Origin of the sequence: Bacteroides sp. MSSM.1001136sp1_RTP21357st2_D2_RTP21359_211015 (genome assembly GCF_040913205.1) — a bacterium.
Classification (GTDB): Bacteria; Bacteroidota; Bacteroidia; order Bacteroidales; family Bacteroidaceae; genus Bacteroides; species Bacteroides ovatus.
On sequence record NZ_JBDFVF010000023.1, the window covers coordinates 1 to 57,671 of the forward strand.

General features: G+C 42.7%; 45 protein-coding genes and 2 rRNA genes (1 of these 47 running past the window's edge). 33 read left to right on the forward strand and 14 right to left on the reverse strand.

What is annotated here, in order from left to right:
• The 8 genes from AB5217_RS15170 to leuB form a co-directional block, all read left to right on the forward strand.
• Nucleotides 1-663, forward strand: a 23S ribosomal RNA gene (locus tag AB5217_RS15170); the annotation flags it as partial.
• A 77-nt stretch (nt 664-740) separates the two neighbouring features.
• Nucleotides 741-851 (forward strand): 5S ribosomal RNA (gene rrf / locus AB5217_RS15175).
• 123 nt (nt 852-974) lie between these two features.
• The gene (locus AB5217_RS15180; RefSeq protein ID WP_004307193.1) at nt 975-1,208 is read left to right on the forward strand and encodes a hypothetical protein; all 234 of its coding nucleotides are present in this window, start codon (nt 975-977) and stop codon (nt 1,206-1,208) included.
• Between the two features lie 402 nt (nt 1,209-1,610).
• The gene (locus tag AB5217_RS15185) at nt 1,611-3,107 is read left to right on the forward strand and encodes a 2-isopropylmalate synthase (RefSeq protein WP_032843895.1); all 1,497 of its coding nucleotides are present in this window, start codon (nt 1,611-1,613) and stop codon (nt 3,105-3,107) included.
• A gap of 81 nt (nt 3,108-3,188) precedes the next feature.
• On the forward strand, nt 3,189-4,583 hold the full coding sequence (gene leuC / locus AB5217_RS15190) for a 3-isopropylmalate dehydratase large subunit (RefSeq protein ID WP_004327113.1): 1,395 nt from the start codon (nt 3,189-3,191) through the stop codon (nt 4,581-4,583).
• A 41-nt stretch (nt 4,584-4,624) separates the two neighbouring features.
• A complete protein-coding gene (gene leuD, locus AB5217_RS15195; protein ID WP_004307192.1) occupies nt 4,625-5,221 on the forward strand; it encodes a 3-isopropylmalate dehydratase small subunit in 597 nt (198 codons plus the stop codon).
• Nucleotides 5,203-6,750, forward strand: a complete 1,548-nt coding sequence (locus tag AB5217_RS15200) for an alpha-isopropylmalate synthase regulatory domain-containing protein (RefSeq protein WP_004301119.1) — start codon at nt 5,203-5,205, stop codon at nt 6,748-6,750. The genes leuD and AB5217_RS15200 overlap by 19 nt, the downstream gene beginning before the upstream one ends.
• Nucleotides 6,751-6,810: 60 nt before the next feature.
• A complete protein-coding gene (gene leuB / locus AB5217_RS15205; protein ID WP_008651986.1) occupies nt 6,811-7,872 on the forward strand; it encodes a 3-isopropylmalate dehydrogenase in 1,062 nt (353 codons plus the stop codon).
• An 81-nt stretch (nt 7,873-7,953) separates the two neighbouring features.
• On the opposite strand, the gene AB5217_RS15210 is transcribed toward leuB, so the two are convergent.
• Together AB5217_RS15210 and AB5217_RS15215 are read right to left on the reverse strand one after the other, a co-directional pair.
• Nucleotides 7,954-8,643 (reverse strand): phosphatase PAP2 family protein, encoded by a 690-nt coding sequence (locus AB5217_RS15210; RefSeq protein WP_032843893.1) that lies wholly within the window; start codon nt 8,641-8,643, stop codon nt 7,954-7,956.
• A 96-nt stretch (nt 8,644-8,739) separates the two neighbouring features.
• Entirely contained in the window at nt 8,740-10,575 is a 1,836-nt protein-coding gene (locus AB5217_RS15215; protein WP_080706968.1) for an LTA synthase family protein, read from the reverse strand.
• Nucleotides 10,576-10,706: 131 nt separating this feature from the next.
• On the opposite strand from AB5217_RS15215, the gene cysK reads away from it, so the two are divergent.
• Together cysK and AB5217_RS15225 are read left to right on the forward strand one after the other, a co-directional pair.
• Nucleotides 10,707-11,657 (forward strand): cysteine synthase A, encoded by a 951-nt coding sequence (gene cysK, locus AB5217_RS15220; protein WP_008651981.1) that lies wholly within the window; start codon nt 10,707-10,709, stop codon nt 11,655-11,657.
• Nucleotides 11,658-11,685: 28 nt separating this feature from the next.
• Nucleotides 11,686-12,504: a tetratricopeptide repeat protein gene (locus AB5217_RS15225; RefSeq protein ID WP_004301105.1), complete on the forward strand. Its 819-nt coding sequence runs from the start codon at nt 11,686-11,688 to the stop codon at nt 12,502-12,504.
• Nucleotides 12,505-12,511: 7 nt separating this feature from the next.
• Here the strand turns inward: AB5217_RS15225 and recQ are convergent, their stop codons facing one another.
• A complete protein-coding gene (gene recQ, locus AB5217_RS15230; RefSeq protein WP_368112683.1) occupies nt 12,512-14,320 on the reverse strand; it encodes a DNA helicase RecQ in 1,809 nt (602 codons plus the stop codon).
• Nucleotides 14,321-14,589: 269 nt separating this feature from the next.
• Here recQ and AB5217_RS15235 point away from each other — a divergent pair, with 269 nt between their 5' ends.
• The 8 genes from AB5217_RS15235 to hisS all read left to right on the forward strand — a co-directional run bounded on the left by AB5217_RS15235 (nt 14,590) and on the right by hisS (nt 23,445).
• Nucleotides 14,590-15,054, forward strand: a complete 465-nt coding sequence (locus AB5217_RS15235) for a helix-turn-helix domain-containing protein (protein WP_004301101.1) — start codon at nt 14,590-14,592, stop codon at nt 15,052-15,054.
• Between the two features lie 95 nt (nt 15,055-15,149).
• Nucleotides 15,150-17,198, forward strand: a complete 2,049-nt coding sequence (locus tag AB5217_RS15240) for a dipeptidyl-peptidase 3 family protein (RefSeq protein WP_004301099.1) — start codon at nt 15,150-15,152, stop codon at nt 17,196-17,198.
• Between the two features lie 6 nt (nt 17,199-17,204).
• Nucleotides 17,205-17,867 carry a DNA alkylation repair protein gene (locus AB5217_RS15245; protein WP_004301097.1) on the forward strand — a complete coding sequence of 221 codons (663 nt, stop codon included), beginning with the start codon at nt 17,205-17,207 and terminating at the stop codon, nt 17,865-17,867.
• A gap of 82 nt (nt 17,868-17,949) precedes the next feature.
• Complete coding sequence (locus tag AB5217_RS15250) at nt 17,950-18,438, forward strand: Fur family transcriptional regulator (RefSeq protein ID WP_004307184.1); 489 nt, start codon at nt 17,950-17,952, stop codon at nt 18,436-18,438.
• Complete coding sequence (locus tag AB5217_RS15255) at nt 18,435-19,706, forward strand: adenylosuccinate synthase (protein ID WP_004301093.1); 1,272 nt, start codon at nt 18,435-18,437, stop codon at nt 19,704-19,706. Before AB5217_RS15250 ends, AB5217_RS15255 begins: the two co-directional genes overlap by 4 nt.
• A 109-nt stretch (nt 19,707-19,815) precedes the next feature.
• Nucleotides 19,816-21,114 (forward strand): alpha-L-fucosidase, encoded by a 1,299-nt coding sequence (locus AB5217_RS15260; protein ID WP_195646409.1) that lies wholly within the window; start codon nt 19,816-19,818, stop codon nt 21,112-21,114.
• A gap of 120 nt (nt 21,115-21,234) precedes the next feature.
• Nucleotides 21,235-21,915, forward strand: a complete 681-nt coding sequence (locus tag AB5217_RS15265) for a zinc metallopeptidase (RefSeq protein ID WP_004301089.1) — start codon at nt 21,235-21,237, stop codon at nt 21,913-21,915.
• Nucleotides 21,916-22,080: 165 nt separating this feature from the next.
• Nucleotides 22,081-23,445, forward strand: a complete 1,365-nt coding sequence (gene hisS / locus AB5217_RS15270) for a histidine--tRNA ligase (RefSeq protein WP_004327108.1) — start codon at nt 22,081-22,083, stop codon at nt 23,443-23,445.
• A 119-nt stretch (nt 23,446-23,564) separates the two neighbouring features.
• On the opposite strand, the gene hydF is transcribed toward hisS, so the two are convergent.
• From hydF to AB5217_RS15290, 4 genes are all read right to left on the reverse strand, one after another.
• Nucleotides 23,565-24,752 carry a [FeFe] hydrogenase H-cluster maturation GTPase HydF gene (gene hydF, locus AB5217_RS15275; RefSeq protein WP_368112682.1) on the reverse strand — a complete coding sequence of 396 codons (1,188 nt, stop codon included), beginning with the start codon at nt 24,750-24,752 and terminating at the stop codon, nt 23,565-23,567.
• A 76-nt stretch (nt 24,753-24,828) separates the two neighbouring features.
• Nucleotides 24,829-26,250 (reverse strand): [FeFe] hydrogenase H-cluster radical SAM maturase HydG, encoded by a 1,422-nt coding sequence (gene hydG, locus AB5217_RS15280; RefSeq protein WP_004311777.1) that lies wholly within the window; start codon nt 26,248-26,250, stop codon nt 24,829-24,831.
• A complete protein-coding gene (gene hydE, locus AB5217_RS15285) occupies nt 26,247-27,299 on the reverse strand; it encodes a [FeFe] hydrogenase H-cluster radical SAM maturase HydE (RefSeq protein WP_368112681.1) in 1,053 nt (350 codons plus the stop codon). The genes hydG and hydE overlap by 4 nt, the downstream gene beginning before the upstream one ends.
• Nucleotides 27,280-28,749 (reverse strand): 4Fe-4S dicluster domain-containing protein, encoded by a 1,470-nt coding sequence (locus AB5217_RS15290; protein WP_004311775.1) that lies wholly within the window; start codon nt 28,747-28,749, stop codon nt 27,280-27,282. Before AB5217_RS15290 ends, hydE begins: the two co-directional genes overlap by 20 nt.
• Nucleotides 28,750-28,894: 145 nt before the next feature.
• On the opposite strand from AB5217_RS15290, the gene AB5217_RS15295 reads away from it, so the two are divergent.
• The 3 genes from AB5217_RS15295 (at nt 28,895) to AB5217_RS15305 (ending at nt 30,473) form a co-directional block, all read left to right on the forward strand.
• Complete coding sequence (locus AB5217_RS15295; RefSeq protein WP_004301069.1) at nt 28,895-29,068, forward strand: hypothetical protein; 174 nt, start codon at nt 28,895-28,897, stop codon at nt 29,066-29,068.
• A 68-nt stretch (nt 29,069-29,136) separates the two neighbouring features.
• Complete coding sequence (locus AB5217_RS15300) at nt 29,137-29,685, forward strand: NUDIX hydrolase (RefSeq protein ID WP_004301068.1); 549 nt, start codon at nt 29,137-29,139, stop codon at nt 29,683-29,685.
• Between the two features lie 59 nt (nt 29,686-29,744).
• Complete coding sequence (locus tag AB5217_RS15305) at nt 29,745-30,473, forward strand: DUF5039 family protein (RefSeq protein WP_004321648.1); 729 nt, start codon at nt 29,745-29,747, stop codon at nt 30,471-30,473.
• A gap of 388 nt (nt 30,474-30,861) precedes the next feature.
• On the opposite strand, the gene AB5217_RS15310 is transcribed toward AB5217_RS15305, so the two are convergent.
• Complete coding sequence (locus tag AB5217_RS15310) at nt 30,862-31,908, reverse strand: L,D-transpeptidase (RefSeq protein ID WP_004307170.1); 1,047 nt, start codon at nt 31,906-31,908, stop codon at nt 30,862-30,864.
• A 244-nt stretch (nt 31,909-32,152) separates the two neighbouring features.
• Here AB5217_RS15310 and AB5217_RS15315 point away from each other — a divergent pair, with 244 nt between their 5' ends.
• From AB5217_RS15315 to AB5217_RS15340, 6 genes are all read left to right on the forward strand, one after another.
• Nucleotides 32,153-32,425, forward strand: a complete 273-nt coding sequence (locus tag AB5217_RS15315; protein ID WP_004301062.1) for a co-chaperone GroES — start codon at nt 32,153-32,155, stop codon at nt 32,423-32,425.
• Nucleotides 32,426-32,468: 43 nt separating this feature from the next.
• Entirely contained in the window at nt 32,469-34,106 is a 1,638-nt protein-coding gene (groL, locus tag AB5217_RS15320) for a chaperonin GroEL (protein ID WP_004301061.1), read from the forward strand.
• A 190-nt stretch (nt 34,107-34,296) separates the two neighbouring features.
• Nucleotides 34,297-35,235: a tyrosine-type recombinase/integrase gene (locus AB5217_RS15325; RefSeq protein WP_004307167.1), complete on the forward strand. Its 939-nt coding sequence runs from the start codon at nt 34,297-34,299 to the stop codon at nt 35,233-35,235.
• A 374-nt stretch (nt 35,236-35,609) separates the two neighbouring features.
• The gene (locus AB5217_RS15330; RefSeq protein WP_254029045.1) at nt 35,610-38,234 is read left to right on the forward strand and encodes a PL29 family lyase N-terminal domain-containing protein; all 2,625 of its coding nucleotides are present in this window, start codon (nt 35,610-35,612) and stop codon (nt 38,232-38,234) included.
• Between the two features lie 449 nt (nt 38,235-38,683).
• A complete protein-coding gene (locus tag AB5217_RS15335; RefSeq protein ID WP_004311770.1) occupies nt 38,684-39,622 on the forward strand; it encodes a tyrosine-type recombinase/integrase in 939 nt (312 codons plus the stop codon).
• 376 nt (nt 39,623-39,998) lie between these two features.
• Nucleotides 39,999-42,893, forward strand: a complete 2,895-nt coding sequence (locus AB5217_RS15340) for a MepB protein (RefSeq protein ID WP_254029044.1) — start codon at nt 39,999-40,001, stop codon at nt 42,891-42,893.
• Nucleotides 42,894-43,258: 365 nt separating this feature from the next.
• Here AB5217_RS15340 and AB5217_RS15345 read toward each other — a convergent pair whose 3' ends face one another.
• From AB5217_RS15345 to AB5217_RS15360, 4 genes are all read right to left on the reverse strand, one after another.
• Nucleotides 43,259-43,756 (reverse strand): GDYXXLXY domain-containing protein, encoded by a 498-nt coding sequence (locus AB5217_RS15345; RefSeq protein WP_004307158.1) that lies wholly within the window; start codon nt 43,754-43,756, stop codon nt 43,259-43,261.
• On the reverse strand, nt 43,743-44,717 hold the full coding sequence (locus AB5217_RS15350) for a DUF4401 domain-containing protein (protein ID WP_004327082.1): 975 nt from the start codon (nt 44,715-44,717) through the stop codon (nt 43,743-43,745). The genes AB5217_RS15345 and AB5217_RS15350 overlap by 14 nt, the downstream gene beginning before the upstream one ends.
• Nucleotides 44,701-45,618, reverse strand: a complete 918-nt coding sequence (locus AB5217_RS15355) for a DUF2157 domain-containing protein (protein WP_032849091.1) — start codon at nt 45,616-45,618, stop codon at nt 44,701-44,703. The genes AB5217_RS15350 and AB5217_RS15355 overlap by 17 nt, the downstream gene beginning before the upstream one ends.
• Nucleotides 45,619-45,773: 155 nt before the next feature.
• Nucleotides 45,774-47,513, reverse strand: coding sequence for a thiamine pyrophosphate-dependent enzyme (locus AB5217_RS15360; RefSeq protein WP_032843878.1), 1,740 nt, complete (start codon nt 47,511-47,513; stop codon nt 45,774-45,776).
• Nucleotides 47,514-47,749: 236 nt separating this feature from the next.
• Between AB5217_RS15360 and AB5217_RS15365 the strand changes: the two genes are divergently transcribed.
• The 6 genes from AB5217_RS15365 to AB5217_RS15390 all read left to right on the forward strand — a co-directional run bounded on the left by AB5217_RS15365 (nt 47,750) and on the right by AB5217_RS15390 (nt 53,522).
• Entirely contained in the window at nt 47,750-47,968 is a 219-nt protein-coding gene (locus tag AB5217_RS15365; RefSeq protein ID WP_004301053.1) for a winged helix-turn-helix domain-containing protein, read from the forward strand.
• Between the two features lie 172 nt (nt 47,969-48,140).
• A complete protein-coding gene (locus tag AB5217_RS15370) occupies nt 48,141-49,154 on the forward strand; it encodes a threonine aldolase family protein (RefSeq protein ID WP_004327079.1) in 1,014 nt (337 codons plus the stop codon).
• Between the two features lie 89 nt (nt 49,155-49,243).
• A complete protein-coding gene (locus AB5217_RS15375; protein ID WP_004301038.1) occupies nt 49,244-50,443 on the forward strand; it encodes a BamA/TamA family outer membrane protein in 1,200 nt (399 codons plus the stop codon).
• Complete coding sequence (locus tag AB5217_RS15380) at nt 50,430-52,133, forward strand: phosphoethanolamine transferase (protein ID WP_149964450.1); 1,704 nt, start codon at nt 50,430-50,432, stop codon at nt 52,131-52,133. Before AB5217_RS15375 ends, AB5217_RS15380 begins: the two co-directional genes overlap by 14 nt.
• A gap of 94 nt (nt 52,134-52,227) precedes the next feature.
• Nucleotides 52,228-53,193: a DnaJ C-terminal domain-containing protein gene (locus AB5217_RS15385; RefSeq protein WP_004327076.1), complete on the forward strand. Its 966-nt coding sequence runs from the start codon at nt 52,228-52,230 to the stop codon at nt 53,191-53,193.
• A gap of 14 nt (nt 53,194-53,207) precedes the next feature.
• Complete coding sequence (locus tag AB5217_RS15390; RefSeq protein ID WP_004307142.1) at nt 53,208-53,522, forward strand: chaperone modulator CbpM; 315 nt, start codon at nt 53,208-53,210, stop codon at nt 53,520-53,522.
• Between the two features lie 108 nt (nt 53,523-53,630).
• Here AB5217_RS15390 and AB5217_RS15395 read toward each other — a convergent pair whose 3' ends face one another.
• Both AB5217_RS15395 and AB5217_RS15400 read right to left on the reverse strand, forming a co-directional pair.
• Nucleotides 53,631-54,104, reverse strand: a complete 474-nt coding sequence (locus AB5217_RS15395) for a GAF domain-containing protein (RefSeq protein ID WP_004327073.1) — start codon at nt 54,102-54,104, stop codon at nt 53,631-53,633.
• A 7-nt stretch (nt 54,105-54,111) separates the two neighbouring features.
• On the reverse strand, nt 54,112-57,671 hold the 3' portion of the coding sequence (locus AB5217_RS15400) for a DUF4132 domain-containing protein (protein WP_368112680.1). It continues 1,501 nt past the right edge of the window; 3,560 of the gene's 5,061 nt are visible here — the last part of the coding sequence; its start codon lies beyond the right edge, outside the window — the gene reads right to left on this strand; its stop codon occupies nt 54,112-54,114.

The window sequence follows — 57,671 nt, forward strand, 5'->3', positions numbered from 1 at the left end:
CGAGGACACTGTTTGGTGGGTAGTTTGACTGGGGTGGTCGCCTCCAAAAGTGTAACGGAGGCTTCTAAAGGTGCCCTCAGGACGATTGGTAACCGTCCGTAGAGTGTAATGGCATAAGGGCGCTTGACTGGGAGACAGACAAGTCGATCAGGTAGGAAACTAGAGCATAGTGATCCGGTGTTTCCGTATGGAAGGGACATCGCTCAAAGGATAAAAGGTACTCCGGGGATAACAGGCTGATCCCTCCCAAGAGCTCATATCGACGGAGGGGTTTGGCACCTCGATGTCGGCTCGTCACATCCTGGGGCTGGAGAAGGTCCCAAGGGTTGGGCTGTTCGCCCATTAAAGTGGCACGCGAGCTGGGTTCAGAACGTCGTGAGACAGTTCGGTCTCTATCTATCGTGGGCGTATGAAATTTGCGTGGCTCTGACACTAGTACGAGAGGACCGTGTTGGACTGACCGCTGGTTTACCAGTTGTGCCGCCAGGTGCATTGCTGGGTATCTAAGTCGGGATTGGATAAGTGCTGAAAGCATCTAAGTACGAAGCCAGCCACAAGATTAGATTTCTTAGGGTCGTCAAAGACGATGACGTTGATAGGATGCAGGTGTAAAGGTGGTAACATCAAAGCCGAGCATTACTAATTGCCCGTTCACTTTCTTTCGGACATGTACCGGTTGGGTATATACGTTTAGCTTGCTAGACACTGAAATTTTACTTTTCATCATGTCATAACCTTCTTCAGGTGGTTATAGCACGAGGGTTCCACCTCTTCCCATTCCGAACAGAGAAGTTAAGCCTCGTCACGCCGATGGTACTGCGTAACAGTGGGAGAGTAGGTAGCCGCCGTTTTTTAAGAAGCCCCTTGATTCATTTTGAATCAAGGGGCTTCTGTCATTTGGTACTTTGCGAAAAAAGTGCTATATTTGCGACCGACAATTATTTTATTAAACGTTTAAAGCAAATTTAAAAGGTATGAAAACTAAATTATTTTTGGCTGCTGTAGCAGTAACATTTTCTTTTGCAATGATGTCTTGTACTGGTAACAAAACTACTAACGCTGCTTCTGAAGGTGAAGAGACAACTGTAGAAACAGTGGAAGCTGTTGTTGAAACTGATTCTTGCTGCCAGGCTAAGGACTCTTGTGCTACTGCTTGCGACAAAAAAGCTGATTGCGCAGAAAAGAAAGAATGTTGCGATAAGAAGTAATCTATTGATTTAGAACAATAAAGAAGGAGAGGGAGAGAATGGTTCAACATTCTACTCCCTCTTTCTGTTTTAATAAACATATCGCTTTATTCGTGATACATTTTTGCTAATAATCGGCTTTAACTTATGAAATGATATTTTTTTCGATAAAAAAGTAACGTATTATTTGGTGGTAAAGAAATAATCCATACCTTTGCACCGTCAAACTAATAAAAGAGACAAGAAATGAATCAGATGTTTATACATATTCTACTATGCGGTATTATTATTCTACTATCAAAGGTTAGTGGAAGTGAGTGCTGCGCGTAAATGTGTATAAATGAAAATATACGAAAGCCTTTCTCACTTCCAAGTGTGAAAGGCTTTTTTTAATGCTAATAATTATATAATATACATAAGAATATGGACAATAGGTTATTTATTTTTGATACCACTCTTAGAGATGGTGAACAGGTTCCGGGATGCCAGTTGAATACAGTAGAAAAGATTCAGGTAGCAAAGGCATTGGAAGCGTTGGGAGTAGACGTGATTGAAGCCGGATTCCCCATTTCGAGCCCGGGGGATTTTAATTCAGTAATTGAGATTTCAAAAGCGGTGACTTGGCCTACTATCTGTGCTTTGACCCGCGCAGTTCAAAAAGATATTGATGTAGCCGTAGATGCACTGAAATTTGCTAAACATAAACGTATTCACACCGGTATCGGTACTTCTGATTCGCACATTAAATATAAATTCAATTCGAATCGTGAAGAGATTATCGAACGTGCAGTAGCTGCTGTGAAATATGCCCGCCGTTTTGTAGACGATGTGGAATTTTATGCAGAAGACGCAGGCCGTACGGATAACGAATATCTGGCACGTGTGGTAGAAGCTGTCATCAAAGCGGGAGCTACCGTAGTGAATATCCCTGATACAACAGGTTACTGCTTGCCTTCAGAATATGGCGCCAAGATAAAATACTTGGTTGACCATGTAGACGGCATTGATAATGCCATACTTTCTACTCACTGTCATAATGACTTGGGTATGGCTACTGCCAATACGATAGCCGGTGTTTTGAACGGTGCGCGTCAGGTGGAAGTTACCATCAACGGTATTGGCGAACGTGCAGGAAATACTGCTCTCGAAGAAATCGCCATGATTATTAAGAGCCATCACGAAATAGATATTCAAACCAATATCAATACGCAGAAGATTTATCCGACCAGCCGTATGGTATCCAGCCTGATGAATATGCCGGTACAACCCAATAAAGCAATCGTTGGACGTAACGCTTTCGCACACTCTTCAGGTATCCATCAGGATGGCGTATTGAAAAATGTACAGACGTATGAGATTATCGATCCGCATGATGTGGGTATTGATGATAACTCTATCGTATTGACTGCCCGCAGCGGACGTGCTGCATTGAAAAATCGTCTTTCTATATTGGGAGTGGATCTGGATCAGGAAAAACTGGATAAGGTATATGATGAGTTCCTGAAGTTGGCTGATAAGAAGAAAGATATTAATGATGATGATATTTTAGTATTGGCAGGTGCAGACCGTAGCCAGAACCATCGTATCAAACTGGATTACTTGCAGGTGACGAGTGGTGTCGGTGTTCGTTCGGTAGCTAGTTTGGGATTGAATATTGCCGGTGAGAAGTTTGAAGCTTGTGCCAGTGGTAATGGTCCGGTAGATGCTGCCATCAAAGCATTGAAAAAGATTGTAGAACGCCACATGACTCTGAAAGAGTTTACTATTCAGGCTATCAGTAAGGGAAGTGATGATGTAGGTAAAGTGCACATGCAGGTAGAATACGATAACCAGATTTATTATGGTTTTGGTGCCAATACAGATATTATTGCTGCTTCGGTAGAAGCCTACATCGACTGTATTAACAAATTCAAATCGTAAAAAAGAGATTGACAGTCGGTTTGGTATTACAGAGATTGATTGAAAGAGTAAATAGTAATTAGTAAAATAGTAAATAAACAGATGAATACATTATTTGATAAGATATGGGATGCCCACGTGGTGACTACTGTGGAAGATGGCCCTACACAGCTTTATATTGATCGGTTATATTGTCACGAAGTGACTAGTCCGCAGGCTTTTGCGGGATTGCGTGAACGTGGAATCGGAGTATTGCGTCCCGAAAAGGTATTTTGTATGCCCGACCATAATACACCGACACACGATCAGGATAAGGAGATTGAAGATCCGATTTCTAAAACGCAGGTGGACACGCTGACGCAGAATGCGAAGGATTTTGGTCTGACACACTACGGCATGATGCATCCGAAGAATGGTATTATTCATGTGGTAGGTCCCGAACGTGGTTTGACCTTGCCGGGAATGACGATTGTTTGCGGTGACTCTCACACTTCTACTCACGGTGCAATGGGAGCGATTGCTTTCGGTATCGGAACGAGCGAGGTGGAAATGGTGCTGGCTTCACAATGTATTCTCCAGTCGAGACCGAAAACAATGCGTATCACTGTAGACGGTGAACTGGGTAAAGGGGTGACTGCAAAGGATGTGGCTCTGTATATGATGTCTAAGATGACTACCAGTGGTGCTACGGGTTACTTCGTGGAATATGCAGGTTCGGCTATCCGCAATCTGACAATGGAGGGACGTCTTACCCTTTGCAACCTTTCTATTGAAATGGGTGCGCGTGGTGGTATGGTTGCTCCGGATGAAGTGACTTTTGAATATATCAAAGGACGTGAAAGTGCTCCGCAAGGCGAAGCATGGGACAAGGCTTTGGCTTATTGGAAGACATTGAAGAGTGATGATGATGCCGTGTTTGATAAAGAAGTCCGTTTCGAAGCGGCTGATATTGAACCGATGATTACCTACGGAACGAATCCGGGTATGGGTATGGGAATCACACAGCATATTCCTACTATGGAAGGAATGAGTGAAGCTGCACAGGTTTCGTTCAAGAAATCAATGGAGTATATGGGATTCCAACCGGGTGAATTTTTGTTGGGTAAGAAGATTGATTATGTATTCCTTGGTGCTTGTACAAACGGTCGTATTGAAGATTTCCGTGCATTTGCTTCCATCGTGAAAGGTCGTAAGAAAGCGGAGAATGTAATTGCATGGCTGGTTCCGGGTTCATGGATGGTAGACGCACAGATCCGTAAGGAAGGAATCGACAAGATATTGACGGAAGCCGGATTTGCTATCCGTCAGCCGGGATGTTCTGCTTGTCTGGCAATGAACGATGATAAGATTCCTGCCGGAAAGTATTCGGTATCTACCAGCAACCGTAATTTCGAAGGACGTCAGGGCCCCGGTGCACGCACTTTGCTGGCTAGTCCGCTGGTAGCTGCCGCTGCTGCGGTGACAGGTGTGATTACCGATCCGAGAGAGCTGATGTAATTTAACCGTAATTCGTAAATCATTAAATTGTAAATAAGACGATGGCTAAGACAAAATTTAATATAATAACAAGTACTTGTGTACCTCTTCCTTTAGAAAACGTAGATACTGACCAGATCATTCCGGCACGTTTCCTGAAAGCAACCACTCGTGAAGAAAAATTCTTTGGTGATAATCTTTTTCGTGACTGGCGTTATAATGCTGACGGTTCCCTGAACAAGGATTTTGTGTTGAACAATCCTACTTACAGTGGACAGATATTGGTGGCAGGAAAAAACTTCGGTTCGGGTTCCAGTCGTGAACACGCTGCCTGGGCTATTGCAGGATATGGTTTCCGTGTGGTGGTATCCAGTTTCTTTGCCGATATTCATAAGAATAATGAGCTGAACAACTTTGTACTGCCGGTGGTTGTTACCGAGGAGTTTCTGCAGGAGTTGTTTGATTCGATAGAAGCGGACCCGAAGATGGAAGTGGAAGTGAACCTTCCCGAACAGACCATCACCAACAAGGCGACAGGTAAAAGTGAACATTTCGAAATCAATGCTTACAAGAAACTTTGTTTGATGAACGGATTGGACGATATCGATTTCTTGTTGAGCAATAAAGATAAAATAGAAGAATGGGAAAAGAAGGCGTGAAAATAGAAATCATGGACACAACGCTCCGTGATGGTGAACAAACCAGCGGAGTATCTTTCGTGCCTCATGAGAAACTAATGATCGCCCGTTTACTGTTAGAAGATTTAAAGGTAGACCGGGTGGAGGTTGCTTCGGCGCGTGTGTCGGACGGTGAGTTTGAAGCCGTGAAGATGATTTGCGACTGGGCGGCCCGTCGTAGTCTGCTCCATAAAGTGGAAGTGCTCGGCTTTGTCGACGGGCATACTTCTGTCGATTGGATTCAGCGTACCGGCTGCCGTGTGATAAATCTTCTTTGTAAAGGTTCACTGAAGCATTGTACGCAACAACTGAAAAAGACACCGGAAGAACATCTGGCGGATATCATAAGTGTGGTGCATTATGCCGACGAACAGGATATAACCGTCAATGTTTATCTGGAAGATTGGAGCAACGGTATCAAAGATTCCCCCGAATATGTATTTCAGTTGATGGATGGATTGAAAGAGACGAGTGTCAAGCGTTTTATGTTGCCTGATACGTTGGGTATCTTGAATCCTTTGCAAGTGATAGAGTATATGCGGAAGATGAAGAAACGTTATCCGAATACTCATCTCGATTTCCATGCGCACAATGATTATGATTTGGCTGTGAGTAATGTCCTTGCCGCGGTATTAAGCGGTGTCAAAGGATTGCATACAACCATCAATGGGCTGGGTGAACGGGCAGGAAATGCTCCTCTCGCAAGTGTGCAGGCTATCCTGAAAGACCATTTCAATGCGGTGACAAATATCGACGAAAGCCGTTTGAATGATGTCAGTCGGGTAGTGGAGTCTTATTCGGGAATTGTGATACCTGCCAATAAACCGATTGTAGGTGAGAATGTCTTTACGCAAGTGGCCGGAGTGCATGCCGACGGGGATAATAAGAATAATCTCTACTGCAATGATTTGCTTCCCGAACGTTTTGGCCGCAAGCGCGAATATGCATTGGGTAAGACAAGCGGTAAAGCAAATATCCGTAAGAACCTCGAAGATCTCGGATTGGAGCTGGACGAAGATGCTATGCGCAAGGTAACGGAACGCATCATCGAGTTGGGCGACAAGAAAGAACTGGTTACACAGGAAGATTTGCCGTACATTGTTTCGGATGTGTTGAAACATGGAGCAGTGGGTGAGAAGGTTAAACTGAAGAGCTATTTTGTGAATCTGGCTCATGGGTTGAAACCGATGGCAACGTTGAAGATAGAAATCAACGGAAAAGAGTACGAAGAGAGTTCAGGCGGCGATGGTCAGTATGATGCTTTTGTTCGTGCGCTGCGTAAAATATATAAGGTGACATTAGGACGTAAATTCCCGATGTTGACCAATTATGCGGTAACCATCCCTCCCGGTGGACGTACAGATGCATTTGTGCAGACAGTTATCACGTGGAGTTATGATGAGCAGGTGTTCCGTACCCGCGGACTCGATGCCGACCAGACAGAGGCTGCCATCAAGGCTACTATGAAGATGTTGAACCTCATCGAAGATGAATACGAGAAGAGCAAGTGAGAAACAACTTGCCCGAAGAATGTTTTTTATAAGAATATATAAATAGAAGAATAAACGATTATGGATTTTAAAATTGCTGTATTAGCAGGCGACGGCATCGGACCGGAGATCTCTGTGCAAGGTGTAGATGTGATGAGTGCCGTTTGCGAGAAGTTTGGTCACAAAGTAAGTTACGAATATGCAATCTGTGGAGCTGATGCGATTGATAAAGTAGGCGATCCGTTTCCGGAAGCAACTTATCAGGTTTGTAAAGAGGCGGATGCTGTTTTGTTCTCTGCCGTAGGTGATCCGAAATTTGACAATGATCCTACTGCCAAGGTACGTCCGGAGCAAGGTTTGCTGGCTATGCGTAAGAAACTGGGTCTTTTCGCTAATATCCGTCCGGTACAGACATTCAAATGCCTGATCCACAAATCTCCGTTGCGTGCGGAGTTGGTAGAGAATGCCGATTTTATCTGTATCCGTGAGCTGACTGGAGGTATGTATTTCGGTGAAAAGTACCAGGATAATGATAAGGCGTATGATACGAACTATTATACTCGTCCGGAAATCGAACGTATTTTGAAGGTGGCTTTCGAATATGCGATGAAGCGTAGAAAACATCTGACTGTGGTAGATAAGGCAAATGTGTTGGCTTCTTCCCGTCTGTGGCGTCAGATTGCACAGGAAATGGCTCCGAACTATCCGGAAGTGACAACTGATTATATGTTTGTGGATAATGCTGCAATGAAGATGATTCAGGAACCTGCTTTCTTCGATGTGATGGTAACGGAAAATACATTCGGTGATATCCTGACTGACGAAGGTTCTGTAATCAGTGGTTCTATGGGCTTGCTTCCTTCTGCTTCTACAGGTGAAAGTACTCCGGTATTTGAACCGATTCACGGTTCATGGCCGCAGGCTAAGGGATTGAATATTGCTAATCCGTTGGCACAGATTCTTTCTGTAGCTATGTTGTTCGAGTATTTCGACCTTAAAGAAGAGGGTGCATTGATTCGTAAAGCCGTAGATGCTTCTTTGGATGAGAATGTACGTACGCCGGAAATCCAGGTGGCTGACGGTGCTAAGTACGGAACAAAAGAAGTAGGACAGTGGATTGTTGATTATATCAAGAAAGCTTGATAAACCCGGATAAAAAAGTAAAAGCCTGGCATCGGATAACGGTGTCAGGCTTTTACTTTTTAGTTCGAAATATGTTGTGTTCTACCAACTTTTAATAGTGGAGTATAGAACGATACCGAGTATAGTCAGTAATCCTACATAAATAGTGACTGACCATTGTTTTATTTCTTTTCTCTTCGTGCGGGTGGAAGGTTTCAGATAGATGGCTGCTTTGTGGGCGATAGTGCAGAACAACCAACCGCCGAATCCTCCGATAATACCTCCTACGAGTAAATCACCGGGATAATGTACACCCAGATATATACGTGTGTAGCAGTTGAGTATTGCCCAGGTCAGGATGAAAATGCTTAGCCAACGTTTACGGAACAGGAATATGACAAACATGGCAAGACCTAATGAATTGGCGGCATGGCACGATGGGAAACCGTAGCTTCCTCCGCGGTAACCATTTACGATATATACTAGATCTACAATCGGGTTCTCCGGATTGGCGGGACGCAGACGTGCTACTACCGGACGAATGATGCTGCTGCACATCTGGTCGGCAAAGGTGATAGTCAGTGCAATGGCAGCCACGTAGCACATTACTACTTTCCAGTGGAAGTTTTTTAATAAAATATACAATATAGTGGCATACATGGGAATCCAGATGAATTTACCCGTGAAAGAACTCATGAAATAATCCCAGAAAGGGGAATGTATACCATTGAAAGACAAGAAGATATTTGTATCTATCTCCGAAAGATATTGGACAATTCCGGTGTGTATCATCAGGCTTTATTGATCTATTTTTAATGTCGCAAATATACAATAAAGAATAGAAAATTGTCCTATATTACTTTATAAATATTCAATATAACTCATTTCCTAGCGTTTCGCCAGGTCGTCGTAGAGCTTCTGCAGGAACGCTTTTCCTTTTTCCAGGTTGGCTCCTTTGGCAGTACCTTCGTCCAGTTGCACAGTATTGGCATCGAGGTTATATACCAATTGATTATCGGCGGTAATCATTCCGAAATAATTCGGCCGGGTAAAGTATGCGAAATGAGGTGACGCCGGATTCATGATATTTTTGCTGAAAGTAAATTCATCATGCGGCAATCCTAGTTGAGCGAGCAGGGTAGCGGCGATGTCTATTTGTGAAGCATAAGTATCTACAACCAAGGGTTGTTTTATTGCACCTCCAATTAAAATCAGTGGAATGGTTTGGCCGTCCAGCGGATTTTCTATTGGATACGGATATGCACCCTGATGATCGGGAACGAGTACAAACAGTGTATTTTTCCATAGCGGTGTCTCTTGATACTGTTTCACGAAATCTCCCACGCAACTATCGGCATAGGCAAAAGAATTGAGGATTTTGTCGTACAGTCTGTGGAACGGGACTTCGAATGGTTCGTGGCTGCTTGATGTCTGTACAAGTTTCAGAAACGGTTCTTTTTGTTTTTCTTCTTTCAGGTCTTTCATCAGGCGTTGGAATAAGACGTGATCCTGTGCTCCCCATTTTCCTGTACGTTCGGACAGAGGAAAATCTTTATCGGAAATAATCTTCTCGATGCCGGAAGATACCAGGTAAGAGCGCATATTGGTAAAATCGGCATCTCCACCATAGTAATATTCCAGATTATATCCTGCGTTTTTCAAGCTGCGGGGGATAGAAGGAAGTTTGTCTGTTTTTTCGGGATATTTCATGATACTGGTACTTGGCTGTCCGGGATATCCGCTGATAATGGATGCCAGTCCGCGATCTGTGCGGAAACTGCTACCGTAGAAGTTGCTGAATAGTATGCCTTCCTTTGCGAATTTATCCATGTTGACAGCCACATTGGGTTGTCCTCCGAAAGTTTCCATCAAGTGTGTGGAGAAACTCTCAAGGATAATAAAAATAATGTTCGGACGTTGTGTATTCAATAATTGGGGGATGCTGTCTGTTGCTGCGACAGGTTTGTCTACCATCTCTGCAAATAATTCGTCGGCTATTTTCGGGTCCATGAAGCGATATTGCTTATCGAAATTATTCTGGTGGGTGGCGGAATACATGAAGCTGAATGCCGGATTGATGGCTGCATGATTCATGCGTTGGTCCTGACTGAAATATACCTTGCTCAAATTCATGGTGGATACGCTGAATCCGCCCCGGATAGGGATGAAAAGTGCCGCTGTCAGCAAAAGGAGTGCAAGCGAGACATTCTGACGTCGATAAGGAATTTTCAGGGGCTTTTTCTCCCGGATAAGGACGCAATAGAAAATAAAGTATAAAATTGCTGCATAGATCAACATAGATAAGATTCCCAATAGTACAAACCAAAAGCTGACGCTTGCCATAGCATCTTTGGGGGAAGAGAAGAAATAGAAAACGGGGGTGGCATCCAGACGGAATCCCCAAAAGCCGTATAATCCCAGGTCGATGATAAAAATGCAGGCCATGATAAAGGCGATTACCCCGAAGTATCCTTGCCGGATGCGGCGGAGTATGGATGAATTGGTCCAGGCGGAGGCGATGAGCAGTAAGCCGGGGATAGCGGTCAGGTAGCCTGCAAGAGATAAATCCAGAGGCAATCCGTGCCACATGACGCGGAAGTAGTCACCTAAAGATACATTGGTATATAAGTCATGGTAGTAAACCATGAAGATTGGTTTCTGAAGAACGAATAAAAGAACAAATAAAAAATAGGTCGTGAGAAATTGTATGATTCTCTTTTTCATATCTGTAAACTTAAAAAGATTGAACGGATACAAAGTTACTATACTTTTCCTTATCTTTCTCATGAAGTGATATAAAACATACCTTTTTTTCCATATCTTTGTCGTGTCTGTGACAAAAATAAAGTAATAAGATGGCAAAGATTGCAAGGAAACTAACAGATTTAGTGGGGAATACCCCTTTGATGGAACTTTCCGGTTATAGCGGAAAGTACGGTCTGGAACAAAATATTATTGCCAAACTGGAGGCTTTTAATCCAGCGGGAAGTGTAAAAGACAGGGTGGCTCTTTCGATGATTGAAGATGCCGAAGTTCGGGGATTATTGAAACCCGGTGCGACGATTATTGAGCCGACAAGCGGAAATACAGGTGTCGGGTTGGCAATGGTAGCCACTATTAAAGGGTATCATTTGATATTGACCATGCCTGAAACAATGAGCCTGGAACGGCGGAATCTGTTGAAAGCGCTGGGTGCGCAGATTGTATTGACAGACGGGGTAGGAGGGATGGCAGCTTCTATTGCCAAGGCGCAGGAGTTGCGTGATAGTATTCCCGGTTCGGTGATCTTACAACAATTTGAGAATCCGGCTAATGCGGCTGTTCATGAGCGGACGACAGGTGAAGAGATCTGGCGGGATACAGACGGTGAAGTGGCTGTTTTTGTGGCCGGAGTGGGCACCGGAGGAACGGTTTGCGGTGTAGCCCGTGCTTTAAAGAAACATAATCCGGATATTTATATTGTGGCGGTAGAACCGGCGTCGTCTCCTGTATTGGCAGGAGGAGAGGCGGCTCCGCATCGTATTCAGGGTATCGGAGCAAATTTTATTCCCAAACTTTATGATGCTTCTGTGGTAGATGAGGTGATGGGTGTACCCGATGATGAAGCGATTCGTGCGGGACGTGAGTTAGCGTCGACGGAAGGTCTGCTGGCGGGAATTTCTTCGGGAGCAGCTGTGTATGCTGCCCGTCAACTGTCACTGCGTCCGGAATTTAAGAACAAAAAAATAGTAGCGTTGTTACCTGATACGGGAGAGCGTTATTTGTCGACCGAACTGTTTGCTTTTGACGCATATCCATTGGATTAATTCATTCATTATAAAAAAGACCTGAACCATGGTAAGAATAATTATAGCTTTGCTTTTTTGTTTTCCGGCTGTTGCCTTTGCACAAACTTATCAGCAATTGTCCGAGAGAGCCATTGAATGTATTGAGAAAGACAGTCTTCCCAAAGCAGAGGAACTTTTGCTTCAGGCTTTGAAGCTGGAACCGAAGAATGCCAAAAATGCGTTGCTTTTTTCTAACCTGGGATTGGTACAGCGTCGCTTGGGTGAGTTTGATAAAGCGCTGGAGTCTTATTCTTTTGCACTGAATTTTGCTCCTTTGGCAGTTCCTATTTTACTCGACCGTGCCGCTATTTATATGGAAATGGGAAAAACGGACCGTGCTTATACCGATTATTGTCAGGTGCTTGATGAGGATAAGCAGAACAAGGAAGCTTTGTTGATGCGTGCCTATATTTATGTGCTCCGCCGGGATTATCCGGCTGCGAGAATCGATTATAATCGTTTGCTGGAACTGGATCCGCAGAGTTATAGCGGTCGTCTGGGATTGGCTACTCTGGAGCAGAAAGAAGGAAAATTTCGGGAATCTCTTGAAATTCTGAATAAGATGATTACGGCTACTCCTGACGATGCGACGCTTTATATTGCCCGTGCCGACGTGGAACGTGAAATGAAGCATGAAGATCTGGCATTGGTTGATTTGGAGGAAGCGATCCGGTTGGATGCTGCCTCGGCTGATGCTTATCTGCTGCGTGGGAATATCTATCTGGCACAGAAAAAGAAAGGACTTGCCAAAGCTGACTTTGAGAAAGCCATTTCATTGGGAGTGCCTCCGGCTGATTTGCACGAACAGCTTAAGCAGTGCAAGTGACGTATGATTATTCTACAAACTGCCTAATCAAATTAACGAAGTCTTTTCCGTATTTTTTCTTCTTGTATTCTCCGATACCGCTGATTTCTCCGAATTCTTCTATAGTGGTAGGACGGGAAATACTAAGCAGGTGTAATACTTTGTCTGACAAGACGATGTAGGCGGGTAGTGCCTCCTGATCGGCCAGTTGTTTCCTCAATCCGCGTAAGGCTTCGAATAAATCCTCGTTTTCTCCACCTTCCAGGCCGAAAGGAAGTACCTTTGCAACAACCACTTTTTTCTTTTTTCCTTTTTGAGTGACGACTTCTTCGTGCCGGATGACTGCTAATGTTGCCTTAGCTCTCCCGAAGAGAATATCACTTCCGCTTGCAGTAATTTTAAGATGGTTGTTTTCATTATAGGCTATTTCAAAGTAGCCGAGTTGCAACATCTGAAGCAGATAGTCTTGCCAGTCACGAGGAGGAATGTCGCGTCCGGCACCGAACGTTTTAAGTTCCTGATACCCTTTTCCGGTTACTTCCGCAGAATAGTTTCCACGGAGAATGTCAATCAGCAATCCTGTGCTGATTTGTTGTTCTGTACGTGCGATGGCGCTTAATGCCTTTTGCACAATGACCGTACCGTCAAATCGTTGAGGTGGATTTTTACAAACATCGCAGTTACCGCAATCCTCTGTTGTTGTCTCTCCGAAGTAGCTTAATAAGATTCTACGCCGGCAAATGTCAGCCTCTGCATATTGCTGCATACGTTGAAGCTTTTCCAGATTGATGTTTTGCTGATTACTTTCCGAAGCGAATTTGGTTAGTAATATTAAATCTCCTAATGAATAAAACAGGACAGTGTCGCTAGGAAGACCGTCGCGTCCGGCACGTCCTATTTCCTGATAAAAACTTTCTATACTTTTAGGCAGGTTATAATGTATGACCCAGCGGACATTTGATTTATCAATCCCCATTCCAAAAGCAATGGTGGCACATACTACCTGTATGCGGTCGTTAATAAAATCATTCTGTGTTTCGTCCCGGTGTTGGGTGGATAATCCGGCATGATAGACACCGCAGCGAATACCCTGCTTTTGCAACATCTGTGCGACGGTTTCTGTCTTATTTCGGCTCATGCAATAAATAATCCCGCTTTCTCCCCCGTGGCGGTGAATAAATTCTAAGATAGCCTTGTTCTTCTCTTTCGCTTGAAAACCACGTTTCACAGTCAGGCTAATGTTGGGACGGTCGAAAGATGAGATAAAGATACGGGGATGGTTGAGATGTAATTGCCGTACAATGTCTTCGCGCGTGATTTTATCCGCAGTAGCAGTTAGTGCGACAATCGGTATTTGCGGAAATTGTTGGTGAAGCACTCCCATTTGTGTGTATTCCGGACGGAAGTCATGTCCCCATTGTGAAATACAATGCGCTTCATCAATAGCAAACAGAGAGATGTTCATATCCCGCAACAAATAATCCTTTTCTGCTAAAAGTTTTTCCGGTGAAATGTAAAGCAGCTTCAGGCGTCCTTCAACACATGCGCGACGCAGTTGGACGTTTTCCGTTTCGTCATTACTGCTGTTCAGTGCTCCGGCAGCGATGCCATTTGCCAGCAGTGCTTCTACCTGATCTTTCATCAATGAGATAAGTGGGGAAACGACAACGGCAGTACCTTTGCAAAGCAATGCAGGGAGTTGGTAGCAGATTGATTTTCCCCCACCAGTAGGCATTAATACCAATGCATCCTGTTTGTTCAGGATGTGGCGGATGATTTCTTCTTGCAGAGGACGGAAACTATCGTATCCGAAATATGTCTTTAGAGTTTCTCTCATTGATGCTGATTTATCCATGCTGCAAAGGTACATTTTTCTTTGGCAATTTTCATTATGTGTAGATTTCAGTTTCTGATATGAATTATAAATAAGTTAAAGTTTCTTATTATTCAACCCTATTCCCTCTTTTTCAAGGTTTTTGATTGTTTATTTAGAAAAAAAATGCACAAAATAATTGTGTGTTTAAAAAAAAAGTAAGACATTTGTAACATGTTATGTTGCAAATGAGCAATAATTAACAAATGAACAAACCCTAACCAGTTAATTCAATGAGTGATTTAGAGAACAAAAAAACGGAAGAAACTCCGAAAAAACGTCCCTACAATTTGAGGGAAAAGAAAGAAAAAAAGGCTGCATACAGGTCTTTGATTAGACCGGAATTGGCAGACGAGTTGTATGACAAGATCCTGAATATCATCGTTGTACAGAAGAAGTACAAGGATCCTGATTATTCAGCTAAGGACTTGGCGAAAGAATTGAAAACGAATACTCGTTACCTTTCTGCAGTAGTAAACTCACGCTTTGGCATGAACTATTCTTGCCTGTTGAATGAATACAGAGTAAAAGATGCTTTGCATTTATTGACTGACAAACGTTATGCCGACAAAAATGTGGAAGAAATTAGTGCCATGGTTGGCTTTGCAAATCGTCAATCTTTTTACGCTGCATTTTACAAAAACGTAGGTGAGACTCCTAATGGATATCGCAAAAAACATCTCGAAAATAAGAAATAATTGCGCGTTCCGAAACTAGTCAAAAGGAATTACCTCTAAATGAAAGATTTTGGAGATAATTCCTTTTCTCATTTTAATTAATCAATACTAACATTATGAGAAAACATCTGATTTTAATGACAGTGGCCGCCACGCTCTTAACATCGTGCGGAGGAAGTAAAACAACAACTGCTGAAGCAGAAAAATTTGATTATACAGTGGAACAATTTGCTGATTTACAAATATTGCGTTATAAGGTTCCCGGATTTGAGGAACTGACGCTGAAACAGAAGGAACTGATTTATTACCTGACAGAGGCTGCTCTGGAAGGAAGGGATATTCTGTTTGACCAGAATGGAAAATATAATTTGAGAATCCGTAGGATGCTCGAAGCAGTATATACAAACTATCAGGGGGATAAAACGACGCCTGATTTTAAAAACATGGAGGTGTACTTGAAAAGGGTATGGTTCTCCAATGGTATTCATCATCACTATGGTACGGAGAAATTTGTGCCGAACTTCTCACAGGAATTCTTGAAACAGGCCGTGCTCGGTCTGGATGCCAAGTTGCTTCCGCTGGAGAAAGGGCAGACTGCCGATCAACTCTGTGCCGAGCTGTTCCCGGTGATTTTCGATCCGGCAGTTATGCCGAAGCGGGTAAACCAGGCGGATGGCGAAGATCTTGTATTGACCTCTGCTTGTAACTATTACGATGGAGTGACGCAGAAAGAGGCAGAACGTTTTTATAGTGATATGAAAGACCCGAAAGACGAAACACCGGTTTCTTACGGACTGAACAGTCGCTTGGTAAAAGAAAACGGAAAGTTGACAGAGAAGGTTTGGAAAGTAGGCGGACTCTATACACAGGCTATTGAGAAGATTGTTTATTGGCTGAAGAAAGCGGAAGGTGTGGCAGAGAGTGAGGCGCAAAAGGCCGTTATCACCAAGCTGATTCAATTCTATGAAACAGGCAATCTGAAAGATTTCGATGAATATGCTATTCTTTGGGTGAAAGACTTGGATTCACGAATAGATTTTGTGAATGGATTTACTGAAAGTTACGGCGACCCGCTGGGGATGAAAGCGAGTTGGGAATCTTTGGTGAACTTCAAAGATCTGGAATCGACACATCGTACGGAGATTATCAGCAGTAACGCGCAATGGTTTGAAGATCATTCTCCGGTTGATAAATCTTTCAAGAAAGAAAAGGTGAAAGGGGTATCGGCTAAAGTGATTACTGCTGCTATCCTTGCAGGTGATCTTTATCCGGCAACAGCTATCGGTATCAATCTGCCGAATGCTAACTGGATTCGTGCTCATCACGGCTCTAAGTCAGTAACAATCGGAAATATAACAGACGCTTATAATAAAGCTGCTCACGGAAACGGATTCAACGAAGAATTTGTTTATAGCGATGCTGAAATACAACTGATTGATGCCTATTCTGACTTAACGGACGAGCTGCATACGGACTTGCACGAATGTTTGGGACACGGTTCCGGTAAGTTGCTTCCGGGCGTAGATCCGGATGCATTGAAGGCTTATGGCTCTACCATCGAAGAGGCACGTGCTGATTTATTCGGATTGTATTATGTAGCCGATCCGAAGCTGGTGGAACTGGGATTGCTCTCTTCTCCCGATGCTTATAAGGCTCAATACTATACTTATCTGATGAACGGGTTGATGACACAACTGGTACGTATCGAACCGGGAAATAGTGTTGAAGAAGCTCACATGCGCAATCGCCAGCTGATAGCCCGTTGGGTATTTGAAAAAGGAGCTGCCGATAAAGCGGTGGAACTGGTGAAGAAAGACGGAAAGACTTATGTGGTTATCAATGACTATCAGAAGGTACGTCAGCTTTTCGGCGAATTATTAGCTGAAATTCAGCGCATCAAGTCGACTGGCGATTTTGAAGGTGCTCGTACATTGGTAGAAAACTATGCGGTAAAAGTGGATCCGGCTCTGCATGCAGAAGTTCTGGAACGCTATAAGAAGCTGAATCTAGCTCCTTACAAAGGCTTTGTGAATCCGAAATACGAACTGGTGACAGATGAAAACGGAACTGTTACAGATGTCACAGTTTCCTATGATGAAGGTTATGTAGAACAAATGCTGCGTTACAGCACTGATTATTCTCCGCTGCCTTCAATAAACAACTGATTTGAAATGGATATAAAAGAACAATTAAAAGATATCAAGACACAGCTCCGTCTCTCTATGAACGGGGCTGTGTCCCAAAGTATGCGTGAGAAAGGGCTGGTTTATAAACTCAATTTCGGAGTGGAACTGCCTCGTATCAAGATGATTGCCGAAAATTATGAAAAGAATCATGACCTGGCACAGGCTCTGTGGAAAGAGGACATTCGCGAATGTAAAATTCTGGCGGGGATGCTTCAGCCGATTGAAACGTTTTATCCTGAGATAGCCGACATTTGGGTAGAAAATATCCGGAATATCGAAATAGCCGAGCTGACTTGCATGAATCTCTTCCAGCATTTGCCGTATGCTCCGGCCAAATCTTTTCACTGGATTGCAGATGAGCAAGAGTATATACAGACTTGCGGTTTTCTGACTGCTGCCCGTCTTCTGATGAAGAAAGGGGATATGACCGAACGCGCCTCCGGCGAATTACTCGATCAGGCAATCTGTGCTGTACATTCCGACAGTTATCATGTTCGTAACGCTGCTTTATTGGTTATCCGCAAATATATGCAGCATAGTGAAGAACATGCCTTTCAAGTATGCCGTCTGGTGGAGGGAATGGCTGATTCTACCTTGGAAGGGGAGCAGATGCTCTACAACATGGTGAAAGAAGAGACTGAAGAATAATTAACCCATTACTTATTTCTAGGAATTTCTTTTGCTTTCCGCAAAAAAGGCTTAACTTTGTTCGCGCTAATTTTGGCTGATGATGGAAACTCAAAACGTGAAAGATACAGTAAGGCAGATATTCACGGAATATCTCACGGCGAACGGGCATCGTAAGACTCCTGAACGCTACGCCATACTCGATACTATTTATTCTATCGACGGTCATTTCGATATTGACATGCTTTATTCACGGATGATGGACCAGGAGAATTTCCGGGTGAGCCGTGCAACTCTCTACAACACCATTATCCTCCTTATCAATGCACGACTGGTCATTAAGCATCAGTTTGGCACTTCTTCCCAATACGAAAAATCATATAATCGCGAGACACATCATCATCAGATATGTACTCAATGTGGTAGAGTGACCGAGTTTCAGAACGAGGAATTACAGCATGCCATTGAAAATACGAAATTGAGCCGCTTCCAGCTTTCGCATTACTCCTTATATATATATGGAGTATGTGGTAAGTGCGACAGAGCTAACAAACGGAAAAAAGTAAATAACAACAATAAAAAAGAAAAATGAAAGTAGATGTTCTATTAGGATTACAATGGGGCGACGAAGGTAAAGGAAAAGTAGTCGACGTTTTAACACCTAAGTATGATGTGGTTGCTCGTTTTCAGGGCGGCCCGAATGCCGGTCACACGCTTGAGTTCGAAGGACAGAAATATGTGCTCCGCTCTATTCCTTCCGGTATTTTTCAAGGAAACAAGGTAAACATCATCGGTAACGGTGTGGTACTTGATCCGGCATTGTTTAAGGCAGAGGCAGAAGCGCTTGAAGCATCAGGTCATCCGCTGAAAGAACGTTTGCACATTTCAAAGAAAGCTCATCTGATTCTTCCGACACACCGCATTCTGGATGCTGCCTATGAAGCAGCCAAAGGAGACGCCAAAGTAGGAACTACCGGCAAGGGTATCGGCCCTACTTATACGGATAAAGTGAGCCGTAACGGTGTTCGTGTAGGTGATATTCTTCATAATTTCGACCAGAAGTATGCTGCCGCAAAAGCTCGTCACGAACAAATTCTGAAGAGCCTGAATTATGAATACGATCTTACTGAACTGGAAAAAGCATGGTTGGAAGGTATCGAATACCTGAAACAATTCCATTTTGTAGATAGCGAACATGAAGTGAATAATCTGTTGAAAGATGGTAAGAGCGTTCTTTGTGAAGGAGCGCAGGGTACTATGCTTGATATTGATTTCGGTTCATATCCGTTCGTGACTTCTTCCAATACCGTATGTGCGGGAGCCTGCACCGGACTGGGAGTGGCGCCTAACCGTATCGGTGAAGTATATGGTATCTTCAAAGCATACTGTACTCGTGTAGGAGCAGGCCCGTTCCCATCAGAACTGTTTGATGAAACAGGTGACAAGATGTGTACTTTGGGACATGAATTCGGTTCTGTTACCGGACGTAAACGTCGTTGTGGATGGATCGACCTGGTAGCGCTGAAGTATTCCGTTATGATAAACGGGGTTACCAAATTGATTATGATGAAGAGCGATGTACTCGATACTTTCGAAACAATCAAAGCTTGTGTTGCCTACAAAGTGAATGGTGAAGAAATCGATTATTTCCCGTATGACATCACAGAAGGGGTAGAACCTGTTTATGCAGAGCTTCCGGGCTGGCAGACAGATATGACCAAGATGCAGAGCGAAGATGAATTCCCGGAAGAGTTCAACGCTTATCTGACTTTCCTGGAAGAACAACTTGGCGTAGAAATCAAGATTGTTTCTGTAGGACCGGACAGAGCACAGACGATCGAACGTTATACAGAAGAATAACCATTGATTTATTATATGGAGGAAAGGCGGAGATTGAAGAAAAACTCCGCCTTTTTTATTCAAGCCTTTGTAGTCTATTCTAAACACACAGAAAAATAATGTACGCCTTATGAAAACACGTTTTATTACTTTCCTTTTGTTGTTCGTCATGAACTTGGGAGCATTTGCACAGTCTCCTTATCAGCCTGCCGAAGAGAATCTGAAAGCACGGCAGGAATTTCAGGACAATAAGTTTGGTATTTTTCTTCATTGGGGGCTATATGCCATGCTCGCTACCGGTGAGTGGACTATGACAAACAATAATCTGAATTATAAAGAGTATGCCAAACTGGCAGGTGGATTTTATCCTTCCAAGTTTAATGCCGATAAATGGGTGGAGGCTATTAAAGCTTCGGGAGCCAAATATATCTGTTTTACTAGCCGTCATCACGAAGGTTTTTCTATGTTCGATACTAAGTATTCGGATTATAACGTAGTCAAAGCCACCCCTTTTAAAAGAGATATTGTGAAAGAACTGGCAGCTGCCTGTGCCAAGCAGGGAATCAAGCTTCATTTTTATTATTCTCATCTTGACTGGGCGCGTGAGGACTATCCCTGGGGACGTACAGGACAGGGGACGGGACGTTCGAACTCGAAAGGGGATTGGAAAAGCTATTATCAATTCATGAATAACCAGTTGACGGAGTTACTGACGAATTATGGTCCGATAGGTGCCATCTGGTTTGACGGATGGTGGGACCAACCTAAATCTTTTAACTGGGAATTACCAGAGCAGTATGCTTTGATTCATAAACTCCAACCGGGCTGCCTGGTGGGTAACAATCATCATCAGACGCCTTTTGATGGAGAAGATATTCAGATTTTCGAACGCGATCTGCCGGGTGAGAATGCTTCGGGACTTTCTGGACAGGAGGTGAGTCGCCTGCCGTTGGAAACTTGCGAAACAATGAATGGTATGTGGGGATATAAGATTACCGACCAGAATTATAAATCTACAAAGACATTGATTCACTATCTGGTGAAGGCAGCCGGTAAGAATGCCAATCTTTTGATGAATATCGGCCCTCAACCTGATGGGGAACTTCCTGCGGTAGCTGTGCAACGCTTGGCAGAGATGGGAGAGTGGATGAAACAATATGGCGAAACGATCTATGGAACACGAAGCGGCATAGTTGCTCCGCATGATTGGGGAGTGACCACACAAAAAGGAAATAAACTCTATGTACATATCCTCGACCTGAAAGATGCAGCTTTGTTCCTGCCATTGACAGGAAAGAAGGTCAAGAAAGCAGTCTTGTTTAAAGATCAGTCTCCGGTCCGTTTCACAAAGACGAAAACTGGTGTTTTGCTCGAATTCGCCGAGGTTCCGAAAGATATTGACTATGTAGTAGAACTGACAATTGACTAATTTTTAGCTAATTCTTCATAAAAGCAAGGGGAAACTATTCTGACATTGAACGTTTCCCCTTATTTTTGGCAAACAATTTGTTTATAGATATATAGAGTAATAATTAAAATTGAAAAGTATATGATGTCTTATTGGGTATTATTTATAGGAATCGCTGTTGTCAGTTGGTTGGTACAGATGAATTTGCAAAACAAATTCAAGAAGTACTCTAAGATTCCTACAGGAAACGGAATGACAGGACGCGATGTTGCTTTGAAGATGTTGCATGACAATGGAATTTATGATGTGCAGGTTACACATACGCCGGGACGGTTGACCGACCACTACAATCCTACTAACAAAACAGTGAATTTGAGTGAAGGGGTGTATGAAAGTAACAGCATAATGGCGGCTGCCGTAGCGGCCCATGAATGTGGACACGCTGTGCAGCATGCACGTATGTATGCTCCGTTGAAGATGCGTAGTGCGCTGGTTCCGGTTGTGAACTTTGCTTCTTCCATTATGACGTGGGTATTGTTGGGTGGTATCTTGCTGATAAACTCTTTCCCGCAGTTATTGCTGGCAGGTATTATCCTGTTTGCTATGACTACACTGTTCAGCTTTATCACGCTGCCGGTGGAAATCAATGCAAGTAAACGTGCATTGGTATGGTTGAGCTCATCCGGCATTACTAATTCGTACAATCATGCACAGGCTGAAGATGCTCTTCGTTCTGCTGCTTATACGTATGTAGTTGCTGCATTAGGTTCATTGGCTACATTGGTTTACTACATCATGATCTTCATGGGTAGAAGAGACTAAGAAATGAAAAAGGGAAAAGGCAGGTTTACCAGCTTCTTTCTATAAAATAAAAAGAGATCCTCCGCAGTCTTTCCGAAGACTATGGAGGATTTTTTCAAATATATGTAAGCATTGCTCGGAAATTTGCAGTAAATTTGCACAATTAAAATTATAAACAGTAATATTATGGCAGCAAAACCAAGTATTCCTAAAGGAACTCGTGACTTTTCGCCGGTAGAAATGGCGAAGCGTAATTATATATTCAATACGATTCGTGACGTATATCATTTGTATGGATTCCAGCAGATAGAGACTCCTTCGATGGAGATGCTTTCTACACTGATGGGAAAGTACGGCGATGAAGGGGATAAACTACTCTTTAAGATTCAGAATTCAGGAGATTACTTTTCTGGGATTACTGACGAAGAATTGTTAAGCCGTAATGCTGCCAAACTGGCAAGCAAATTCTGTGAGAAAGGTTTGCGTTATGACTTGACAGTACCTTTTGCCCGTTATGTGGTGATGCATCGTGATGAGATCACTTTCCCGTTCAAACGTTATCAGATTCAACCGGTATGGCGTGCCGACCGTCCGCAGAAGGGACGCTATCGTGAGTTTTATCAATGTGATGCCGATGTTGTAGGAAGTGATTCGTTATTGAACGAAGTGGAATTGATGCAGATTGTTGATACTGTTTTCAGTCGTTTCAATATTCGTGTATGTATTAAGATTAACAACCGTAAGATTCTTTCCGGTATCGCTGAAATTATAGGCGAATCGGATAAGATTGTCGATATTACCGTAGCGATTGACAAGCTGGACAAAATAGGCTTGGATAATGTAAATGTCGAACTAAAAGAGAAGGGAATCAGTGATGAGGCTATTGCTAAGTTGCAGCCGATTATTCTCCTTAGCGGCACGAATGCGGAAAAGTTGGCAACATTGAAAAATGTATTATCAGCCAGTGAAGTAGGATTAAAGGGAGTGGAAGAGAGCGAATTTATCCTGAATACATTGGAAACAATGGGCTTGAAGAATGAAATCGAGCTTGACCTGACATTGGCTCGCGGACTGAATTACTATACAGGTGCTATCTTTGAAGTGAAAGCGTTGGATGTACAGATTGGCAGTATCACAGGTGGTGGTCGCTATGATAATCTGACCGGAGTATTTGGTATGGCAGGAGTGTCGGGAGTAGGTATCTCTTTCGGTGCAGACCGTATCTTCGACGTATTGAACCAGCTCGAACTTTATCCGAAAGAAGCTGTGAATGGAACAGAAGTTCTGTTTATCAATTTCGGTGAAAAGGAAGCTGCATTCTCTATGGGTATTTTATCGAAAGTGCGTGCTGCCGGTATCCGTGCAGAGATTTTCCCGGATGCAGCCAAGATGAAGAAACAGATGAGCTATGCTAATGCAAAGAATATTCCGTTTGTAGCTATTGTCGGTGAGAATGAAATGAACGAAGGCAAAGCAATGCTGAAGAATATGGAGACAGGAGAACAGAATCTTGTTTCAGCAGAGGAGCTGATTGCTACTGTGAAGAAATAAGCAGCGATGAATTGAAATTATAAAATTATTAACTGCATCCCAAAAGTTGAGCAGTTAATAATTTACTGTATATTGCGAGAGTTCGGTATTGCACCGGACTCTTTCTTTTTGACCGGGATTTAATACTTTATTTGATCTAGCATTCCATTGAGGAAAGCAATCGCTACTCCATAATTCGTCATAGGAATGTGTTGCTCCCGTGCACGTTCGATGCGGCTAAGTACGTATTTACGATTGAACATACATGCTCCGCAATGGATTACCAGCGAATAAGGAGTCAGGTCTTGTGGAAAGTCAGTTCCGGCTACCATATCAATTTGCAGATTCTCTCCAATTCGTTTCCGTAACAAACGGGGGAGTTTCACTCTTCCTATATCTTCGGAAAGGGGAGCGTGCGTACAAGCCTCCGCTATCAGTACACGTGACGATTCCGTCAGTCTTTCAATCGCAGTTGCACTTTCTACATAATAGTGAATATCCCCCTTATAACCTGCGAAAAGTACAGAAAAAGAAGTCAGTTCACTTTCCTTTGGTTTCTGTTCATAGATCGCTTTGAAAACTTGTGAATCGGTGATGATTAACTTCGGAGGACGGGCAAGGGCTTGCAGGGTTGCCGGAAACTTGTCAGTGGTGCAAGTCACTACGAGACATTTTTTGTCCAACAATTCACGGATAGTCTGCACTTGTGGTAAAATCAGTCTGCCTTTTGGAGCTTGAATATCCTGCGGCATAACCAGAAGTACAAGGTCGTTTTCTGTCACAAGTTCCCCGGTGATACTCTGTTGACCGAAGTCCGAGGGTAGCTTTTCGAGAATGGCTTGCCGGATCTGTTCAATTCCTGTCTTTTCTTTGGCGCTGATAAGTAATGGGCGTATTTTACATTCTTCCTCAATATACGTGGCCAAGCTATCACTGTTCTCTCGTATATCTATTTTATTCAGTACCGGAATGACAGGGATATTCTTCTCTTTCAATAGTGCCAGCATCTCTTTTTCATGAGAAAAAGTATCTCCACATAGCAGCAATGCAATATCTGTTTTCTCAATAGCCTTTAAAGTCCGGCTGATACGCAGCTCTCCAAGTTCTCCCTCATCATCGAACCCCGGAGTATCTATAAACAAACACGGACCAATACCTTGAATTTCCATAGCTTTGGATACAAGGTCGGTAGTTGTTCCCGGAATATCTGAAACGAGGGCGGTATCTTGTCCTGTCAATGCATTGATGAGAGAAGACTTACCACTGTTTCGTCTACCGAAAAAGGCTATATGAAGTCTGCTTGCACTTGGAGTATCTGTTAAGCTCATAATTACTAATTTATCAATTTGTTAATTCATGCGCAGCCAATTGGCACATCGACATATTAGCACATTGGCGTATGATTTAAAATCTAAAATCTCTTTGCCCTGCGGCTATGGCTTTGAGGTTTCGGATAGCTATTTCCCTGATTTTAGGGTTAGGGATTCGGTCTGTTTCTTTTAGAATCAATTCTAATCCTTTCTGGCGGGTATCTTCGGAAGCATAATCTTCCAGATACTCTTTCAGAGTCATCAGGGCATTCGGTCCGCAACAGTTGGCTATCTGACCGGATTTCACTAATGACATGAAACGGTCGCCTGTCCGTCCTTCCCGGTAACAGGCAGTACAGAAGCTGGGGATATATCCGAGTTCGAGCAACCAGTTGACCACTTCGTCTAATGTCCGGGTATCGCTTACGTCAAATTGCGCGGAATTATGATCGGGTAATTCCGTTTCAGCATATCCGCCTACACTGGTACGTGAGCCGCCGCTGATTTGTGAGATACCCAATTCGAGTACCTTCTTGCGTGATTCTTGTGATTCACGTGTGGAAATAATCATTCCAGTATAAGGAACGGCAATTCGGATAACAGCTACAATCTTACTGAATATCTCATCGGAAATTGAATTCGGAAAATCTCCGGCATTAATGTCATCCGCCGAACAGATACGCGGCACACTGATTGTATGAGGACCTACGCCAAATTTGGCTTCCAGATGTTCGGCATGCATTAACAATCCGATAAAATCATACCGATAAGTATTCAAACCGAAAAGCACACCAATACCTACATCATCGATTCCCCCTTCCATGGCACGGTCCATTGCTTCGGTGTGATAGGCATAATTGCTTTTCGGACCGGTGGGATGAAGTGCTTCGTAGTTGTTCTTGTGATAAGTCTCCTGGAATAAGATATACGTACCGATACCCGCTTCTTTTAATTGGCGATAATTTTCTACTGTAGTAGCTGCGATATTTACGTTTACCCGGCGGATTGCTCCATTTTTATGTTTGATACTGTAAATCGTCTGAATAGATTCAAGAATGTATTCTATCGGATTTAGTGACGGATGCTCACCCGCTTCAAGAGCGAGCCGCTTATGTCCCATGTCCTGCAAAGCAATCACTTCCCTGCGAATTTCCTCCTGCGTCAGTTTCTTGCGTACAATCGTCTTGTTTTTAGCATGATACGGACAATATACGCAACCATTTACGCAATAGTTCGACAAATAAAGCGGTGCGAACATGACGATACGGTTGCCATAAAACTTCTGTTTGATTTCTTTGGCGAGATGAAAGATACGTTCTATCAGGTCAGGTTGGTTACATTCCAGCAGAATAGCCGCTTCCCGGTGCGTCAGTCCCTTGCACAAAGCCGCTTTTTCAATCAGTTGTTCAATCAGGACACGGTTATCCTTATTGTTCTGCGCATATTCCAGCGTATCCAGAATCTCCTCATGATGGATAAACTCTTCTGCTTTTGATGAATCTTTTTGGTATATCATATATTCTCTGTAGTGTACTTAAAGTCGCCTCTTTCGGTAGAAATCTCGTAGCCGATGGTCTTCAATTGCTTTTGTAAGGCAGCCAGCCCTTCGGCAGATTCCGCTCCGAGTGAAGCTTTGTCATTATATAATTCATATTTTCTCCGTTCCTCTCGAGGAGACAAGTTAGGCATAACCACATTCGCACCTGCTAAAATACCCCGTTCCCTGCCATCAGGAATGAGAGTGGCAAGGGCTGTTGTTGCCGGAATCAATGCGAACGGATGCATCAGGCGGAAAATGGATAATAGAAGAATCGTCTGTTCCGCCGTTCCGCTGGGATATTCGGCAAAAGGTGTATCATGATGGGGCAGGAAAGGCCCGATGCCAATCATTTCCGGGCGTAGCTTTTCTATAAACAATAGATCCTCAATGATATGCTCTACTGTTTGTCCCGGACTGCCGACCATGATTCCGGTTCCTGTCTGATAACCGATCTCTTTCAAATCCGCTAAACATTGCAGGCGTCGTTTGCCGGACATTTCCGCTGGATGCAGTTGCCGGTAATGCAACTCATTATAAGTTTCGTGACGTAACAGATAACGGTTGGCTCCGGCACGGAAGAAACGTTCGTATGCCTCACGTGATTTTTCACCGAGTGACAGCGTAATAGCACAATCCGGATACTCCTGTCTGATACGGGCAACAGTCATTTCTATCTGATCGTTTGTTAGTGCAGGATCTTCTCCTCCTTGTAATACAAAGGTGCGGAATCCCAGTTCATAGCCTTGTTTGCAACAGTTCAGTATACTCTCTCGGATTAACCGGTAACGTTCGATATTCGGATTCCCTTTTCGGATACCACAGTAATAACAGTTATTCCGGCAGCAGTTACTGATTTCAATCAGTCCGCGGATATAAATCTTATTTCCGAAGTGGAGGAGTGCGACTTCCTGCGCCTGTTTATTGATGTAACGCAGAATTTCTGCGTCACATCCGGTCAACAGTTGCCGGAACTCTTCCGGTGTCAGTGTTCTTTCCTGCCGTAGTTTATCGATCCATTGTTTCATAGCTCTCTTTCCGTTTGAGTAGCTCTTGTGCCAGTTGGCGACGTCCCGAAACAATGTCGTTATGCGTACTCGGTCCGGTGATACATCCTCCTTCGCATGCCATCACTTCAATAAACTGTCCCGCAGCCTTTCCTGTCTTGGCGCAGGCACGCAGCAGAGCGATATTTTTTTTATTGATGTCCGACACTTGTATCGCATTAATTTTCTCCGCTTCCTCTTTCAGATAAGCTTTGACGGCTCCCATCACACCACCTGCCTGTGCAAATCCATGTGCTTCGCGAACAGACGTATGTAATACAGAGAACTCCTGTACCTGTTCCAGTTCAATACCCAGTCCATCGAGAATTGAACCGATTTCTTCGAACGTCAGAATATAATCCACCGCTTCGTCACGACGTACTTCTTTTCGTTTAGCTACACAAGGACCGACAAATACAACCTTAGCATCCGGATGCTTCTCTTTGGCAATCCGTGCAGCGTAGTACATCGGTGATCCGGTGGTAGAAACATAAGGTTTCATATCCGGAATATGTTTCTCTACCAGTTCGATATAAGAAGGGCAACAGGAAGTAGTCATAAACTTCTGTCCCTCTTCCAGTTTCTCCAGTAACTCGTGTGCTTCATTACTGGTGGTTGCCATAGCACCTTCGGCCACTTCGATCACATCAGTAAATCCAATTTCCTTGAAAGCACCGTACACTTGTCCGATAGAAGTTTTAAACTGTCCCAAAATAGACGGGGCGATGATGGCGACCATCTTTTCCCCTTTACGGATGCGCTGCAATACATCGAATGTTTGTGAGATTTCGAAGATAGCCCCGAACGGACAAGCATTCATGCATTTTCCACAGTAGATACACTTGCTTTCATCAATGTGCTCTATGCCGTGTTCATCTTTGCTGATAGCTTTTACCGGACAAGACTCTTCACAAGGTACGGGAATATATACAATAGCGTGATAAGGACAACTCTTGTGACAAATACCGCAACTGACACATGTGTCATGGTCAATCATTGCCTGACCGTTTTTCTTGAAACGTATCGCATCTTTAGGGCAGTTCATGTAACAACTACGTGCCACGCATCCGCGACAAAGGTTGGTTATTTCATAATTGATCTGTACACAGGAAGAACAGGCCTCGTCGATGACGCACATGATATTTTCCTTGTCTGGTTCGGGACGACTCAATGCCAATCGTGCATATTCGGAAAGTGGGGTAACTTCGTCGTGTTCGTCTGTCATATCCAGTCCCATCAGAGGAAAAGTCTTGTATCTCCACACTGCGCGTTCTTTATGTACGCAACACCGTCCTAGGGGTTTCGATTTTCGTGGACTCAACTCAATCGGAAGCCGGTCTATCTTTTCCACTAATTCGTCGTTTTTCCAGAGTCTAACAAGGTCTGCCAGCAGTTTATGCCGGACAATCATAATATTATTCGTAAATGCCATATTGTAATAAAGAGGTTGTTAGTTAGTTGGTGCAAAGATACGAACAGAATTTCAATATTTAAGTTTTTTGAAACATTCTTGTAACTTTTTTGTAGCCCTCGCGTGTTATCTTTGTAGTGGACAAAAAATAAGAGGAGGCAGAGTTATGAATAGCAGTATTTTTGAACAGCGCAGTCGTTTTGCCATGATTGGTGCATTGATGGTTATTATCAGCCTGATGTTTTTATTCTACATGGGAAGTTCTTTGGTAAGCTCTACCAAAAAATACTTGGAGCAGATACATGAGATAGAGATCACTTGTATCGACACAGACGAATAAAAACAAGCAACCGAAAGGTAGGATAATCCGGAGGAATTCGTATTTTTGCCGGGAGAAAAACAAATCTTATGGAAGAGAAGAATAAAGCCTGGAAAACGGTAAGTAGCAAATATCTATTTCGCCGTCCATGGCTGACTGTGCGTTGCGAAGATATGTTACTTCCCAATGGGAATCATATCCCCGAGTATTATATCCTTGAGTATCCCGACTGGGTAAATACCATTGCCATTACCAAAGATGGTCAATTCGTTTTTGTCCGCCAGTACCGTCCGGGAATCGAACGAACTTGTTATGAACTCTGTGCCGGTGTCTGCGAGAAGGAAGATGCTTCGCCGTTGGTGTCCGCCCAGCGTGAATTGTGGGAAGAAACGGGCTACGGAAAAGGAAACTGGCAAGAGTATATGGTGATTTCCGCTAATCCGAGCACTCATACCAATCTGACTTACTGCTTTCTTGCCACAGACGTGGAACTGATAGACCATCAGCATCTGGAAGCTACTGAAGATATCACCGTCCATCTGCTCACATTGGAAGAGGTGAGAAGTCTGCTCGATAAGAACGAAATTATGCAAGCGCTGAATGCTGCTCCATTATGGAAATATATCGCAAATCTGTAATTGTGTTTGGAATTCTGTAGAGAAACAATAACTTTGGAGAAAATTTAAATCATCTTATTATGAAAACAGTTTTATGGAGTATGCTTTGTTTGTTTCTCTCCGGATGGGGAAGTATGCAAGCGGTATTAGCACAGGACTTGAAAGAGATGGAAAAGAACTTGTCCGCCATCAACGAGGAATTGAGTCAAAAGACAAAAGAATATAGTTGGCAGCTTGCAGCTGCTTACGCAGATTATTGTGAAGCAAACAATAAATATATAAGTTGGAATGATTTGCCTTATCTGCAACAGGTTGTCGAATATGAGCGTCCTGCTTCTTTGGAGACTTATCGTCTGGAACATAAAGCCAGTAAAGAGGAACTGGATAAGTTTTTAAATACATACAAAGAATATAAAGATCTGGTGAAGAAGCAAAAGGAAGCGGTAACCAAGGAAGAGAAAGATGCTGTATCAACAGCCTTTTCCGCATTCTGGAAAAAGTTGAGAAGTGAAGAGAATGCTTATAAAGATTTGTACTATGCCGAACGAAAGGCTGTCTGCAAATATAGATCGGAAGCTTTGCGATATGCGATTGCCTATTATAAAGAAAAGAAGCAGGAGATTCCGACTTCTTATATAAAATATACTGAACGGTCTTATTTATTGCAGAAAGGTTCTGCCTTGGAGTTATTACAAAAAGAAATAAGTGCATTGGAAAGTGTACAGAGAGAGATAATTCAGAATATAACGAGGGCAAAGTATGGGTTGAGTGAAACCGGAGAAAATAAAAGAAAGAAGATATTTGATTGATAAGAGATCATCTGGGATAAAGAAATCCCTTTTTATAATTGGAGGTCTGGACTGAAGAGTTCGGACCTCTTTGTTTTCTCTCTCAAGTACGTATAGGTAAGTTTCTTTTCATCCTATGCCAACTTCTTTTGCATAGGGAGAAAACTTGTTTAGAGTATAAGATAAACTATAACCACAAGTTCTGATTATATAACTGAAACTTTTGATTACATAACTGAAAGTTGCAGTTTTATAACCGGAACTTGCAGTTATAGTTTGGGATAAGGGAAAAGCAACTTTTCCCAAGGAAGAAAGTAAGTTTCCTCCTTATAGAGAATATGTTTTCTAACCATATTTCATAAGATAGATAATAAGAATCAGGGAATGGCGATGCTGATTTGTTCAACGGTTATTCCAATACAAAAATAATAGTTTCATTTACGGGGGCCCAGTCATAGATAAACTTGGCATGGGAAGTTGCATTCCGCACGCACATGTGTGAGCGTGGAGTAGTTCCCAACGACGGACTATATTCTATCTGCGTCTTGCGGGGAGCATTGACCGGTACTCCGTGAATATAGGCCCCGTCCGTGAAACGACTCGCATAAGGAGCATAACCTCCCGTTTCTTTCGAGCCGTCTTTTAGAAATACCATTTTCACTTTCTTTTCTTGTAAAACAAACATTCCTAAAGGAGTTTCCTGTGCATACGGGGGCAGATGACGTCCCGTAGTGGAAGGATTCATACTGCGAACCACCCATTGCCCTTTTCCGCTACGTTCAAGAGAAGCGATATTCTGATTGTGGCGGTCTACGAAAACAGCTTTGTTAAAAACAATCGTATCTCCGATTACTTTGACATATTTTTTAGGAATCATCCATTCATCTCCGGTAAACATTGGCTCTGCTTTTATGAATTTCTCTCCATCTTCGATAAAACGGGTTAATTCCCCATCCTGTCCGTAACGTTCGGGTACTAATGTGTCAGTCAATAGATAAAGCGGAACGGATTGGTAACGTTCTATGCCAAGAGTATCTGCCACTCGTCCGTAAGCGTTTCTTTTGAAACTTCTCACAAGTGGTGCTTCTCCATTTCTGTTTTTGTAATTCTGGAGAATGGCCCAGGTGGAAGGCTGCAACTGTATATTTTCGAGTAATGCCAGCCGTTCTTTGATTTTATCCCACTGAAACTGCCGGGTAGTGTCTTTATAAGGATAGGTATCTTCCAATGTGTATTGGTCATACAATAAATCTTTGGAGATTTCTATCTGCTCTGCCGTGAGTTTTTTATTAACAGGTTTAACCTCGGGTTGAACTATTGTATCCTGTGACAGCGAGTCTGTTTGTTGTTCGTGTACAGGAGAAATCTCTCCTGTACGCGAAGTGCAGGAGTAGAAGACGCAAGAGGCGATGATGAGGCCGGATGCTATTCCATTCATATTATTTATACAGTGCATTTGATGGTTCGTTTACGAATATACGTCATTATAAGGAATAATCCTTTTGTTTTGTTTAAAAAGTAGGTGACAAATATACTTTTTTGCCATACAATGCAAGTTGTCAGTCATTTTGTCAGTCTATTTCTGACAAAGAATCATTTATTTACTTTGGCACGCTTTTCGCAATAACTTTAGCGTTCCGCCTGAAAAATGGCGGGTAACATCTACTATTAAATGTATAACTAAAATATAACAAGTAACTATGAACATTAAACCATTAGCAGACAGAGTGCTTATCCTCCCTGCACCTGCAGAAGAAAAAACAATTGGTGGTATCATTATCCCTGATACAGCAAAAGAAAAACCTTTGAAGGGTGAAGTTGTGGCAATAGGTCACGGTACGAAAGACGAAGAAATGGTATTGAAAGTAGGCGATACAGTTCTTTATGGTAAATATGCCGGAACAGAACTTGACGTTGAAGGTACTAAATATCTGATTATGCGTCAGAGCGATGTTCTCGCTGTTTTGGGTTAATTAATAATAGTAAATAGTAAATCTTTAAATAGTAAATAAAGAGATGGCAAAAGAAATATTATTCAATATCGATGCCCGTGACCAATTGAAAAAAGGTGTCGATGCTTTGGCAAATGCAGTAAAAGTAACTCTGGGCCCGAAAGGACGTAACGTTATCATTGAGAAGAAATTCGGTGCTCCGCACATCACAAAAGACGGTGTGACAGTAGCAAAAGAAATCGAATTGGCAGATGCTTACCAGAACACTGGTGCACAGTTGGTAAAAGAAGTTGCTTCTAAGACAGGTGACGATGCCGGTGACGGTACAACTACTGCAACCGTTCTTGCACAAGCTATCGTAGCTGAAGGTTTGAAGAACGTAACTGCCGGTGCTAGCCCGATGGATATCAAACGTGGTATCGACAAGGCCGTTGCCAAAGTGGTAGAATCAATCAAGGATCAGGCTGAAACTGTAGGTGACAACTATGACAAGATCGAACAGGTTGCCACTGTATCTGCAAACAATGATCCGGTAATCGGTAAATTGATTGCTGACGCTATGCGTAAAGTTTCTAAAGACGGTGTGATTACTATCGAAGAAGCAAAAGGAACAGACACTACTATCGGTGTAGTAGAAGGTATGCAGTTCGACCGTGGTTATTTGTCTGCTTACTTCGTGACAAATACGGAAAAGATGGAATGTGAGATGGAGAAACCTTACATCCTGATCTATGACAAGAAGATTTCTAACCTGAAAGATTTCTTGCCTATCCTCGAACCTGCTGTACAGACTGGTCGTCCTCTGTTGGTAATTGCAGAAGATGTAGATAGCGAAGCGTTGACTACATTGGTAGTAAACCGTCTGCGTTCTCAATTGAAGATCTGTGCTGTGAAAGCTCCGGGCTTCGGTGACCGTCGTAAAGAAATGCTGGAAGATATCGCTATCCTGACAGGTGGTGTTGTTATCAGCGAAGAAAAAGGTTTGAAACTGGAACAGGCTACCATCGAAATGTTGGGTACTGCTGACAAAGTTACAGTTACTAAAGACTATACAACTGTTGTAAACGGTGCAGGTAACAAAGATAGCATCAAGGAACGTTGCGAACAGATCAAAGCACAAATTGTAGCAACTAAGTCTGACTATGACCGTGAGAAATTGCAGGAACGTCTGGCTAAATTGTCAGGTGGTGTAGCTGTTCTCTATGTAGGTGCTGCTTCTGAAGTAGAAATGAAAGAAAAGAAAGACCGTGTGGACGATGCTTTGCGTGCAACTCGTGCTGCTATCGAAGAAGGTATCATCCCGGGTGGTGGTGTAGCTTATATCCGTGCTATTGATTCTTTGGAAGGAATGAAGGGTGATAATGCCGATGAAACAACTGGTATTGGTATCATCAAACGCGCCATCGAAGAACCGCTTCGCGAGATTGTTGCTAACGCTGGTAAAGAAGGTGCAGTAGTTGTTCAGAAAGTACGTGAAGGTAAAGGTGATTTCGGTTACAATGCCCGCACGGACGTTTACGAAAACTTGCACGCTGCCGGTGTAGTAGATCCTGCTAAGGTTGCTCGTGTAGCTTTGGAAAATGCAGCTTCTATCGCTGGTATGTTCCTGACTACTGAATGTGTAATTGTAGAAAAGAAGGAAGATAAGCCAGAAATGCCGATGGGCGCTCCCGGAATGGGAGGCATGGGCGGAATGATGTAATTCCGGCTTTCGCTGAATGAATATGAAAACGAGGGTGTCCGAAAAGGGTACCCTCGTTCTTTTTATTATCAATCTATTCTGCAAATTGATCTTTTCAAAACATCCTTGCTTTATATTTTGTTTGGTCAACGTATTCTTAGTAATGAGAATACTTCGTATATTTAGAATCAAATTTATTAATAAAAGTGAGATGTTGAAAGTATTAACATTTATGAAGCAGGTAGCTAACGGGCTACAGGTGGAGGGAAACTTCGGTACTGCGCACGTCTATCGTAGCAGTCTGAATGCCATCATTGCTTATAGTGGGAAAGTGGACTTCACCTTTGATGAAGTGAGTCCGGAGTGGTTAAAGGGATTTGAAGTATATCTTCGCAGTCGTGGTTGCAGTTGGAACACCGTTTCCACTTATTTGCGCACGTTTCGTGCGGTTTACAATCGTGCCGTTGATCTTCGGAAAGCTTCTTATGTACCTCATCTGTTCCGTTCTGTTTATACCGGTACTCGTGCCGACCATAAACGTGCATTGGGCGATGAAGATATGAAAAAGGTATTTGCAAAATTGTCTCGTACGTCCGGTGTGCCATTAGCGGTATATCAGGCGCAAGAGTTATTTATTCTGATGTTTTCGCTTCGTGGTATGCCATTTGTGGATCTCGCTTATTTGCGTAAGAGTGATTTGCGTGATAACGTAATAACGTATCGCAGACGTAAGACAGGACGGCCATTGTCAGTGACATTGACTCCCGAAGCGATGATCCTGGTGAAGAAGTATATGAATCGTGATCCTTCTTCTCCTTATTTGTTTCCATTGTTGAAAAGCCGTGAAGGAACCAAAGAGGCGTATCGCGAATATCAGTTGGCATTGCGCAGCTTTAACCAACAGTTGATGTTGCTAGGTGAATTATTGGGATTATCCGATAAGTTGAGCTCGTACACCGCCCGCCATACCTGGGCTACGACAGCTTATTATTGTGAAATCCATCCGGGCATTATCTCCGAAGCGATGGGACATTCGTCTATCACCGTCACTGAAACCTATCTGAAACCTTTCCGAAGTAAGAAAATTGATGAAGCAAATAAACAAGTTCTTGACTTCGTGAAACGCTCTGTTGTAGGTGTAAGCGCTTGAAAATTACTCTGTTACTTTGTAGGTAACGGGAATGAATATCGGTGCAAATATGAGCATATTTCTTAAAACAACCAAACGAAATCATACATTTTTTCTAATAAACTACTCAAAACAGGAATTAATCAAATAAAACACGCGGATTCTTTGTATTAGGGCTTTGCTAACTTCTAAATTTTTGCAAAAGATCTCCTTCCCTCTACTGCCTTTCAGAAGCAGGGGTAAAAAAGTTTCATTACTTATCGTATCATTTTTCAGTATTGACTACTCCCGAAGAGCAGGCACAAAGGTTTTCCCGTTACCTACAAAGTAACGGGCAGTCTATTATTGAAACTTAGTGTTTAATAATATATTATTAATGTAATTTTTAAGTAGTTATGAAAAGAAAATTTGTAAAAGTGATGTTCTTCGGAGCGCTGGCACTTTCTACTGTCACCTATGTAGGCTGTAAAGACTATGATGATGACATCGACAATCTGCAAACACAGATTGACGCAAACAAAGCTAGTATAGCCGAGTTGCAGAATTTTGTGAAAGAAGGTAAATGGGTTACCAATGTTGAACAAATTACCGATGGATTTAAGATAACTTTTAATGATAATAAAAGTTATTCTATTACAAGCGGTAAGGATGCTACACCAACGACTATTAAGATTGATCCGGTAACAAAGAACTGGATTGTCAATGATAATGATCTTGGTATTTGTGCAGAAGGAAAGAAAGGTGCTGATGGCAAACCGGGCGCTGCAGGATCTCCGGGTGGTAAAGGAGAAGACGGATATGCACCTCAAATTTCAGAAAATGGATTCTGGATGGTTTGGGATGCTGAAACTAAAAAACCTGTAGAGACAAAAATTAAAGCTGCTACTGATATTTATGTAGCTGCTGATGCTAGTAATCCATTGGTTTGGATATTGAATATTTTCAATAAGGAGACTAAAGAATGGGAAACGGTTTCTATGCCGAAATCGGCTCGTATCACTAGTATGAGTGTGCTTGGTATAAAAGGCGATGGTTCTGTTGATGTTGGTTCTACAGAGGCTGAAACTACTTTATATTATAGCATAGCTGGCAAAGATATTGTGTTTAATGGAAACAAAACTTTCAAGAAGAAAGGGGATTTGCTTGTTGCTAGAGGTGGCAGCAAGATTCATGCATTGATTAATCCTGTAAACTTGAAGGCAGCAGATATTCAAGCTTATGAAATAGGCTTGACGGACTCTAAGGGTAATACTAATTTTGCTGTTGCAAATATAGCAGATAATTTTAGTATAGATGCTTTGACTCGTGCAGCGGATCCGGAAAAAGAGCCTACAGCAAATAAAGGTGTATACGATTTGACTCTGAAGTTTGTAGACGGATTGACTAAGGACGAATTGACAGCTTTGGAAAGTGCTGAAACTGCTTATGCGCTTACAACAAAAGATGCATGGGGTAATGAAATCATTTCCCAGTATGGTGTGAAAATTAAGGCTAGCAGCCAAAATATACCGGATGTTAATTTTACTGCTCCTGAACCTATGCCTTACCAAACTACCTATAATTTGGATGAATTGTTTGGTAGTGAATTGGATAAGGTGGTAGCTTATTATTATGAGGTAACTGATGAAGAAGCTAAAAAAGCTGATGCAAAATTTGATAAAGAGAAGAATACAATTCTAGCAAATAAGGAGGGTCAGGTGAAAGTTAAGATTCACTGTCTTCTTGTTGATGGAAGTACTCAAGATCCTGAAGTTGAATTGACGTTTACTTATGTGTCTAAGAAAGCTGAAATCAAAGATATGACTTGGGTCGTAGATGCTAGCAATAAGACAGCTACTTCTGAAATAGTAGGTCCTTCAGTAGATGAGATTAAAGGACAAATTAAACTGTCAGACCCAATAGTTGCGACTATTGCTTATACTGATGATAAGGCAATGATCAATGGAAAGGTGGTTCAGTCTTATATGGATGGTAGTATTCAGTTAAAATTGGTAGGTCTGGATAAAGACGGAAAGCCTGTATCAGGAACAAGTGAAGCTGATATAGCTAAAATTACTAAATTTGTAATCCAAGCTACATTTGACGAAAAAAATGTGGCTGCCGTATCTCATACTGCTACAGTTAAATTCAAAAATAAGGATTCCCAAGCAGGTTTGGGTAATGACTTTTTGTATGAAACTACATTCAAGATTACTGTAGATCAGCAGAATGATAAATTGTTCACATTTAAACGTGCAACTGCTTACTTTGATGGTGATAATGCCAAGGCTTATGGTACAGTACCGACTACTGCAGTTCTTGCTGCTACTGCTGATACAAAGATTGGCTTCGATCTTTACACCCTATATAAAGAAGGTTCTATATCAGCGGATAAACAGAATAATATTACATTCACTGAAGAGAAACCTTCTAGAGTGGTAAGTGGTAAAAAGCAGTTTGCTCCTGCATGGTTGGATGAGACTCTCCCACAACCAACAAAGAATTCAAAAATTAAAGTTTTCCCTTATGTTTCTAAGCCAGCAACTGATGAAAATTGGGGTGGTGCTTATACTGGTCGTTATATTACTGTGTCTTATGCACCATTCGGAAATTCTCGTTTGAAAGCTATTACTGATAGATTCAATTTGACAATACTATCAGAAATCTTTGAAGGTACTTTCGAATATACCAAAGAAGTAGATAAGAAAATTATAGGAACAGAAGCAAATCCGCTCATAATCGAAGGAAATACTGTAGAAATATCAGCTAAAGATTTCAAGAGAATAGATGCTCGTGGTAATTCCTATGAATTCAGCGATAACAGAATAGAGTCTGTTTCAGTTGTATTAGCAGATGATGACGCTACAACTTATTTGGCGAAGAACGATGGTAATCTTACTGATGATCCAAAGAAAGTTGTTATATCTAAGAAGGAGGGTGCCGTAATCCTAACTCCTCCTACTTGTAAAGTAAATGTTAATATTCTTGATAAGTGGGGCAGAACTAAATCTGTATCAATCTACGTAAAAGTAAATAAGTAATCAGGATTAAAGGATTTGTAATTGAGGGCATCCTAATTCTTCTTAGACTTAAGATGCCTTCTCTTTACAAGTTGTAATATAGGATAATAAATCCTTTAAAAAGAAATATGCTAAGAGATAGACTGAAAATTATGCTTGTGAAAGTATGTTTTCTCAAATGTTTGTCTCTTGGAAGGGATACCTCCCTTATTTCCCACAGGTATCCCTTTTTTTTGTCTCATTACATCTTCTTATTTGCACTAGAACCAATTTGCTAGTCCCTTATTTCCCTATAGATTAAGGAGATGTTTTGAGAGTATAGAAAGCCCGGGCTTGTGAAAGTCCGGGCTTTTCGTGCTCTTTTGTCTTTGGAACATCTTAGCTATTTCCTTTGTTTGTTCATGCGGGGTATTTCCATTGATGGGATAATACTCGTATATTTATCGTCTAAATTATTAATAAATTATGAGATGTTGAAAGTACTAGCATTTATGAAGCAGGTAGCCACTGGGTTACAGATGGAGGGAAACTTTGGGACTGCACATGTCTATCGTAGTAGTCTGAATGCCATCATTGCTTATCGTGGGAAAAATGATTTTGTTTTTAGTGAAGTGACTTCGGAGTGGTTGAAAGGGTTCGAAGTATATCTTCGCAGTCGTGGATGTAGTTGGAACACCGTTTCCACCTATTTACGGACCTTTCGTGCGGTTTACAATCGTGCGGTCGATCTTCAGAAGGCTCCTTATGTTCCTCATTTATTTCGTTCTGTTTATACCGGAACGCGGGCTGACCATAAACGTGCGTTGGGTGATGACGATATGAAGAAGGTGTTTACTAAATTATCTCGTGCATCGGGTGTACCATTAGCGGTATATCAGGCGCAGGAGCTATTCATCCTGATGTTTTCGCTTCGTGGTATGCCGTTTGTCGATCTTGCTTATTTGCGTAAGAGTGATTTGCGCGGTAATGTAATAACGTATCGCAGACGTAAAACCGGGCGACCATTGTCGGTGACATTGACTCCGGAAGCAATGGCTTTGGTAAAGAAATACATGAATCGTGATTCTTCTTCTCCTTATTTATTTCCATTGTTGAGAAGTCGGGAAGGAACTAAAGAAGCCTATCGCGAATATCAGCTTGCATTACGTAGTTTTAACCAACAGCTGATGTTATTGGGTGAATTGCTCGGATTGGGAGATAAACTTAGTTCATACACTGCCCGTCATACCTGGGCTACGACGGCTTATTATTGTGAAATCCATCCGGGTATTATTTCCGAAGCGATGGGACATTCGTCTATCACCGTCACTGAAACTTATCTGAAGCCTTTCAGGAATAAGAAAATTGATGAAGCAAATAAGCAAGTTCTCGATTTTGTAAAGCGTTCAGTGACAGGTGTAAGTGCTTGAAAATTATTCTGTTACTCTGTAGGTAACGGGAATGAATATCGGTGCAAATATGAGCATATTTCTTAAAACAACCAAACGAAATCACACATTTTTTCTAATAAAGCATTCAAAAGTAGAACTAGGACAAATAAAACACGCGGATTCTTTGTATTAGGGCTTTGTTAACTTCTAAATTTTGCAAAAGATTTCCTTCCCCTCTACTGCCTTTCAGAAGCAGGGGTAAAAAAAATTCATCACATTTGGTATCATTTTTCAGTATCGACTACTCCAGAAGAGCAGGCACAAAGGTTTCTCTGTTACCTACAGAGTAACGGGTTGTGCTATTATTGAAACTTAGTGTTTAATAATATATTATTAATGTAATTTTTAAGTAGTTATGAAAAGAAAATTTGTAAAAGTGATGTTCTTCGGGGCGTTGGCGCTTTCTACTGTCACCTATGTAGGTTGTAAGGACTATGATGATGACATAAAAAGTGTACAGGAACAAATTGACCAGATCAAGTCAAACAATCCTGTAAGCGTGGGAGACATGCAAACTGCCATTAATGTGGCTAAAAGTGCTTTGGAAAGTCAGTTGGCTGATTTAAAGACAAAATTGGAGAATAAGGATTCTCAAATTAAAGATTTGGGTCTGAAAATTACTGATTTGGAGGACAAATTGTCAAAGACTGCTGATAAGGCAACGGTCGACCAGCTGACAAAAGACTTGGCAACAGCTAAGAATGATTTAGAAGCACTGAAGAAACTTCAAAAGTCTGATATTGATGGTTTGACAGCAAGAATTGTAAAGCTGGAAGCCCTTAAAGAGGAATTGGATGGTTTAAAAGTCAATTTCGCTACAAAAGAAGAGCTGAAGAACTACGTTGAATCTGCAAAACTGTCAGGACTTATCAGTGATGAAATTGCCACAGCTTTGGGAGAAGATGGGGAGATTGCCGCTGCAATAAATGATGCTATTCAAACAAAGGTTCTTGCAGACTTTGGCAGTATGAAGGAAGTTGCTGCTCTTGCCGGAGAGGATGCAACTGTAGCAGATGTTATTAAAGAATTGTATGCTGCTATTAATGCTGATAAAACTGGTATCCTTGCTAAACTGACTGCGCTGGAATACTATCAAACAGCATTGGAAGATAAAGCGGTAGAAAATGGTTTCGAGAGTGTAGAAGCCGTTATTGCAGAGGTGAAATCTCTTAAAACGACTCTTTCCGGTCTTTATGCAAGCGCAGAATTCAGTGAAAAAGTCAAGGCGATTGTTTCAGCAGAACTGACGACTGTAAATAGCCGTATAGATACGTTAGAAGATGACCTTGCAAAACTGGGTGTTGCTATTAAAGGTATGATTCAGAGTGTAGTATATATTCCTACAAGCATAGATCGTAGCGTAGATTTCTATACTTTGTATGCTAAGAAAACTTCAACCTCATCTTCTTATGTTGTTGCAGCGAAGAGTGCAGATGCAAAAGAATTGCAATTCCGTATTTCTCCGGCTTCTGCTGCTATGACATTGGAGGATTTCAATAAAAACTACGAAATCAAGTTAAATGCTGAAGAACGTAACTGGACTCGTGCTGCTGAACCGTTTGCCGTAGAAGTGAAGAACTGTGAAGCTGGTGTTCTTACAGTATCATTAACAACTTCAAGCGAAAAGAGCCATGCGATATCTTTGAATATTGTAAGTACAAAAGATGCGGAAGGTAAAGAAGGATTGACTCCGACAAATGTTAATTCTGATTATATCGCAGTGATACAGTCTAGTTATTATCTGAAGACTGCTTATTATGAGGTAGCAACAGAGAAAGCAGGCGAGATTATCTATGATGCTCCCCAACCGGTTGATTATTCAGGAGTTGGAACTTTGACGGTTTCATATACAACAACTGCAAGTGGAAGCACAGCATTTACAAAAACATTAGAAGAACTGAATGTAGAGAATATCTTTGCGACGACTTATAGCTTGACTGGAACAGATGCAAATCTATTTGAAGTTTCTACTGCAGGTAGCGTTAGTCTAAAAACATCCGGTCTGATTGCTTCTTTGGATAAAACTGCTAATGTTATGGCTAAAGTAACGGCTCCAGGTTTCTATTTGGAAACTAGTTCTGATAATCCTAAAAAGTTAGGAACTGTAAAAGTAACACGTACTATTGATGAACTTACACATGCGTATGCTTTGGTAGAACGTGACTGGACTAATGAAACAGCAGTTGCTGCAGAGGAGAGAGTAGTTCTAAATGTTGCTGACATTTATAACGATCCGGCTGTGAATATCCGCCCATCAGCTTATGAAAGTTTGAGTTTGGTTGAACTTCTTCCTACAACAGGTATACGCTTAGAAAATGGTGCAAATAATGCCTTGACTTTAATCATTCCTAAAAATACAGCTGCTGGTGATTATACCGCAACAGCTAAGTTCGAAGGAGATGGCTATACGCTTGTTGTAAATGTTCCAGTTAAGATTAAGCCTATCACTTTGGCTAAACTGGCTAGAGTGTCGGAAATGTGGTCTTCAGATCAAACTCGTACAGGCTTTACTCCGACAAAAGATTCTGAGACAGCGGCTACTGCTATTACTTCCGAATTTAAGCTTGCTACTATATTCTCCAACTTTGATGCTGTTAAAGCTGCTGTTTTGGCTAAAGGTGGTACTTTCGTAATTACTACTAACATTACGGAAAATAGCATTGCTGGCGTTAGCTATGATGAAAACGAGGCTAAGTTTACGTTTGATAAAGATCTCTATACTGGTAAGATGACTGTTGGTGGTAAGACTGTACCTGCTGTAGTTAAGTTTACTATTAAAGCTAGCTATAATGGTAAAGTTGAGGATACGATTGAAGGTATTGTTGAAGTGAAAGATATTAGTGGAACTTGGGTTGCTCCGACTGCAACGACTCTTTCTTTATCTGATAAGTCTGTAGAATATAATGTTTCAACAGGTTTTGCTTGGAATGATTTGGCAGGTAAGACTATGTGGAAGGATGGTGCTGTGGTAGCAGGAACAGGAAGCAATGGATTTGCAAATTCAGTTACTAATCCTCTTGATATCTATGGTCTGGCAGCTCCTGTTTTTGAATTCAAAGAAGCAGCTGCGTCAACTTATCTGTCTCTTGATGATGCTACAGGAAAGGTGACCTTTACAGCAGAAGGTAAATCTCACCATTTCTACGAAGCTGTAACTTATACTGTAGAAGTAAAAGCTACATCTAAGTGGGGTACAATTAAGAATTATGAAGGAAAGAATACAATTACAGTAACTATTCCGGCAGAATAAGAAGAAAAATTGGAGAGTTGCTTCAAACCTCTTAATGCTTTATATAAGCAAAGGATTGTATTACAGTTGAAACTACTCCAAATTCAGAATAATAAAACCCTTCTTCACCTTGTGTGAAGAATACGCCGAGAAGAAACAGAGTGAAGGATTTGGCTTGTGAAAGTCAATCCTTCCAATTCTGTTCTTCTTATAGAAAGGGATACCTCCCTTATTTCCCACAGGTATCCCTTTTTTTTATTTCATAACATCTCCTTATTTGCACTAGAAACCAATTTGCTAGTCCCTTATTTCCCTATAGATTAAGGAGATGTTTTGAGAATATAGAAAGCCCGGGCTTGCGAAAGTACGGGCTTTTTCATTATTATTTATTTATCGGATTGAATATAATGGAAGTTCTCGTCATACAGTCCTACGAGCAGGCTTTGGCCTTTACCATCCACTTTCAGCCCGCCATATACGGCTTTTTGATAAAGAGTATCTTGTCCCTCTTCAAAGAAGAAAGACTCGGCACCGAGGAAGATCCGGTGACGTACTATTTTATATTTGATGACTAGCTCATTGTCGTTTACAGGCTCTAAAGCGTTTTGCAGCCGCACTATTTTTCCTACTTGATTACTGTCAATTTGAAGTATGGCATAACCGCGTATGGCAGTTTGTTGGTCTAGCAGATCTGATGAAGCTTCTTTGTAGCTAAGCCTCATATAGTCTCCTTGCATAAGAGAGCGGGGATCGACGGGAGCTAGCTGTAACAAAATCAACTGTCCGTCTTTCAAAGTTTGCTCTTTTTTATAAACCGACCAGTTGAAATATCCCAGTAGCAGTATCAGGTTTGCAATAATCAATATTCGGCTATACTTTTTCATGTCTTGTTCTTTTTTGAGTGAAGAAATACCAGGCTGTAATACATGCAATTCCGATGAAGAAAAGTGTCATGGATTTGGTGAGCAGGCTTAAATTCAGATCATAATAGTATTTGGAAACGGCATAGATAAAAAGAAGAAGCGAGGCAGCACACTCCGCTTTGTAGCCATAATGGAAACATATTAGAATCAGCAACAAACTGCCGGATAAATAAGGAGCAAACACGGTAGGCAGACAGATAACAATACAAAGAATATAGATACCAATCTGGTTCACCGGATGATCCACTTTCATGACCTGCATGATTCGTTGAACCATTATAAGAATACCGATCCATATACAAACAGACAGTATGCAGGATACAAGCCAGCTATTTGTTTCTGATATCAGATAATTGATTGATAATCCTCCCAGTGAGACGATACCGGATATGAATAATCCGAAATGAAATGGTTTGTATTTGGAAAAGTAATTCTCTGTTCCTATACATTCAAACAACTTAGTTTCAAAGATGTTGGCAAATAAAAATAGTGCAAGGATAGGAACTACAGCTATTTGCAAGGGATAAAACGAAGAAAAGACATGGGCGGCTTCTCCGAAGAAAGATATATTAAACAGAATGACTGAAAGAAAGGGGAGGATAAACCCTCTTGATAACAAGAATGTGAGAATACTGATTCCCATAAGTGTGGTGAAGAGGATATTAATGCTGGCATTTATACCAAAACCAATCAATACACACCCGGCTATGTATAAAGTGATGTTCATTGCATCCAGAAAAGACCGGATCACTATGCGGCTGATTGTTAGGGTAGTGAGAATTAATATACTTCCTACAATCAGGCAAGAAATATCGGAGCGGAGGATTCTGGCAAGTGCCAGAAATCCCAGAAAGAAAATAGCCGTCAGGATTCCTCCGATAATAGATACGGCTTGAATGGTGAGGCTATGCTTCTGTGTCATACCATTGCTTTTTTAGATGAAGAATGATGTAAATGAGTAAAGTTGTTCCGGTGATGACAATAACCCCTCCGTAGAAGAATATCTGAACATCCCTAAGACCGCTTTGTGATATGAATGTAGTCAATAGAATCATTAACGCAGCAAACGGAATGATAGCCAGATAGAACAGGCTTTTTACTTTCCATCCATACCAAAGTCCCGCAGAGAATAAAAGGAGGGTGCTTATGAGAGGAACAGACAATATGGCATTCTCTTCGCAGATTGCCATCATTAACAGAAAACTGGTATGTATAATAGTAGCCAGTGAAAGAAGACTGACAAACCAGCGATTGTTGCTGTCCAAATGACCTTTTACACTCATCCATTCCGTGATGATCGTTGTTAAGGCACATATCCAGGTTACTGCATTGGCCAGCAAAGTCATTTCCCAGGAGTTGGCACTGGCAATCTGTATATTGTACAACCATATCGTAGTACAAAGTAATCCGATGAACGTCAGCCATAACGGAGCGAAACGGATAGCAACCGCCCAGAGAATAGTGAAGAGAGTCCATCCCAGGAAAAGATCGTAAGCATCGGCTCCCGTTTGGTAGATTTGTCCGAAGACAGCGAAAAGCGTGCCTATCAGGAATGTAGCTCCGGTCAGGAGAATTTGTTTGACGAGCTTATTCCAATGCGTGAATGTAGCGAGCAGGACAGAAGCTACTAATAACACTTCTACTATTCCTAACTTTGCAAATTTGGGTAATTCCTCCCAGTTGTAGGCAAAGAAGAAGATAATTCCTGCCACTGTAAAACCAACGCCCACTGCCAATAAAAAAATAGAAAGGAATTGATTCCATTGCTTTTTATCTGCGTACAGCGCTTGTCGGGATAAAGGCGAAGAGTCGGTCTTTTCCATGTGTTTTTGCTTTTTGATGATTACAAACATAAGAAAATAAAATGATTATCACCTCAAGATAGACTATAAAAAGGTATGACTTACCTTATTGAAATTGACAATAATAGTAGGTCATACCTTGAGAGAGGTTATGAAAATATTCAAAATAGAATAACTTAAAATACCTCCCGTATATGCTTAAAGTTAGAATTGATCGTATCAATTACTTCTTGTGAACGACCGTTGATTAACAACTTATACATTGATTGTGCAAAGCCCACCATTTGACCGAATTCAATTTTGGGAGGCATGGCCAGTGCGTTCGGATCAGTCATGATATTAACAAGTACCGGACCGTCCAACTCAAATGCATTCAGTAAGGTAGTCAACACTTCTTCCGGATCACTGACATTAAATCCGGTCATTCCCATTGCTTCCGCCACTTGAGCAAAGTCTGGATTCAACATATTTGTCTGCCAGTCCGGCAATCCGTCCACTTCCATTTCCAACTTCACCATTCCCAATGAACGGTTGTTGAATACGATAATTTTAATTGGTAACTTATATTGTACAACGGTTTCCAAGTCTCCTAAAGTCATAGACAAGCCACCATCTCCGCAAAGCGCCACTACCTGGCGATCCGGATAAGCTAGTGCGGCACCGATGGCTTGCGGCAAAGCATTTGCCATAGAACCATGATTGAAAGAACCCAGCATGTGGCGTTTGCCTGTCGCTTGCAGATAACGTGCTCCCCACACACAAGTCATTCCCGTATCTACTGTGAACACAGCATCGTCCGAACTTAGTTTGTCTATTTCGGACATCACATATTCGGGATGAATCTTATTTACATCGCCTTTATCTTCCGTGTAAGCAGCCAGATCCTTCTTTACGCCTTCATATCTTTTGAGTTGTTTCAACAGGAACGAATCATCTGTCTTCGGATTCAGCATACGCAATAGACTTTGGATGCTCAGTTTAACATCACCGCAAAGTCCGATATCCACCTTTGCACGACGTCCCAGACGTTCGGGCTTTATATCAATCTGTGCTATCTTGATGTCATCCGGCAGGAAAGCGGAATAAGGAAAGTCGGTGCCGAGCATGAGAAGCACTTCGGCTTCATGCATACTGTAATAGCCCGACGGCATTCCCAACAATCCGGTCATACCCACTTCATACGGATTTTCATATTGCACCTCCATCTTTCCTTTGAAAGTATATACCACCGGAGCATTCAGCTTCTCGGAAAGAGCAATCACTTCCTCGTGAGCTCCCCGGCAACCGATGCCGCAGAAAAGAGTGATACGCGTATGTTTGTTTAACATGTCAGCTAATTGAGCCAGATCTTCTTCCGACGGACAAACTTCCGGTGGGGCAGGATAGTTGATAACCGACGAGTCGACAGCAACGGCAGAAGCCTTTGCCAAGTCACCCGGAAGCCCGATAACGGACACCCCTTTGCGGGTGACAGCCGTTTGTATGGCCGACTGGAGCATACGTGGAAATTGTGTGGGAGTAGTGGCTACTTCATTATAATAACTGCAATCGTTAAAAAGTTTGATGGTATTCGTCTCCTGAAAATATTCCGTACCGAACTCTCCGGTGGGAATTGTAGAGGCGATGGCGATTACCGGTGCGCCGGACCGGTGTGCGTCATACAAGCCGTTAATCAGATGAACATGTCCCGGCCCGCTACTTCCCGCGCAGCATCCCGGGCGACCGGTCAGTTGTGCTTCTGCCGCAGCGGCATACGCCCCTGTTTCTTCGTGGCGCACATGTATCCATTTTATTTGATCGTTTTTTCTGACTGCTTCGTTTACTTCATTCAGACTGTCGCCTGTTACGGCGTAGATGCGTTCAACTCCGGATTTTACCAGAGTATCTATCAACTGTTCTGCTATTTTTTTTGCCATAGCTGTAATTGGTTTAGGATTGATTTTTATGTAATAACAGATGGCTGCAAAGAAAAGTTCTGATTTAACATATGCTAATAACGCCTTTGTGTCGGGACACATCACCACTTTTATGTTAAAATTAATTCTGTAACAACTTTTTAGTAAAGATGTATAAACAATTGCAATATCCTTTTGTTATCTTTATAGGCGAAATCTTAACCTAATGTATTAAACCTCTTAATTACTCTAGAAAAATGAACAGAAATGAAATCGGTGTGAATGCCGGTAAGGTTTGGCAACTGCTTAGTAATAATGAGAAGTGGAGCTATGGACTTTTGAAGAGAAAATCCGGGCTGAAAGATAAAGAGCTGGGTGCCGCTTTGGGGTGGTTGTCAAGAGAGAGCAAAATAGAGTTCGATCAGTGCGATGAAGAGCTTTATGTATATCTCTGTGTGAATGTTTATATTGGCTGAAAGAGTTTGACGCTTTAACGAGAACAGAAGAATCTCCGGAGGAATGACAGCATAGTCAGCACTTCGGAGATTCTTGTTTTTTTATCCTTTTTCTGCTTTATGTTTCTTCCTTTCAATGGATTTCCGGAAATAATTCTGTTACTTTGCATCACGAATTAAAATGTAAGAAACAATGAGAAGTTTTGCCTCCGACAATAATTCCGGTGTGCATCCGTTGGTAATGGAAGCATTGAACCGGGCTAATATAGACCATTCTTTAGGATATGGCGATGATAAATGGACAGAAGAAGCCGTAGCGAAGATAAAGGAAACCTTTACGCCCAACTGTGTCCCCTTGTTTGTATTTAACGGAACAGGTAGCAACGTGGTAGCATTGCAGCTGATGACCCGTCCGTATCATTCCATCTTTTGTGCGGAAACGGCTCATATCTATGTAGATGAATGCGGCTCTCCTGTGAAAATGACAGGTTGTCAGATTTGTCCGATTGCTACTCCCGACGGTAAGCTTACCCCGGAATTGATGCAACCCTATCTGCATGGTTTCGGCGATCAGCACCATTCGCAACCCAGAGCTCTCTATATTTCCCAATGTACCGAACTTGGCACCATCTATACTCCCGAAGAGTTAAAACGTCTGACTGACTTTGCCCATCTGAATGGTATGTATGTACACATGGACGGAGCCAGAATAGCCAATGCCTGTGCCGCTTTGAATCTTTCCTTAAAGGAACTGACAGTAGACTGCGGAGTCGATATTCTTAGTTTTGGCGGAACGAAGAACGGACTGATGATGGGAGAGTGCGTGATTGTATTTAATAAAGACCTGCAACCGGAAGCCCGCTTCATCCGTAAGCAATCCGCCCAGCTCGCTTCGAAGATGCGTTACCTCTCTTGCCAGTTTACGGCATACCTCACAGATAACCTCTGGCTGAAGAATGCCAACCATGCCAATGCAATGGCTGCCAAACTTTACACTGAATTGAAGAAACTGCCCGAAGTAACTTTCACTCAAAAAGCCGAAAGTAACCAGTTATTCCTCACCATGCCCCGCCCGGTTATCGACCGGATGCTAGAGTCTTACTTCTTTTATTTTTGGAACGAAGAGAAGAATGAAATCCGTCTGGTGACTTCTTTTGATACCACAGAGGAGGATGTAGACGAGTTTATAAGACTTTTAAAACGTTAAAAAGGAAATCCGGAACAACAAAAGCGCCTGAATATCTGTTTTTATAGGAAGTTTGAAACTAACTTTGTCCGCAAAGTTTTCTACTTCTTATGATTATGAATACTAGACAGAACAGGCTAATCATATTCGCGCTTTTGTTGTTGACACAAACCCCGTTGGGCGCACAGCTGCATTCTACTAAAATTGAACTGCCGGAGGATTCTATATCTGCAACCATGGAAGATTCCATTCCGGCAAAGCGCAGTTTCTTTAAAAAGTTTCTTGATTACTTCAATGACGCCAATAAGGAAAAAAAGAATAAAAAGTTTGATTTCAGTGTGATAGGCGGCCCACATTATTCCAGTGACACCAAGTTCGGACTCGGACTGGTGGCAGCCGGACTATATCGAACCGATCGGATTGATACGCTTCTTCCTCCCTCCAATGTCTCTCTTTACGGAGATGTGTCGACTGTCGGCTTCTATCTGTTGGGAGTCCGCGGAAATCATCTGTTTCCAAAAGATAAATACCGCTTGAATTACAATCTCTATTTCTATTCTTTTCCCAGTCTGTATTGGGGACGGGGATATGACAATGGAGCGAACTCTGATAACGAAAGCGATTATAAACGTTTTCAGGCACAGGTGAAAGTCGATTTTATGTTTCGGCTGGCAAAGAACTTCTACATCGGCCCGATGGCCGTATTCGATTATATCGACGGACGGAACTTTGAGAAACCGGAACTATGGGAAGGAATGGCCGCGCGAACCACTAATACCAGCCTGGGACTTTCCCTCCTTTACGATTCACGTGATTTCCTGACAAATGCATATCATGGCTATTATTTGCGGATAGACCAGCGGTTCAGTCCGGCTTTTCTCGGCAATAAATATGCGTTTAGCAGTACAGAACTGACTACCAGTTATTATCAGCCGGTATGGAAAGGTGGAGTGCTGGCAGGGCAATTCCACACATTGCTTACCTATGGCGATACCCCTTGGGGATTGATGGCAACGTTGGGAAGTTCTTACTCCATGCGCGGATATTACGAAGGACGCTATCGGGACAAGGGAGCAATGGACGCGCAAATAGAACTCCGGCAACACGTCTGGAAACGGAATGGAGTAGCTGTATGGGTAGGAGCGGGAACGATTTTTCCACGACTTTCCGAGTTCACCCCGAAACACATTCTGCCTAATTATGGCTTCGGGTATCGTTGGGAATTTAAGAAGAGAGTAAATGTACGTTTGGATTTAGGGTTTGGCAAACACCAGACCGGATTTATTTTTAACATCAATGAAGCTTTTTAAAAATATAAAGAATTGGTTGGAAAATCAGGAACATCTGTTTTATCTGTTCCTGTTTATCTTGATAGTGCCTAATATGGTACTCTGTTTTACAGAACCTTTACCATTTATGGCAAAAGTCGCCAATGTGTTGTTACCTTTCGGTTGCTATTACCTGCTGATGACTTTGTCGAGGAATTGCGGCAAGATGCTGTGGATTTTATTCCTGTTCCTGTTCTTCGGAGCCTTTCAGATCGTGTTGCTTTATTTATTCGGCCAGTCCATTATCGCTGTCGATATGTTTTTGAATCTGGTCACCACCAATTCGAGTGAGGCATTGGAACTGCTCGATAATCTCACACCTGCCATTATTGCTGTAATCATACTCTATGTACCTGCCCTGATATTAGGGACGATTTCAATTATACGTAAACGGAAACTTACGGTAGAGTTCATTCGCAGGGAACGGAAGAGAGCCTTCCTGGTCTTTGGAATCTCCCTCCTTAGTCTTGTCGGAGCCTATGTGCAGGATTCGGGATATGAGTTGAAATCTGATTTATACCCGCTAAACGTATGCTACAACGTAGGTCTTGCCTTTCAAAGAACAGCTCTGACACAGGATTACCACCGTACATCCAAAGACTTTACTTTCCATGCCCGGCCTACTCATCCGGAGGGAAAACGGGAAGTATATGTAATGGTCATAGGAGAAACCTCTCGTGCCCTAAACTGGCAATTGTATGGTTACGAACGTGAAACGAACCCGCTCTTATCCCGGCAAACGGGTCTGATTGCTTTCCCAAAAGTGTTGACAGAGTCGAATACGACACATAAAAGTGTCCCCATGCTGATGTCGGATGCTACTGCCTGCAACTACGACTCTATCTACCATCAAAAAGGAATCATCACCGCTTTCAAAGAGGCAGGATTCCGGACGGCTTTTTTCTCCAACCAACGTTACAACCATTCATTTATCGACTTCTTCGGAATGGAAGCCGATACGTATGATTTTATAAAAGAAGATTCGGTCAGTTCTACCTATAATCCTTCTGACGACGAACTTCTGAAATTGGTGGAGGAGGAACTGGCGAAAGGTGCAACGAAACAATTCATCGTACTTCACACCTACGGTTCCCACTTTAACTATCGCGAACGTTACCCGTCGGAAGATGCTTTCTTTACGCCCGATTATCCGATGGAAGCAGAGAGAAAATACCGGGATAACCTGGTGAATGCCTATGACAACTCTATTCGTTACACGGATGATTTTCTGTCACGACTTATCCGTATGTTGGAAAAACAGCAGGTAGATGCCGCCATGCTCTACACTTCCGATCATGGAGAGGACATTTTCGACGATTCCCGTCATCTGTTCCTCCACGCTTCTCCCGTACCTTCTTATTATCAGCTTCATGTGCCATTCCTGATTTGGATGTCCGATGACTACCGCGAAACGTATCCCGAACGTTGGAATACCGCTATTGAAAATAAGGATAAGAATGTTTCTTCCAGCAGCTCTTTCTTCCCGACCATGCTGTCTTTAGGCGGAATAGAAACTCCTTACCGGGATGATTCGCAGGCTGTGACGGCTTTGCACTACGTCCTGAAACCGAGGGTTTATCTGAACGATCACAATGATCCCCGTCCGTTGGATGATTTGGGCATGAAGAAGCAAGACTTCCAGATGCTGGAAAAGAGGAATATCAAGTATTAAGTATTAGGTATTAATCCTTGTTAATTTTTGCATCCAAAAATGGGATTGGCGTGTTATTTGCCGTATGATGTATGAACGATTAAATTCATAAAACATGGCCTATATAGATTATTACAAGATTCTTGGAGTAGACAAAAGTGCTTCTCAGGATGATATCAAAAAGGCTTTTCGTAAGTTGGCCCGGAAATATCACCCTGATTTGAATCCTAATGACCCTAGTGCAAAGGATAAATTTCAGGAAATCAACGAAGCCAATGAAGTACTGAGTGACCCCGAGAAACGTAAAAAGTATGATGAGTACGGAGAACATTGGAAGCATGCCGATGAATTCGAAGCGCAGAAACGTGCACAGCAACAAGCCGGAGGCTTTGGCGGTGCAGGAGGTTTCGGCGGATTCGGCGGTGCGGGTCAGGGTTTCTCCGACGGTAACGGAACCTATTGGTATAGTTCCGATGGAGAAGGATTTTCCGGTGGCAACGCTAGTGGATTTTCCGATTTCTTCGAATCAATGTTCGGACATCGGGGAGGAAGAGGACAAGGTTCTGCGGGATTCCGCGGACAGGACTTTAATGCCGAACTTCATCTTTCCCTTCGTGATGCTGCTCAAACGCATAAGCAGATATTGACTGTAAATGGTAAACAGGTACGTATCACTATCCCTGCCGGTGTAGCCGACGGACAGGTTATTAAACTGAAAGGCTACGGAGCCGAAGGTGTCAACGGAGGACCTGCGGGCGACTTGTACATTACGTTCGTTATAGCCGAAGACCCGGTGTTCAAACGCCTGGGCGACGATCTGTACGTAGATGTGGAGGTAGATCTTTACTCTGCCGTATTGGGAGGCGAGAAAGTAGTCGACACGCTGGACGGTAAAGTGAAACTGAAGATAAAACCGGAAACGCAGAACGGTACGAAAGTCCGTCTGAAAGGTAAAGGATTCCCGGTTTATAAGAAGGAAGGACAATTCGGTGACTTGATTGTGACCTATTCTGTCAAGATTCCTACGAACTTGACCGACAAACAGAAAGAGTTGTTCCGTCAATTACAGAGTATGAACTAAAATGAATGAGTACTATGCAGACCGAATTAATAATTGTCAGTGAATACTGTCACAAATGTCATATTGAGCCTTCATTCATCGAAATGTTGGAAGAGGGCGGTTTGATTAACGTGCATACCGAAGGCGGTGAACATTATCTGCTTTTGTCGGAACTCCCGAACGTGGAACGTTATAGCAGAATGTACTATGACTTATCCATCAACATGGAAGGTATCGATGCCATTCATCATTTGCTGGAAAGGATGGAAGATATGAGGCACGAAATGCGTTCGCTTCGCAAACAACTTTTGCTGTACCGGGAACGGGAAATAGAAGATATGGACTGGTAAAAAATAGAGCCTCTGTTTGATTCGAACAGAGGCTCTATTTATAGTAAACGGAGGCTCTGATTCATTCAATCAGAGCCTCCGTTTTTTCAGGATGTTTATGCCGTTATTTTATAATACAATATACGTGCAAATCTCTTCCAGATAGCGTGCGTCGATAGTGTCGAAGCTATCCAATGTATCACTGTCGATATCCAGCACCCCGACAACTTTCCCCTGCTTGAGGATTGGTACTACTATTTCCGATTTCGAGTCCGAACTACAGGCTATGTGTCCGGGAAACTGCTCTACATCAGGAACAATCAGTGTACGGGCTTCTTTCCAAGCGGTTCCGCAAACTCCTCTGCCAAAGCGGATGCGAGTGCAGGCAATGGGGCCTTGAAACGGACCCAGTACGAGTTCTTCCTCTTTCACAAGGTAAAAGCCTACCCAGAAGAAACCGAAAGTCTGCTTTAAGGCTGCTGCCATGTTGGCAAGATTGGCAATGAGATCTGCTTCCGTACTTACCAAAGCATGCAGTTGCGGAAGTAACTCCCGATACTTTTCTTCCTTGCTTCCTGTGTGGATGATTAAATTTTCTGCCATCTCTTTACTATTTGATTTGGTTCAGGATGCTCGGATCTTTTATCTTATCGTCTTCTGCAAAGAAGATAATCTTAGTCAGTATCTCGGCAGTCTTCGGATCTTCATCTACGAAAGGCAGGAACAGGCGTCCGCGATTTTGCGAATGTACCGGAAGAACGGCTATCTGTGCACCACCTTCCTGATGGATCACACCGCTGCCCAGATGGATATTATACTTACCCAGTTTGCCTTCAATGTGAGCAAAACTTCCTTTTATCGTCACGTTCTTGAAATGGAACAACGGCATTGTCAGTTCCACCAGCACGCTGCGTATCTCGATGGTAGAGTGGCTGGTTTCCGGATCGACGCTTCCGGCATGAGCTACACTTACTGCCAAGTCTACGTCCCTCATCACTTCCGAGAAGATGACAGGAGGAATCTCCGAGATTTTCATCAGCTTGTAGTCCTTGCGGTTGTGGAAGCAGACATATTCTAATGTCGGAGCTTCGATGTCGGCAGGAGAGAACCAGTCTGCCATCGCATAGATGGTGGCGATGATGTTCTCTTTGTAATAGATCTTTTGGAGACCGTCTTCATAGTCGGCTACCCAGCGACGGCCTTTCAGTACGGCAACCGTTTTCTGCGGTTGGATCTGGTTGCCGGCATAGCGGCGGGATTGAGTGGCTTCTATTTCTTCCGGAGTCGGAACGTAAAGTTCGCGGAATACCTGTTTGAAAGGTTGGCGGATTGATTTATCGAACAGGAATTTTTGATAAGCATGCCAGTCTCCGCTTGTATACAGGTCTGTGGGGTGCGCGATGCGTAACTCGTCTTTCGGTTTTAACGGGAGGCAAACGGCATTCACTGTAATCAGCAATCCATCGGTGTAGAAGCCCGTCTGTCCATTGCAGATGAAGACGAGATGTTTCAGTAATGGCCAGATAACAGGATTCTGCATCAGCTTGCGCAATTCGTTTTCTTCAAAATGGGTGCAGTCTTCCATCGCCTGTTCCAGCATGATGCGCGAACGGGTGTACTGGTCTTTCAGCTTTTTGTGTACTGCTTTCAGTTCTTCTATATACGGATGCTTTTTCAGCTTGGCAGGCATGCTGTTGAGCTCTTTGCCGTCTTTGATTTGCTTAATCTCCGATTTACCTTCCTCGTTGATTTGTACATACACTTCTACGCCGTCTATCTCTTTGGGGGACAGGTAGGGAAGAAGTTCTTTAATCAGTTCAGTTTCCATGCTCCAGGTCAGGCGGGTAACGTCTCCGTAACCGGAGTTGCGTGCCAGGTTTTGCAGAGCGATGTTTACCGCTTTCTTTTCGCTTTCCTGTCTTTGAGCACCGAATTCCTTGCTCTCTTTCAGGAACTTTTGCAGGTATTGATAACGATCCAGCAGTTCTTTATCCGGCTTCCGTCCCAATGGGATGAGGCCGTAGCTCATCAATAAGTCTTTGTTGCGCTTGGCTATTATTTCTTTCTTTATATCTGCCGCCTTCACTGCACCGTTGGTAGCATCGGCAAACTTACGGGCACGGGTATGGCTGTTGCTGCATGAAATATATTTGGCGGCATTGTAGACCACTTCGAAGCGTTGCTTGCCAATTGTCTTAAATGCATCTTTGAACCAGTCGATGTCAAAAGCACCTTCCCGCAGGTCATCTACGTCGATGGGGGTGTAGCGGGCGATAATCGCTTTCTTCTTGTCGTCACACGTTTCATTGGTGTGGGCGTGGAAATAATAGGCTGCACTTGTCAGTCCTTTCCAGCCTATTGCCTTTTCAGTCAGTTCAATCCATTGTGGGGCGAACATGGCGGCTTCTACCAGTCGCTCGTCGCTGATTTCGGCTTGTTTCGCCAGTTTCTTCAGATTCTCGCTGGTGTCCGTAGGCAGGGGATGGCAAGCATGGAGCAGACTGCTCAATACACCCCGTTTGGTGCTGCCCCAGTTGTAACTGTCACGTATGAAAGTATCTTTGCCGAATGCTTGCAGAATACGGATAAATGTTTCGGCTCCATAGACGTAGCTTAGTTCTTCTGCAAGGGAGGTGACTTGTGTCTCGGAGTCTCCACGTTTTAATTCAATTTCAAGAATCCGGTCTACCACCTTTTGGGCGAGGGAACGGAAGAGGGAGAAGTCGATGTTTTTGATATCGGCGTATCTTTCTTTTTCCTTGTTGAAACGAACGTTGTCGTTCAATACCATGGTGATTGCTTTGATCTGGCTGGGAGAGCTGATGCGTCCCATCATTTCACGGTATACTTCCTCTGTCGGGATGATTCCCAGCATCCAGGCACGGGCGAAGTCTGTGGCATGAAGATAAGAGTCTGTTTCCTCTAGTTCGGGGGTGTGCTCCATGTAGTTGGTGAGCTTATAAAGCTGATAGCGCACTGTGAAGTAACGGATAAATAGATCATCATTCATGGGCTTTTGAGGCATTTCGAGCCAGAAGTTCACGAATTTGTTGTTATGTATCGGATAAACGACCTGTTTTTCTCCGTATTCCAGTTTGTCCCGAAGCCATGCATGCTTACTGGTGTACTGGCGGAAGATGTTTTTGGTATTTAGCAAAGGCAATAGTTGGAGCAGCATATTGACGGCCAGTCGTTGATAGACGGCTTCATCTTTGTATTCGTATGCCAGTGCTTCGATGATGTCACTCATCTGTTCATAGTACGGCATCTTGCGGAGGTCTTTCTGCAATCCGCGGTAAGTGATGCCGGCATACATCCGGTTGACAAGCGGCTCAAAAGTATTACTTGATTTCTGGTCTGCCTTGATGTCTTCTTCATCTTCCTCGTCGGAGTCGTCTTCGTCTTTAGCGGTACCTGTCGATGCAAGCATGAAACTCATCATCAGCAATTTGTCGTAGCTTCCTATTTCTTCTTCGTAGAAGGCTTTCCACAATTCCGGGAATCCGAGTCCGCTCAATCCTCCGTAGTTGCTCCAGTTTATCAGGACACTGTTACCTACCAGACGTGCTTCTCCGTAACCATTTTTGAATTCTTCATTCTTGTAGGTTTCGATGTATTTGCTTAGTTTTTTGAAAACGAGTTTGGCCCTTCCAAAGCAGATGAATTCGAATGCTTTTTTAACGTTGAATCCTTTGTCCTGGGTAATTTCCGGCAGACTGACTTCAAGAGACGGATCGTACAGACCGAAACCGTTATCTTTGGTATAATGTTGTGTGACGCTCTCTTCTGTTCCATCGCCAATCAGAGATTCTATCAATACTTTTTCTTTCGGGTTCGGCTTCTGAATCTCTTTAACTGTCGGGATCAATTCCTGATAGATATCTTGCAGGAATTCTACATTGTGTATGGTCTTCATCATGTCCAATCCTGCCAGGCGGCGTTCGGCAACCTTGTCTGTTAGCAAGCGGCGGATGCTGTCGGCTAGCTGTTCTTTGGGCTGTTTCATCAGCAGATTGATAGCATGGATACGCATTTCGCTGTATTTGAAGCGCAGTAACTCTTCTACTTTCTGGTTTTGTTCGGGCGATAAGGTCATCTCGGACAATGCTTTATATGCTTCTTCACGCACATCTTGCGAACGGTCTCCCAGTGATTGCAGTACATATTCTT

Excerpts from the sequence above, each read along its gene's own strand:
- AB5217_RS15335 (WP_004311770.1), top strand. The coding sequence starts at position 38,684 with ATGTTGAAAGTACTAGCATTTATGAAGCAGGTAGCCACTGGGTTACAG.
- AB5217_RS15390 (WP_004307142.1), top strand. The coding sequence starts at position 53,208 with ATGCAGACCGAATTAATAATTGTCAGTGAATACTGTCACAAATGTCAT.
- AB5217_RS15265 (WP_004301089.1), top strand. The coding sequence starts at position 21,235 with ATGATGTCTTATTGGGTATTATTTATAGGAATCGCTGTTGTCAGTTGG.
- AB5217_RS15260 (WP_195646409.1), top strand. The coding sequence starts at position 19,816 with ATGAAAACACGTTTTATTACTTTCCTTTTGTTGTTCGTCATGAACTTG.
- AB5217_RS15255 (WP_004301093.1), top strand. The coding sequence starts at position 18,435 with ATGAAAGTAGATGTTCTATTAGGATTACAATGGGGCGACGAAGGTAAA.
- AB5217_RS15355 (WP_032849091.1), bottom strand. The coding sequence starts at position 45,618 with ATGGAAAAGACCGACTCTTCGCCTTTATCCCGACAAGCGCTGTACGCA.
- AB5217_RS15340 (WP_254029044.1), top strand. The coding sequence starts at position 39,999 with ATGAAAAGAAAATTTGTAAAAGTGATGTTCTTCGGGGCGTTGGCGCTT.
- AB5217_RS15290 (WP_004311775.1), bottom strand. The coding sequence starts at position 28,749 with ATGGCATTTACGAATAATATTATGATTGTCCGGCATAAACTGCTGGCA.
- AB5217_RS15210 (WP_032843893.1), bottom strand. The coding sequence starts at position 8,643 with ATGATACACACCGGAATTGTCCAATATCTTTCGGAGATAGATACAAAT.
- AB5217_RS15315 (WP_004301062.1), top strand. The coding sequence starts at position 32,153 with ATGAACATTAAACCATTAGCAGACAGAGTGCTTATCCTCCCTGCACCT.
- hisS (WP_004327108.1), top strand. The coding sequence starts at position 22,081 with ATGGCAGCAAAACCAAGTATTCCTAAAGGAACTCGTGACTTTTCGCCG.
- AB5217_RS15380 (WP_149964450.1), top strand. The coding sequence starts at position 50,430 with ATGAAGCTTTTTAAAAATATAAAGAATTGGTTGGAAAATCAGGAACAT.
- leuC (WP_004327113.1), top strand. The coding sequence starts at position 3,189 with ATGAATACATTATTTGATAAGATATGGGATGCCCACGTGGTGACTACT.
- AB5217_RS15245 (WP_004301097.1), top strand. The coding sequence starts at position 17,205 with ATGGATATAAAAGAACAATTAAAAGATATCAAGACACAGCTCCGTCTC.
- AB5217_RS15180 (WP_004307193.1), top strand. The coding sequence starts at position 975 with ATGAAAACTAAATTATTTTTGGCTGCTGTAGCAGTAACATTTTCTTTT.
- AB5217_RS15305 (WP_004321648.1), top strand. The coding sequence starts at position 29,745 with ATGAAAACAGTTTTATGGAGTATGCTTTGTTTGTTTCTCTCCGGATGG.
- AB5217_RS15235 (WP_004301101.1), top strand. The coding sequence starts at position 14,590 with ATGAGTGATTTAGAGAACAAAAAAACGGAAGAAACTCCGAAAAAACGT.
- AB5217_RS15200 (WP_004301119.1), top strand. The coding sequence starts at position 5,203 with ATGGGAAAAGAAGGCGTGAAAATAGAAATCATGGACACAACGCTCCGT.
- AB5217_RS15370 (WP_004327079.1), top strand. The coding sequence starts at position 48,141 with ATGAGAAGTTTTGCCTCCGACAATAATTCCGGTGTGCATCCGTTGGTA.
- cysK (WP_008651981.1), top strand. The coding sequence starts at position 10,707 with ATGGCAAAGATTGCAAGGAAACTAACAGATTTAGTGGGGAATACCCCT.
- AB5217_RS15240 (WP_004301099.1), top strand. The coding sequence starts at position 15,150 with ATGAGAAAACATCTGATTTTAATGACAGTGGCCGCCACGCTCTTAACA.
- groL (WP_004301061.1), top strand. The coding sequence starts at position 32,469 with ATGGCAAAAGAAATATTATTCAATATCGATGCCCGTGACCAATTGAAA.
- AB5217_RS15365 (WP_004301053.1), top strand. The coding sequence starts at position 47,750 with ATGAACAGAAATGAAATCGGTGTGAATGCCGGTAAGGTTTGGCAACTG.
- AB5217_RS15310 (WP_004307170.1), bottom strand. The coding sequence starts at position 31,908 with ATGCACTGTATAAATAATATGAATGGAATAGCATCCGGCCTCATCATC.
- AB5217_RS15330 (WP_254029045.1), top strand. The coding sequence starts at position 35,610 with ATGAAAAGAAAATTTGTAAAAGTGATGTTCTTCGGAGCGCTGGCACTT.
- leuB (WP_008651986.1), top strand. The coding sequence starts at position 6,811 with ATGGATTTTAAAATTGCTGTATTAGCAGGCGACGGCATCGGACCGGAG.
- AB5217_RS15225 (WP_004301105.1), top strand. The coding sequence starts at position 11,686 with ATGGTAAGAATAATTATAGCTTTGCTTTTTTGTTTTCCGGCTGTTGCC.
- AB5217_RS15300 (WP_004301068.1), top strand. The coding sequence starts at position 29,137 with ATGGAAGAGAAGAATAAAGCCTGGAAAACGGTAAGTAGCAAATATCTA.
- AB5217_RS15185 (WP_032843895.1), top strand. The coding sequence starts at position 1,611 with ATGGACAATAGGTTATTTATTTTTGATACCACTCTTAGAGATGGTGAA.
- hydF (WP_368112682.1), bottom strand. The coding sequence starts at position 24,752 with ATGAGCTTAACAGATACTCCAAGTGCAAGCAGACTTCATATAGCCTTT.
- AB5217_RS15360 (WP_032843878.1), bottom strand. The coding sequence starts at position 47,513 with ATGGCAAAAAAAATAGCAGAACAGTTGATAGATACTCTGGTAAAATCC.
- hydG (WP_004311777.1), bottom strand. The coding sequence starts at position 26,250 with ATGATATACCAAAAAGATTCATCAAAAGCAGAAGAGTTTATCCATCAT.
- leuD (WP_004307192.1), top strand. The coding sequence starts at position 4,625 with ATGGCTAAGACAAAATTTAATATAATAACAAGTACTTGTGTACCTCTT.
- AB5217_RS15375 (WP_004301038.1), top strand. The coding sequence starts at position 49,244 with ATGATTATGAATACTAGACAGAACAGGCTAATCATATTCGCGCTTTTG.
- AB5217_RS15345 (WP_004307158.1), bottom strand. The coding sequence starts at position 43,756 with ATGAAAAAGTATAGCCGAATATTGATTATTGCAAACCTGATACTGCTA.
- AB5217_RS15215 (WP_080706968.1), bottom strand. The coding sequence starts at position 10,575 with ATGAAAAAGAGAATCATACAATTTCTCACGACCTATTTTTTATTTGTT.
- AB5217_RS15325 (WP_004307167.1), top strand. The coding sequence starts at position 34,297 with ATGTTGAAAGTATTAACATTTATGAAGCAGGTAGCTAACGGGCTACAG.
- recQ (WP_368112683.1), bottom strand. The coding sequence starts at position 14,320 with ATGAGAGAAACTCTAAAGACATATTTCGGATACGATAGTTTCCGTCCT.
- AB5217_RS15385 (WP_004327076.1), top strand. The coding sequence starts at position 52,228 with ATGGCCTATATAGATTATTACAAGATTCTTGGAGTAGACAAAAGTGCT.
- AB5217_RS15350 (WP_004327082.1), bottom strand. The coding sequence starts at position 44,717 with ATGACACAGAAGCATAGCCTCACCATTCAAGCCGTATCTATTATCGGA.
- AB5217_RS15395 (WP_004327073.1), bottom strand. The coding sequence starts at position 54,104 with ATGGCAGAAAATTTAATCATCCACACAGGAAGCAAGGAAGAAAAGTAT.
- AB5217_RS15295 (WP_004301069.1), top strand. The coding sequence starts at position 28,895 with ATGAATAGCAGTATTTTTGAACAGCGCAGTCGTTTTGCCATGATTGGT.
- hydE (WP_368112681.1), bottom strand. The coding sequence starts at position 27,299 with ATGAAACAATGGATCGATAAACTACGGCAGGAAAGAACACTGACACCG.
- AB5217_RS15250 (WP_004307184.1), top strand. The coding sequence starts at position 17,950 with ATGGAAACTCAAAACGTGAAAGATACAGTAAGGCAGATATTCACGGAA.